This is a genomic window from Marinitoga sp. 1154, from assembly GCF_013363285.1.
In the GTDB taxonomy this organism is placed as follows: Bacteria; Thermotogota; Thermotogae; order Petrotogales; family Petrotogaceae; genus Marinitoga.
In genome coordinates, this window is the sequence record NZ_LBFB01000012.1 from 1 (window position 1) to 57,671 (window position 57,671).

General features: G+C 28.4%; 56 protein-coding genes and 1 riboswitch (1 of these 57 running past the window's edge). Of the genes, 26 read left to right on the forward strand and 30 right to left on the reverse strand.

Annotated features, from left to right (window positions below):
* A partial coding sequence (locus XO12_RS06700) for an ATP-binding protein (RefSeq protein ID WP_217683664.1) occupies positions 1–412 on the forward strand: 412 nt, incomplete at its 5' end.
* Positions 413–685: 273 nt separating this feature from the next.
* On the opposite strand, the gene XO12_RS06705 is transcribed toward XO12_RS06700, so the two are convergent.
* The 6 genes from XO12_RS06705 to XO12_RS06730 all read right to left on the reverse strand — a co-directional run bounded on the left by XO12_RS06705 (position 686) and on the right by XO12_RS06730 (position 5,229).
* Complete coding sequence (locus tag XO12_RS06705; protein ID WP_047266736.1) at positions 686–1,486, reverse strand: mechanosensitive ion channel family protein; 801 nt, start codon at positions 1,484–1,486, stop codon at positions 686–688.
* 14 nt (positions 1,487–1,500) lie between these two features.
* Positions 1,501–2,286, reverse strand: coding sequence for a flagellar basal-body rod protein FlgG (flgG, locus tag XO12_RS06710; RefSeq protein WP_047266735.1), 786 nt, complete (start codon positions 2,284–2,286; stop codon positions 1,501–1,503).
* 31 nt (positions 2,287–2,317) lie between these two features.
* Positions 2,318–3,052, reverse strand: coding sequence for a flagellar hook-basal body protein (locus XO12_RS06715; protein WP_047266734.1), 735 nt, complete (start codon positions 3,050–3,052; stop codon positions 2,318–2,320).
* 361 nt (positions 3,053–3,413) lie between these two features.
* A complete protein-coding gene (locus XO12_RS11330) occupies positions 3,414–3,725 on the reverse strand; it encodes an AAA family ATPase (RefSeq protein ID WP_368493433.1) in 312 nt (103 codons plus the stop codon).
* A 117-nt stretch (positions 3,726–3,842) separates the two neighbouring features.
* Positions 3,843–4,787 carry a hypothetical protein gene (locus XO12_RS06725; protein WP_047266732.1) on the reverse strand — a complete coding sequence of 315 codons (945 nt, stop codon included), beginning with the start codon at positions 4,785–4,787 and terminating at the stop codon, positions 3,843–3,845.
* 1 nt (position 4,788) lies between these two features.
* Entirely contained in the window at positions 4,789–5,229 is a 441-nt protein-coding gene (locus XO12_RS06730; protein WP_047266731.1) for a hypothetical protein, read from the reverse strand.
* A 226-nt stretch (positions 5,230–5,455) separates the two neighbouring features.
* Between XO12_RS06730 and XO12_RS06735 the strand changes: the two genes are divergently transcribed.
* The gene (locus XO12_RS06735; RefSeq protein ID WP_052913293.1) at positions 5,456–5,788 is read left to right on the forward strand and encodes an STAS domain-containing protein; all 333 of its coding nucleotides are present in this window, start codon (positions 5,456–5,458) and stop codon (positions 5,786–5,788) included.
* A gap of 64 nt (positions 5,789–5,852) precedes the next feature.
* Here the strand turns inward: XO12_RS06735 and murC are convergent, their stop codons facing one another.
* From murC to XO12_RS06770, 7 genes are read right to left on the reverse strand one after another with little or no spacing between them, the layout of a single operon-like run.
* On the reverse strand, positions 5,853–7,196 hold the full coding sequence (gene murC / locus XO12_RS06740) for a UDP-N-acetylmuramate--L-alanine ligase (protein ID WP_175419969.1): 1,344 nt from the start codon (positions 7,194–7,196) through the stop codon (positions 5,853–5,855).
* A 1-nt stretch (position 7,197) separates the two neighbouring features.
* The gene (locus XO12_RS06745) at positions 7,198–8,235 is read right to left on the reverse strand and encodes a glycosyltransferase (RefSeq protein ID WP_175419970.1); all 1,038 of its coding nucleotides are present in this window, start codon (positions 8,233–8,235) and stop codon (positions 7,198–7,200) included.
* Complete coding sequence (locus XO12_RS06750) at positions 8,225–9,409, reverse strand: FtsW/RodA/SpoVE family cell cycle protein (RefSeq protein ID WP_175419971.1); 1,185 nt, start codon at positions 9,407–9,409, stop codon at positions 8,225–8,227. Before XO12_RS06750 ends, XO12_RS06745 begins: the two co-directional genes overlap by 11 nt.
* Positions 9,409–10,731 carry a UDP-N-acetylmuramoyl-L-alanine--D-glutamate ligase gene (gene murD, locus XO12_RS06755; protein ID WP_047266726.1) on the reverse strand — a complete coding sequence of 441 codons (1,323 nt, stop codon included), beginning with the start codon at positions 10,729–10,731 and terminating at the stop codon, positions 9,409–9,411. Before murD ends, XO12_RS06750 begins: the two co-directional genes overlap by 1 nt.
* Positions 10,728–11,678: a phospho-N-acetylmuramoyl-pentapeptide-transferase gene (gene mraY, locus XO12_RS06760; RefSeq protein ID WP_047266725.1), complete on the reverse strand. Its 951-nt coding sequence runs from the start codon at positions 11,676–11,678 to the stop codon at positions 10,728–10,730. Before mraY ends, murD begins: the two co-directional genes overlap by 4 nt.
* Positions 11,679–11,688: 10 nt before the next feature.
* A complete protein-coding gene (gene murF / locus XO12_RS06765) occupies positions 11,689–12,951 on the reverse strand; it encodes a UDP-N-acetylmuramoyl-tripeptide--D-alanyl-D-alanine ligase (RefSeq protein ID WP_047266724.1) in 1,263 nt (420 codons plus the stop codon).
* Positions 12,948–14,429: a UDP-N-acetylmuramoyl-L-alanyl-D-glutamate--2,6-diaminopimelate ligase gene (locus XO12_RS06770; protein ID WP_175419972.1), complete on the reverse strand. Its 1,482-nt coding sequence runs from the start codon at positions 14,427–14,429 to the stop codon at positions 12,948–12,950. Before XO12_RS06770 ends, murF begins: the two co-directional genes overlap by 4 nt.
* A 115-nt stretch (positions 14,430–14,544) precedes the next feature.
* Here XO12_RS06770 and XO12_RS06775 point away from each other — a divergent pair, with 115 nt between their 5' ends.
* The 13 genes from XO12_RS06775 (at position 14,545) to XO12_RS06835 (ending at position 27,765) form a co-directional block, all read left to right on the forward strand.
* The gene (locus XO12_RS06775) at positions 14,545–15,552 is read left to right on the forward strand and encodes a heat-inducible transcriptional repressor HrcA (RefSeq protein WP_047266722.1); all 1,008 of its coding nucleotides are present in this window, start codon (positions 14,545–14,547) and stop codon (positions 15,550–15,552) included.
* 22 nt (positions 15,553–15,574) lie between these two features.
* Positions 15,575–16,204: a nucleotide exchange factor GrpE gene (locus tag XO12_RS06780; RefSeq protein WP_047266721.1), complete on the forward strand. Its 630-nt coding sequence runs from the start codon at positions 15,575–15,577 to the stop codon at positions 16,202–16,204.
* Positions 16,204–17,337 (forward strand): molecular chaperone DnaJ, encoded by a 1,134-nt coding sequence (gene dnaJ, locus XO12_RS06785; RefSeq protein WP_175419990.1) that lies wholly within the window; start codon positions 16,204–16,206, stop codon positions 17,335–17,337. The genes XO12_RS06780 and dnaJ overlap by 1 nt, the downstream gene beginning before the upstream one ends.
* Before the next feature lie 3 nt (positions 17,338–17,340).
* The gene (locus XO12_RS06790) at positions 17,341–18,240 is read left to right on the forward strand and encodes a YitT family protein (protein WP_175419973.1); all 900 of its coding nucleotides are present in this window, start codon (positions 17,341–17,343) and stop codon (positions 18,238–18,240) included.
* A gap of 10 nt (positions 18,241–18,250) precedes the next feature.
* Complete coding sequence (locus XO12_RS06795) at positions 18,251–19,585, forward strand: hemolysin family protein (RefSeq protein WP_047266718.1); 1,335 nt, start codon at positions 18,251–18,253, stop codon at positions 19,583–19,585.
* Positions 19,560–19,985: a cytidine deaminase gene (locus XO12_RS06800; protein ID WP_047266717.1), complete on the forward strand. Its 426-nt coding sequence runs from the start codon at positions 19,560–19,562 to the stop codon at positions 19,983–19,985. Before XO12_RS06795 ends, XO12_RS06800 begins: the two co-directional genes overlap by 26 nt.
* Positions 19,960–21,105 (forward strand): SpoIIE family protein phosphatase, encoded by a 1,146-nt coding sequence (locus tag XO12_RS06805; protein WP_047266716.1) that lies wholly within the window; start codon positions 19,960–19,962, stop codon positions 21,103–21,105. Before XO12_RS06800 ends, XO12_RS06805 begins: the two co-directional genes overlap by 26 nt.
* Position 21,106: 1 nt before the next feature.
* A complete protein-coding gene (locus XO12_RS06810; protein ID WP_175419974.1) occupies positions 21,107–21,643 on the forward strand; it encodes an NUDIX domain-containing protein in 537 nt (178 codons plus the stop codon).
* A 1-nt stretch (position 21,644) separates the two neighbouring features.
* The gene (gltX, locus tag XO12_RS06815) at positions 21,645–23,105 is read left to right on the forward strand and encodes a glutamate--tRNA ligase (protein ID WP_047266714.1); all 1,461 of its coding nucleotides are present in this window, start codon (positions 21,645–21,647) and stop codon (positions 23,103–23,105) included.
* Between the two features lie 2 nt (positions 23,106–23,107).
* Positions 23,108–24,499, forward strand: a complete 1,392-nt coding sequence (gene cysS / locus XO12_RS06820) for a cysteine--tRNA ligase (RefSeq protein ID WP_047266749.1) — start codon at positions 23,108–23,110, stop codon at positions 24,497–24,499.
* A gap of 131 nt (positions 24,500–24,630) precedes the next feature.
* Complete coding sequence (locus tag XO12_RS06825; RefSeq protein WP_175419975.1) at positions 24,631–25,935, forward strand: nucleotide sugar dehydrogenase; 1,305 nt, start codon at positions 24,631–24,633, stop codon at positions 25,933–25,935.
* Entirely contained in the window at positions 25,932–27,008 is a 1,077-nt protein-coding gene (locus XO12_RS06830) for a Gfo/Idh/MocA family protein (protein WP_175419976.1), read from the forward strand. Before XO12_RS06825 ends, XO12_RS06830 begins: the two co-directional genes overlap by 4 nt.
* A gap of 4 nt (positions 27,009–27,012) precedes the next feature.
* Positions 27,013–27,765, forward strand: coding sequence for an N-acetyltransferase (locus XO12_RS06835; RefSeq protein ID WP_175419977.1), 753 nt, complete (start codon positions 27,013–27,015; stop codon positions 27,763–27,765).
* A gap of 67 nt (positions 27,766–27,832) precedes the next feature.
* Here the strand turns inward: XO12_RS06835 and XO12_RS06840 are convergent, their stop codons facing one another.
* Positions 27,833–28,489: an HAD family phosphatase gene (locus tag XO12_RS06840; protein WP_175419978.1), complete on the reverse strand. Its 657-nt coding sequence runs from the start codon at positions 28,487–28,489 to the stop codon at positions 27,833–27,835.
* 443 nt (positions 28,490–28,932) lie between these two features.
* On the opposite strand from XO12_RS06840, the gene XO12_RS06845 reads away from it, so the two are divergent.
* Positions 28,933–29,583 (forward strand): winged helix-turn-helix transcriptional regulator, encoded by a 651-nt coding sequence (locus XO12_RS06845; protein WP_175419979.1) that lies wholly within the window; start codon positions 28,933–28,935, stop codon positions 29,581–29,583.
* 3 nt (positions 29,584–29,586) lie between these two features.
* Complete coding sequence (locus tag XO12_RS06850) at positions 29,587–30,723, forward strand: DegT/DnrJ/EryC1/StrS aminotransferase family protein (RefSeq protein WP_175419980.1); 1,137 nt, start codon at positions 29,587–29,589, stop codon at positions 30,721–30,723.
* A gap of 35 nt (positions 30,724–30,758) precedes the next feature.
* Here XO12_RS06850 and XO12_RS06855 read toward each other — a convergent pair whose 3' ends face one another.
* The 4 genes from XO12_RS06855 to XO12_RS06870 form a co-directional block, all read right to left on the reverse strand.
* Positions 30,759–31,115 carry a PadR family transcriptional regulator gene (locus tag XO12_RS06855; RefSeq protein ID WP_047266708.1) on the reverse strand — a complete coding sequence of 119 codons (357 nt, stop codon included), beginning with the start codon at positions 31,113–31,115 and terminating at the stop codon, positions 30,759–30,761.
* Positions 31,116–31,126: 11 nt separating this feature from the next.
* Positions 31,127–32,782, reverse strand: coding sequence for a nucleoside kinase (locus XO12_RS06860; protein ID WP_175419981.1), 1,656 nt, complete (start codon positions 32,780–32,782; stop codon positions 31,127–31,129).
* Positions 32,783–32,802: 20 nt separating this feature from the next.
* The gene (locus tag XO12_RS06865) at positions 32,803–34,080 is read right to left on the reverse strand and encodes an SLC13 family permease (RefSeq protein ID WP_175419982.1); all 1,278 of its coding nucleotides are present in this window, start codon (positions 34,078–34,080) and stop codon (positions 32,803–32,805) included.
* A 98-nt stretch (positions 34,081–34,178) separates the two neighbouring features.
* Positions 34,179–35,156 (reverse strand): thiamine ABC transporter substrate binding subunit, encoded by a 978-nt coding sequence (locus tag XO12_RS06870; RefSeq protein WP_047266705.1) that lies wholly within the window; start codon positions 35,154–35,156, stop codon positions 34,179–34,181.
* Between the two features lie 72 nt (positions 35,157–35,228).
* Positions 35,229–35,339, reverse strand: a riboswitch (TPP riboswitch).
* A gap of 280 nt (positions 35,340–35,619) precedes the next feature.
* Between XO12_RS06870 and XO12_RS06875 the strand changes: the two genes are divergently transcribed.
* Both XO12_RS06875 and XO12_RS06880 read left to right on the forward strand, forming a co-directional pair.
* Positions 35,620–36,204, forward strand: a complete 585-nt coding sequence (locus tag XO12_RS06875) for a TetR/AcrR family transcriptional regulator (RefSeq protein ID WP_052913291.1) — start codon at positions 35,620–35,622, stop codon at positions 36,202–36,204.
* A 13-nt stretch (positions 36,205–36,217) separates the two neighbouring features.
* Entirely contained in the window at positions 36,218–37,663 is a 1,446-nt protein-coding gene (locus XO12_RS06880) for a radical SAM protein (protein WP_175419983.1), read from the forward strand.
* A gap of 30 nt (positions 37,664–37,693) precedes the next feature.
* Here XO12_RS06880 and XO12_RS06885 read toward each other — a convergent pair whose 3' ends face one another.
* From XO12_RS06885 to glpX, 12 genes are all read right to left on the reverse strand, one after another.
* Positions 37,694–38,914, reverse strand: coding sequence for a HAMP domain-containing sensor histidine kinase (locus XO12_RS06885; protein ID WP_047266703.1), 1,221 nt, complete (start codon positions 38,912–38,914; stop codon positions 37,694–37,696).
* Between the two features lie 152 nt (positions 38,915–39,066).
* Positions 39,067–40,068: a rod shape-determining protein gene (locus XO12_RS06890; RefSeq protein WP_047266702.1), complete on the reverse strand. Its 1,002-nt coding sequence runs from the start codon at positions 40,066–40,068 to the stop codon at positions 39,067–39,069.
* Positions 40,069–40,148: 80 nt separating this feature from the next.
* Entirely contained in the window at positions 40,149–41,576 is a 1,428-nt protein-coding gene (locus XO12_RS06895; protein ID WP_047266701.1) for a clostripain-related cysteine peptidase, read from the reverse strand.
* A gap of 44 nt (positions 41,577–41,620) precedes the next feature.
* Entirely contained in the window at positions 41,621–43,195 is a 1,575-nt protein-coding gene (rny, locus tag XO12_RS06900; protein WP_156166198.1) for a ribonuclease Y, read from the reverse strand.
* A complete protein-coding gene (locus XO12_RS06905) occupies positions 43,192–43,659 on the reverse strand; it encodes a regulatory protein RecX (RefSeq protein WP_047266700.1) in 468 nt (155 codons plus the stop codon). Before XO12_RS06905 ends, rny begins: the two co-directional genes overlap by 4 nt.
* Positions 43,637–44,740 (reverse strand): recombinase RecA, encoded by a 1,104-nt coding sequence (recA, locus tag XO12_RS06910; RefSeq protein ID WP_047266699.1) that lies wholly within the window; start codon positions 44,738–44,740, stop codon positions 43,637–43,639. The genes XO12_RS06905 and recA overlap by 23 nt, the downstream gene beginning before the upstream one ends.
* On the reverse strand, positions 44,733–45,320 hold the full coding sequence (gene thpR / locus XO12_RS06915) for an RNA 2',3'-cyclic phosphodiesterase (RefSeq protein ID WP_047266698.1): 588 nt from the start codon (positions 45,318–45,320) through the stop codon (positions 44,733–44,735). The genes recA and thpR overlap by 8 nt, the downstream gene beginning before the upstream one ends.
* A 1-nt stretch (position 45,321) precedes the next feature.
* Positions 45,322–45,858, reverse strand: a complete 537-nt coding sequence (gene pgsA / locus XO12_RS06920) for a CDP-diacylglycerol--glycerol-3-phosphate 3-phosphatidyltransferase (RefSeq protein ID WP_047266697.1) — start codon at positions 45,856–45,858, stop codon at positions 45,322–45,324.
* Positions 45,855–47,159, reverse strand: a complete 1,305-nt coding sequence (gene rimO, locus XO12_RS06925) for a 30S ribosomal protein S12 methylthiotransferase RimO (RefSeq protein WP_047266696.1) — start codon at positions 47,157–47,159, stop codon at positions 45,855–45,857. Before rimO ends, pgsA begins: the two co-directional genes overlap by 4 nt.
* A gap of 167 nt (positions 47,160–47,326) precedes the next feature.
* Positions 47,327–48,499, reverse strand: a complete 1,173-nt coding sequence (locus XO12_RS06930; protein ID WP_175419984.1) for a HAMP domain-containing sensor histidine kinase — start codon at positions 48,497–48,499, stop codon at positions 47,327–47,329.
* 74 nt (positions 48,500–48,573) lie between these two features.
* Complete coding sequence (locus XO12_RS06935) at positions 48,574–49,377, reverse strand: S-adenosyl-l-methionine hydroxide adenosyltransferase family protein (protein WP_047266694.1); 804 nt, start codon at positions 49,375–49,377, stop codon at positions 48,574–48,576.
* A 2-nt stretch (positions 49,378–49,379) separates the two neighbouring features.
* Positions 49,380–50,426: a class II fructose-bisphosphatase gene (gene glpX / locus XO12_RS06940; protein WP_047266693.1), complete on the reverse strand. Its 1,047-nt coding sequence runs from the start codon at positions 50,424–50,426 to the stop codon at positions 49,380–49,382.
* 440 nt (positions 50,427–50,866) lie between these two features.
* Between glpX and XO12_RS06945 the strand changes: the two genes are divergently transcribed.
* The 7 genes from XO12_RS06945 to XO12_RS06975 form a co-directional block, all read left to right on the forward strand.
* Positions 50,867–52,267 carry an aminopeptidase gene (locus tag XO12_RS06945; RefSeq protein WP_047266692.1) on the forward strand — a complete coding sequence of 467 codons (1,401 nt, stop codon included), beginning with the start codon at positions 50,867–50,869 and terminating at the stop codon, positions 52,265–52,267.
* Between the two features lie 25 nt (positions 52,268–52,292).
* Complete coding sequence (locus XO12_RS06950; RefSeq protein ID WP_047266691.1) at positions 52,293–52,892, forward strand: hypothetical protein; 600 nt, start codon at positions 52,293–52,295, stop codon at positions 52,890–52,892.
* Positions 52,876–53,586, forward strand: a complete 711-nt coding sequence (locus XO12_RS06955) for a hypothetical protein (protein WP_047266690.1) — start codon at positions 52,876–52,878, stop codon at positions 53,584–53,586. The genes XO12_RS06950 and XO12_RS06955 overlap by 17 nt, the downstream gene beginning before the upstream one ends.
* A gap of 192 nt (positions 53,587–53,778) precedes the next feature.
* A complete protein-coding gene (sufC, locus tag XO12_RS06960; RefSeq protein ID WP_047266689.1) occupies positions 53,779–54,549 on the forward strand; it encodes a Fe-S cluster assembly ATPase SufC in 771 nt (256 codons plus the stop codon).
* A gap of 1 nt (position 54,550) precedes the next feature.
* Positions 54,551–55,966 (forward strand): Fe-S cluster assembly protein SufB, encoded by a 1,416-nt coding sequence (gene sufB, locus XO12_RS06965; RefSeq protein WP_047266688.1) that lies wholly within the window; start codon positions 54,551–54,553, stop codon positions 55,964–55,966.
* 137 nt (positions 55,967–56,103) lie between these two features.
* Positions 56,104–57,330: a SufD family Fe-S cluster assembly protein gene (locus tag XO12_RS06970; RefSeq protein WP_175419985.1), complete on the forward strand. Its 1,227-nt coding sequence runs from the start codon at positions 56,104–56,106 to the stop codon at positions 57,328–57,330.
* Positions 57,284–57,671 carry the 5' portion of an aminotransferase class V-fold PLP-dependent enzyme gene (locus tag XO12_RS06975; RefSeq protein ID WP_231580409.1) on the forward strand. 827 nt of this gene lie beyond the right edge of the window, so 388 of the gene's 1,215 nt are visible here — the first part of the coding sequence; its start codon is at positions 57,284–57,286; the stop codon falls past the right edge of the window. The genes XO12_RS06970 and XO12_RS06975 overlap by 47 nt, the downstream gene beginning before the upstream one ends.

Below are 57,671 nucleotides of genomic sequence, written 5' to 3' on the forward strand. Positions count from 1 at the left end.
CTCCATTGGAATAGAATGTGCAAAACATAGATATTCAACATATTTTATCCATTTCCAAGATTTAATGTCGCAATTAAAAAAAGCACTTAAAGAAAATAGATTAGAAACAAGATTAAAACATTTTTCGAAATACAAAGTATTAATAATAGACGAAATAGGATATTTGCCAATTGATACAGATGCTTCAAACTTGTTTTTTCAATTAATATCAAAAAGATATGAAAAACACAGTACAATAATTACAACAAATATGCCATTTTCAAGTTGGGGTGAAATATTTGGTTCTCCAGTTTTAGCTCAAGCTATATTAGACAGATTATTGCATCATTCTCATGTTATTTCGATTAAAGGTGATTCATATCGATTAAAAGAAAAAATGGATTTTTTTGCTAATTCTGTTTCTAATTCTTAATCCCTTTTTTGTACATTTTTATTTTCCCTTTTTTTAACATTCTTGTAGTTGTTTTTACAAAGGGCAATCTTCGAGCCTTCATTTCATTTGAGACTTTTTAGACAACCTAGGTATTGTAGATATTAAACTTTTAAACAACTCTAAAAATAAATGAGGCTGAAAATTTCAGCCTCATTTTATTACAATAGTAAATTTATATAAAAGCATTTATAATGCTAACAATAAAAAATTTTACTTCGTATAATAGAATTAATATAATATAAAAAGGGGATTTTAGCCCCTTTTTATATTTATGTCTATCTGTGTAAAAGGTATTTCAATATTATTTAGTTTTAATAATTCAAATATTTCTGTAGCGATTTTTTTAGTGCCTTCAAAATAATCATCTTTCTTTAACCAGAATTTTATGGAAAAGTCTATAGAAGAATCGTTGAATCCTGAAAACCAGATAAAAGGCTTATGATCATTATCTTGGTAAATTAAATGTGATGTTTTTAAATATTCATTTATCAATCCAAAAAATTTCGTTAAATCAGTATTATAAGAAACTCCAAGATTAATCTCACTTCTTCTGATATTTGATGGCCAATAGTTTGTTATTGAACTGTTCCACATAGTTTTATTTGGTATTCTTACGAGTTTTCCATCAAAAGTTTTTATAACTGTATGATTCAAATCTATTTGATCAACGCTTCCAGAAATGCCATTTACCTCAATTGCATCTCCTTCTTTTATTGTTTTTGAAAACATCAAAAGGATTCCACAAATAAAATTAGACAACGGTTCCTGTATCGCAAATGCTACGATAACTCCAGATATTCCAAGCCCTGTTAAAAATGGCATAAAATCCTTAAATAATAAAGATAAAATAATAAATCCTCCAAGCGTGTAATAGAATATATTTATTAAGACTTTTGATGTATTTTTGTATGCTATTGATCTTCCTGTTTTTTCAGTTATTTTCATCATCGATTTGTATGTTATTTTAGAGAAAAATTTAGTTAATATTAAAACGATTATGCTTATACCTATTCTCAAAGAATAATCAACAATTATATTCATATCTATGTTCATATTTTTAACCTCTATTATCTTTTCAATGTTCCAATTGTTCTTAAGAAATCATCTGCTGTCTGTACTGCTCTTGCATTGAGATCATATGTTCTTTGTGCGACGATCATATTGACCATTTCTTTAACAACATCCACATTGGATTTTTCTAATGATCCCTGTTCAATTGAACCATACCCATCCTGATTCGGAATGCCTTCAGTAGCTACACCAGATGCTGGAGTGGACAGATATAAATTATTTCCTATAGCTTTTAATCCTGCTGGATTTACAAACCTGACAAGGGTAATATTACCAACATTTTGTATTGTTCCGTCTGGGAGCTTTGCACTTACTATACCATCTGGTGAAATATTTACACTTTCAGCATTTGTTGGTAATGTTATATTTGGAACCAATAATAATCCATTTGAATTAACTAATCTTCCATTAGCATCTACTTTAAATGAGCCATCTCTTGTATATGCAATTCTACCATCCTGCAATTGCATCTGAAAGAATCCGTCGCCCATTATTGCAAGATCAAAAGTTCCACCAGTTTGTTCTATATTACCTTGTGTGAATATTCTATTTGTTGCGGCTACTCTAACTCCATGACCTACATACTCACCTGTTGGCAATGTTGAGTTTTGAGCTGTTGGAGTTCCAGCTTCTTTTATAGGTGTATATAACAAATCCTGAAACTCAATCCTTTGAGCCTTATAACCTGTCGTGTCTACGTTTGATAAATTATTAGAAATAGTGTCGAGTCTTCTTTGCTGTGCTATCATTCCAGTTGATGCAGAATAAAGGGATACTAACATATTTTTTTCCTCCTTGAAATTATATTATTGATTATATTCTTTGAGCGCTTTCTATGATCTTGCCAGTCATTAAATCCTGAGTTTGAACGGATTTTTCTAATATATTAAATGCTCTATTAGCATTTATTAAATTTATCATTTCCTTTAACGTATCCACGTTTGATTTTTCCAGACCACCCTGCATTATTTTATAATTTTCAGATGATATTTCATTACCAGTAAAGAGATTTATTCCGAATTTAGAAGGGTTTTTAAGATTAACTACAGCAATTTTCTGGCCTGTTAACTGGTTTCCATTATATATATTTCCCTTTTCATCAACATTAAACTTTTCAGGAATTTGAATACGTTTATTGTTTATATCAAGTACATAGTCACCATCTGAGGTTATTAAAAATCCTTCCTGATTTCTTTTAAATTCACCATTTCTGGAGTAAAAGACCTTAGAATTCCTTTCTATTTTAAAAAAGCCATCTCCAAATATTGCAAAATCCAGAGGATTATTTGTTTCTTCGATTTTCCCCTGAGACATTATTGGTTTTGTTTCATCTGAAATTAATGCGGTTTCCATATACCCAATATGTCTACCTTTGTTGAAGTCAGTTGAATTATAATTTCTGAATTCTTTTTCAAGATATGCTTTAAAGGTTATTTCGTCTTTTTTATATCCTGTAGTATCAGCATTAGATAAATTATTTGATATATTATCAAGTTGTGCCATATTAGCAAGCATACCCATAGTAGAAAAATAAAGTCCTCTGGTCATATAATCGCCTCCTGCGAAGATATTCATTAATATAATTCTTTTTATTTGTACATATTTCCTAAATTGTATTCGAAAATTTAGAAAAGAAGATGATATGGAAATTATTAACAAAATATGGCTTTAGTCATAAACATGTAGCTCTTGGTTATTTTTCTTTTGAGGATGATGAAAGAAATTTGATTGATGAGATTATTGATAAATTCTTATAACAAAATCCCCGAAAACGGGGATTTTTGTGAGAATCCATTATAGTATTTTTTCATTTCTTTTAGTAATTGTTCTCTTGAGACATTAAACTTTTTTGCTGTTTGTTCTATATAGTCTTTAAAATATCGAGTTCTTCTTGAGTATATCCAAGCATTTACGAATAGTCTGTATCCAGAGGAGATATATCATTTAAATTGTTAAGTGCAGAGAATACTCCGGTTTTTATGAATTTTGTGATTCCTGTTATGAATACAAATTTTATGTATTCATCTTTTGATTTTATTGCTACATAAAAATTTCTTAACACATTTCTATATTTTTCTGCCATTTCTTTGTTATTTATAGTATCCAATATAGGTTTTTCATATTCATCTATTAATATTACTACTTTTCCTTTTTTGGATAATTCTATTATTAAATCATCAAATGCATATTTATAGTGATCGTTTTTTATTTCTATACGTATTCACCCTCTACAAGGTTTGGACAAAAAATAAGAAAAGGGTGTTTTTTAATTTTAAAAAATCCAATTTTTTAATCCAAAAACTTGTTGTCAGCGTGTAACACCGTAATAGACCGAAAATTAATCTATGAATGCGGAAATTTTTGACATTTCAGAAGATATATTTATTTTGCATGTATATTTAGCTTTTTCAAAATTATTTGATACAAGTGTGGAATCGTCTTTTTGTATGAAATTATTTAACTCTTTTACTGTTAAATCTCCTATAAAATTAATTATTACAAAAGTATCAACAGGTATCTCTATTGTAAGATTACTTACCTGTATATTCATATCAATGGTTGAATCTGTTTTTGACGAGGGAATTAAATGAATATTTGATGCTTTAGAATTTATTCTTACATATTGTGCTTTTATTTCATAGAAATCCATAAGCAAATCACAAACGCTTATTTGAATATCAAAATTAGCTTTTATATTATTGGATATATATATTTTATTCTCCGCTCTTTCAGGGATATTTATTGAGTTAATTCGTAATTTTTCTTTAAAATCAAATTTGGTATTTTCCATATGTATTTTTTGGTTAAATATTGATTTATTATATGTACTTTTTATTTTTATATTATCTTCGTCATGTGTAGTAATATTACACTTATTCCAATCAAAATCAAAATTAAAGTTGAAATTATAATTATTATTTTTTAATTCAAAAATTTTTTCATCATGATTGATTTTATTTTTTGATATTTTAAATGCCAGATCTCTAAAAAATAATTCAACCATACCCGATGCTAATAATTGTGTACCTATATATAATAACACCAATTCTCCAACAGAGGGTTTGAAATTAAATAAATTAAACAAATCAAAAATTAGAATAATACCAAAAATCAAGTTTCCAAGATTTTCACTTTTTATTTTTTTTAATAATTTTAAACCATCAAAAATAAATATTGTTGCTAATATAATTTCTATTATTGTACTAATAGTAAAGGATATTTTCAAAATAAGTGTTGTAAGTATTATTATGCCCATCAAAACATAAACAATTCCTGATATCATCTTATTTCCCCCTTAAAAAAATTTTTGAAATCCCAGAGGATATTAAGCCTGCACCTATTATTAATAATATTATCTCCCAAAAATTTAAATTTGTACTTATTAAATTTAAACTATCCAATATCAATATTATTCCAGTAATTAAGCCAAAAATTAAACTTTTCAGTCTAAAATTATTATGGAACTTTTTCATAAATTTAAATATCAATCCTTCCTGTATTTCTAAAATATCATCTATTGCTTTTTCAGCATCTTTACCCTGCAACAAGATTTCTTTATTTCCTTTTTTTATTTTTACTGTTTGCTCGGGGTTAAAACCTGCATATATAAATCCACACCCCAGAATAAATTTTACAGTTTTCCAAAATGTTAAAGAATATCCAAGAAAAACCGATAAAATAATTACCATTCCTGTTAATATAAAGATCAAGGATAATATTTTCATAGAACTCCCCCTCTATAAAAATTTATATATATACTTTCATTTATATTAATAATATACCATATTTTTTAAAAAAAATCAATATTGATATAAAAAAAATTAAAATAAAATTTTATTTTTTATTAGTTGATTGGGATTACAAAATAATTTGTATTTTTTTATTTTTTGAATATAATAAAAAAATATGGTATAATTTATAAAAAGTTGAAGATAAAATGGAGGTGTTATAATGGATTTTACAGTTGATTTTTCTGAAAAGGATAATTTCTATTTGATTAAGGTTGAAGGAGAAATTGATGCTTATCATTCAGCAACGTTTAAGCAAAAAACAAAGGAAAAACTTGTAAGTTTATCTCATACTAAATATGTGATAGATATGTCTTTAGTCTCATATATCGACAGTGCAGGTCTTGGTGCGGTTGTGAGTTTATTGAAAGAATCGAGAAATTTGAAAAAAGAATTAATTCTTGTTGGTTTACAGCCACAGGTAAGAAAAATTTTTGAAATGACAAAACTTGATAAAATTGTTAAGATATTAGATACTCTTGAAGAAGTAAAATAATATGGGCATAATGCCCATATTATTTTTAATATATTAGTGTTTTTGCTGATGTTATATATGAATTTCATATAACATTTTCATATTTTTTCGTGAATATTTTGCTTACCTTTTTAGCCACATTTGTTATATCCCCTGCGCCTAAAAATAAAAATACTCCTTCACTTAAATCCAATATTTTATCAATCATTTCGTTTTCAGAATTAATAAATTCGGAATCATTTATTAATTTTGCCATTTTTAATTCATTTACACCTTCAATAGGTTCTTCAAAGGCGGAATATATTCTATATATAAAAACTTTATCGGCATTTTTTAAAACCTGGCTGAATTGCTGATAATGTCTGAATAGTCTTGTGTATCTATGTGGTTGAAATATAGCTATTATAGGATAATCTGGGAAATATTCTCTTGCAGCTTTAATAGTATGTTCAACTTCTTCTGGAGTATGCGCATAATCATCAACAACAAAAATATGGCTATTTTTAAACAGTACATTAAATCTTCTATTTACTGAATTGAATGTCTCAAAAGCCTTACATATCTTTTCAAAACTAACTCCCATTTCCAGTGAATATGCGATGGCTGCTATGGCGTCATAAGCATAGTGAACACCTGGCAAATTCATTTTTATTTTTCCTATAAATTTATTTTTATAATGGACATCAAATGTTTGATAATATCCATGAGGTATTCTATTTGTAAAATAGTATTCTGAATTATTAGTTGTACCAAATTTTATAACGAAATTATCATAAAATGCATTTAAAATAACATCATCACCATTTAACAACACAAAATCTCTGGCGTTAGATGCATGATTATATAGAGAATCTATAAGATTTTCGAAAGAATTATTATAATGCTCTAAATGGTCTGGTCTTAAATTTGTTATTATAGATACATCCAGAATTGTGTTTCTAATATAGCCATCGCTTTCATCCACTTCACTGATTATAGGTCCGGCACCGAGTCTGAAGTTTCCATCTTCTAAACTATCATGAATTCCTCCTAAAAATACTGTAGGATCATAAAGCGCTTCTTTTAAAATGTGTGATATCATTGCAGTTGTAGTTGTTTTTCCATCTGTTCCAGTAATCCCTATACTATAGTTGTTTTTTAAAATATAATTTAAATATTCCATTCTATTAAGAATTGGTATATTCCATTCTTTTGCATATTTAATTTCTGGATTAGAATCTTTTATAGCTGTACTTTTTATTATTAAATCAGTATTTAAAATATTTTCTTTTGTATGTCCTATTTTTATATCAATATTTTTATTTTTTAAATAATTTGTTCTTTCACTCTCTACATTGTTTGATCCACTTACATCAAACCCCTTATATTTCGTATAAAGAGCTAATGAGCTCATTCCTATTCCACCTATTCCGGAAAAAAAGTATTTCATTTCAGGCGCCTCCTAATGAGTTTAAAATTGTTTTTATAATAATTGTAGACGGATTTTCTTTATTTATAGTATAAGTTTTTCTTGTCTTAACTTTAGATATTATATTTACTATATCTTTATAACTAACATTGTTTTCTCTAAATATCCAAATATTTTTTTTCTTAAGAGCTTTTGCGTTTAAAGTTTGTTGATTTTCTGCAGAACTTTCCCACGGTATAATTATAGCAGGTAAATCAAAAAAGTCAATCTCTGATAAACTGGTTGCACCACCACGGCTAATAACCATATCACTAATTGCAAGATATTCTGTAAGATTATCTAAATATTCAAATGTTTTTACATTATCCCATGTTGATTTTAAATTTTTAGATATATGAATAAAATTAACATTTTTTATTCTGTTATAAACATTCTTCATCAAATCATCAATGAATTCTGAACCCAAACTTCCACCAAATACTGTAATCAACGGAGTATTATAATCAAAATTAAGATTATTTAATATATTTTCTCGATCTATTTTTTCAGGAATTCTTAAAGGGTTTCCGCTAACTATGCTTTTCTCTGGAAATTTATTGCCTATTGTGTTGTTATATGTCAGGAAGATTTTTTCTGCATAATTGCTTAAAACTTTATTTGCAACACCCATTATTTTATTTTGTTCAAGAATGAATATAGGTATATTTAAAACTTTTGCAGCAAGGCCAACAGGAACAGTTACATATCCCCCTGTAAGAATTACAAAGTGAGGATTTATTTTTTTTATAATTTTTTTTATTGATAGATAATTTTTATATGTATTATATAGAATCTTTATATTTTCCAATGAATATAATGGTCTTTTAAGGCCTTTTACTTTTAAGGATATTTTTTTTGCATAAGGAAAATCTTTAGAAACTTTAATATCATCCAATCTATTATATATGGTAAAATAGGTTAAATCAAAATCAATTGTTTTTTCTAATTCTTTTATAACAGAATAAGCAGGATAGTAATGACCTCCTGTACCGCCGCCAGATACAACTATTCTATACTTCATCTGTTCTTTCCACCCTTTTTTTATTTTCTTGATTTTCTAATATTTCTTTTGTTTGCTCATCAATTGTTTGCTCATCTATTATTTCGTAAAATACCATTCCCATTATGTATCCAATAGAAACAATAGTAATCAATAATGAAGAATTACCGTAACTCATTAAAGGTAACGTTACACCAGTAGTTGGGAGCATTCCAATTGAAACTCCAACATTTATAAAACTTTGAAAAAATATCCAGAATGCAAATACTACCATAAAATTACGGGCTGCAGAATTTTTCATATGATAAGACATTAATATTAACTCTCGCGATATTAGAAAATATAAGGTTATAACCATTAATATCCCTAATTTTCCCCATTCTTCTCCTATAACAGCAATAATAAAATCGCTATAAGAATAAGGTACGGAATATTTTTCTTCCCCTATAAATGAACCAGAACCAAAAAATCCTCCATTTGTAATGGCATCAAGCGATTGTCTTAATTGATAATTTTTTTCTATTTTAGAAAATTGCTCTAAACGATCTTTTTGATAGCCTTTCAAAATATCAGCATTTGTTATAATAAAAATTCCGGAAATTGTTAGTATTAAAAGAGTCATATAAAAATGTATATTCTTTACTCCATTAATGTATATCGTCAAAATGGCCAGTATAAATATAAGAATAGATGAACTCAAATCTGGTTCTAAAAATATTAAAGAAATGGATAAAAATATTATGAACAACGGTATTATTATACCAAAAACAAATGTCGCTTTCCTTTCTTTTATTTTGTAATAATACCATGACAGGTATAGAGGTAAAAATAATTTCATAAATTCAGACGGTTGAATTTGAATACCTAAAATTGTTATCCATCTTTTTGTTCCATTTATAGGGGCTTGAGCTAAAGCCAGAGCAAGTAAAGTCATAAAAAATATAAATAAAATATTCATAAAATGTCTGCTTTTTGTTATATATTTGGATAAGATGAAAGCTATAATGCCTAAAAAAGATGATAATAATATAGTAAATACATGTTTTTGAAACATTTTATCTATTTGTATAGGTGAAAATGTCGATTCCATAGCTCTTAAAGAACTATATACAAAAAATGTACCAAGTGTTAAAGCCATGCCGACAATTATTATAAATAAAATTGCTCTATTTTTCAAAATACGGGATTTGTTCATTATATCATCTCCATTAATTTGTACACTTCTTCTTTAAATCTTTTCCCGCGTTCTTTATAATTTTTAAATAAATCATAACTCGCTCCTGCAGGAGATAAAATAATATAAGTATCTTCTTTATAAGTATTATTTCTGAATATTGCAACAGCTTTTTTTATAGCTGATTTTAAATTATCTTCAACAATATAATTGGTAAAAAATTTATATTTATTTATTTCACCAACCATATCTCCAAAAACAAGTACCTTTTTTGCATAATTTTGCAATTCTTTTAAAAGAATTTCCATATCTTCATTTTTTGGCTGGCCAGAAAGCATAGCTATATAATTTTTTTGTCTGAATGATTTATAAGCTGATAAAGCTGCATGAACATTTGTTGCTTTTGAATCATTAAAGAATTTAATCCCTTTATATTCACCAACAAATTCCATTCTATGTTCTAATGTTTTAAAAGTTTTTAATGATTCTTCAATTAAAATCTTTGATAAATCAAGATTCAATGCAACTGAAACAGCAGCCAGAACATCTTCTTTATATAAATCTAATTTTAATGTTTCGTTCGTTACTTTTATATTAATATTATTTTTTGTTTCTATCATGTTATTTTTCCATATATATTCACCATTATCCCCAAAAAAATATAGATTATTTGTATTTTCTTTAAAATAAGATTTGAGATTTGAATTAACAAAACCTATACCATCATTTTGAATGGTTTTATGTATTAAGTTTAATTTTGTATTGTAATATTCTTCAAGAGATGCATGCCAATTTAAATGGTCTGGCATTAAGTTGATTAAAACAGCAATTTCTGGTATAAAATTTTTACCCCAAAAAATTTGAAAACTTGAAATCTCTACTATATAAATTTCTTTGTCAAAATTCGCCGAGGATAAAGGAGTTCCTAAATTTCCACCAACAAAAGTATTATAAGATTTTGATAATATATGTGATATTAATTTAGTTGTAGTAGATTTTCCATTAGTTCCTGTAACGCCTATAAATATAGATTCAGGATTTTTCTCTTTTATTTTTCTCCATGAGTATTCAATTTCTGTGGTGTAGGGAATATTATTTTCCCTGATAATTTTTATAGGCAAACTTTCTGGATGAATTCCAGGGCTTATTATAGCTAAGTCTGCTTCTTTTAAAAGTTTTCCATGTTGTTCTTCATATGATATTTTATTTTTTTCAAAAAAGATTATATCTTTATATGATAATTCTTTATTATTACTTACAAAAATTTCTACATTTTCTTTAATTAAAATATTTTTTAGCAATGCTTCATTGCTTATACCATATCCAACAAGACATATTTTCATAATATACCTCCAAAACCTATTAATGAAAATATTAGATTAACCAATATAAATCTAAAAGTTATATTTTCTTCTGGCCACTTTTTCAGTTCAAAATGATGGTGTATAGGAGACATTAAAAAAACTCTTTTTCCTCGTAATTTAAATGAAAATACCTGAATAATAACACTCAAAGTCTCTATTACAAAAATAAATCCAGTAAAAATAAGGAATAATTCAATATGATAATATGTTACTAATGCACTCAATATTGCGCCAAGAGCTAAAGAACCTGTATCACCCATAAAAACTTTAGCTGGTTTAACATTAAAAATGAGAAAAATAGTTACTGGTAATATAATAGTATATAACAAAATGATTGGTGCATTAAAATAATATACACCAATTAATATAGTAAATATTGAAGATATTATAAAAGTTCCGCCAGCTAACCCATCGAGTCCATCTGTAAGATTCGTTGCATTTGAAAAACCTGTAAAAAACAATATATAAAACAATAAATACGGTATTGATGATAGTTTTAAATTATAGGTTGTAAATGGGATTTTTAGAATATAATCCATATTAAAATTAAAGAATATAATAAATAATAAAGAGGAAAACAATATCTGTAAAACCAGTTTCCCTTTTGGAGATAATCCCATTGCATCTTTTTTCAATATTGAGCTAAAATCATCAAAAAAACCAATAAGCCCAAAAAGAAAGGCAGACATAGCAATATACATAAAAATTAAATCATTATAATATATATACGAAATTATATTTAAAATAGAAATAGTTGGTATAAATAATATTCCTCCAGCTGTTGGTGTTCCCTGTTTATAACCATGAAGGTCAGGACCTTCTGGTCTAATATATTGTCCAAATTGTTTTTTTTGAGCCCATTTTATATATACCGGATACAACAAAAATTCCATAAATATTAATATTAAAATAATTGATAAAAGCATAAATTCCTCCCTAATCGTTCAAAAATTCTTCAACATATTTCCACAGATTCGTTCCATTTGAACCTTTTACATATATTAAAGCATTTTCTGATTTTAAAATATCAAAAATATCTTCTTTTTTATGAAGAATTGAGATGTTGTTAAATTTAAATTTATTCTTAGGATCATAAAAATATATCTGATCAAAAATCTTTTTCGCACTTTCTATTATTTCAATATGGTATTCATAGGATTTATCTCCTATCTCAAGAACTTCTCCCATTAATAGAATTTTTTTCTTTTTTATAGACATTTTTTTAATACTTTCAAATCCACTTAAGAATGATTCTTTTGAAGCATTATAAGCATCATTTATTATTAGGGATGTTCCATATTTCTTTAATTCAAAACGTTTTTCTGGCAAAGAAAAACTTGAAATATAAAAAGGATCAAGTGGAATTTCAAAATACAATGAAACCATTAGTGATGCTAAAGCATCCATTAATTGTCCTTTATTCCATATACCATTAAGTGTAAGCATTAAATTTTCACCAAAAATATTATAATAAACACGGGTATTCCAGTTTAAATATTCAAAATCTATTAAATAACCATCATTATCTTTATTTTCCCCAAATCTGAAAACTTTAATATCTTCTGGATATTCTATATTTAACAAGGGTTCATCTCCGTTGATAAACAATAAGCTTGGTTTTTCTGCATATGAAATGATCTTTAACTTTTCTTCAGCAATTTTTTTTCTTGTTTTAAAAAATTCTATATGTGATGTTCCTATATTAAGTATAATTTCAATATTAGGGGTATAATATTTTGAAAGATATTCAATATCATTTTCTTTTCTAAGTCCCATTTCTAAAATGGATACAGGTTGATTTTTAAAATTATTTAGTATGCTTAAAGGAATTCCTATCTCAGTATTATAATTTTTTTCTGTTGTGAAAACTTTAAATCCATATGATAATAAATGATATAAAAAAAATTTTGTAGTTGTTTTTCCATTTGAACCAGTTATTCCTATTCTAATTTTTGATTTTTCTTTTAATAGTATGGAAGCCTTTTTGTTTATATAGTCAATAACATTGTCTGCTAAAATAACCTCTTTAATATAATTTCTTTTTTCTTCAACAATAGCTGTTTTAGCTCCTTTTTTAAAAGCATCGTTCACAAAATCATGTCCGTTGTTTTTTTCGCCTTTTATTGCAATAAATGTATCTCCTTTTTTTATTTTTCGGGAGTCGATTTCATAATGAATTTTTTTAGAAGTTTCATTCATCTCTTCATCACCTTTCTGAATTTTTGAACTATTTCATGTGCAACTTCATAATCATTGAAAGGTATTTTTTTCCCATTTTCATACAATTGAAATTTTTCATGTCCTCTACCAGCGATTATAACTACATCATCTCTTGAAGCAAAGCTAACAGCGGCTTTTATAGCAGTTTTTCTATCTCTAATAACTATAAATGTCTTATTTTTATCTATTCCTTCGAGAATATGTTCGATAATTTCATCTGGATCGTCATCTTTTGGGTCATCATCTGTTATAACAATTAAATCGCTATACTTTGAAGCAATTTCTCCCATTATTTTTCTTTTGCCAATATCGGCAGCACCGCCAGCTCCAAACACAAGAATTACCCTGCCTTTAGTAATTTTTTTTGCACTTTTCAATACTTTTTCAAGGGCATCTGGCGTATGGGCAAAATCAATATAAACCTTATACTCTATATCTCGTGTATTTTCTACCAATTGAAATCGTCCAGGAACTCCTTCAAAAGTTAAAAAACCATGTCTTATTATCTCATTGTCCATATTTAATAATTTTAATGCAATAAATGCAGCTGTCATATTTTGTGCATTATATTCTCCTATTAAATGAGTATGGATTTTATTTTCTGTTCCATCTGGTTCTGTTATAGTAAAACTCATTTGTGCATTATTGTATTCAACATTAGAAATTACATAATCTGCATTTTTATCAAATCCATATGTTATAATATTATTTCCAGGAACTTCCTTTAAATTTATACAGTCTAAATTAATGATTCCATATCCATCGCTTTTTAATTGTTTAAATAAAGATAATTTTGTATTTTTATAATCATCAAAATTCTTATGATAATCCAGATGATCGCGGGTTATGTTTGTTAAAATAGCAATTGAAAAAGGAATCTTATATACTCTTTTTTGATCTATTGCATGAGAAGACACTTCTAAACATATATTCTTTATTGATTTTTCCTTTGAAAGATTTAGTACTTTTGCAATTTCATCAACGCCTGGTGTTGTGTTATATGGTTCATATAATAATTCGTTGTTAATTTTAATTCCAACTGTGCTTATTAAAGAACTATTTTTTTCTCCATACGTCAAAACATAATGGATTAAGGAAATTACAGTTGTTTTTCCGTTAGTTCCAGTTACACCTATAAAATTAAAATCATCGAAATTTATGTTATAATATGCATAATTAAGTAAAGCATAGGCTTTTTTTGTATTGCTAACTAAAATATAGGGGTGATTTAAAGGTATTTTTTTTGGATTTTCAGCTACAATTAAAGCTGCTTTAAATTCTATAGCTGTTCTTATAAAATCGTGTCCATCAAAATAAGAACCTTTAATACAAACAAAAACCGAACCCGGTTTTATTTTATTAGTATTATTAGTAAAAAATGTATATTCCTTTTCTAAAGGGAAATTATATTCTATAATTAATTCTTTTAAAATTTTAATAATATCATAACCTATCATGTTTATCACGCTCCTAATTATCATTTCTTAACTAATTTTACACCAATAATTAATTTTTTACAAGCCTTTTTTTATGTTATCATATAATTAGCACTCAAAAAAAAGGAGTGATAAAATGCCAAAAGAATTGAGTAATAGACAGAAAATGGTTTTATTTTCTATAATTGAAAATTTTATAGAGGAAAAAAAACCTATAAGTTCCTCTGAAATACTAAAAAAGTCCTCATTAAAAGTCAGTTCTGCAACAATAAGAAACGATATGCAGAAACTCCAGCATCTGGGGTTGATATTTCAGCCACACTCAAGTGCAGGACGTATCCCCACTGACAAAGCTTTAAGGCTTTATTTTGAGGCTATTAAAGAAAGTTTTTCAGTTAAAAGCAAAAATATAGAATTGCCCCAGGAATATAAGTTTTATGATATAAACATTATGTTCGATAGATTCTCAAAAATGCTATCGGAGCTTTCAAATAGTCTTGTTATTTTAGAGTTACCTGATTCAAGATATATTTTTATTACACGTGTTGTAGTTTCAGATTTAACAAATGATTTTTATCAGATAACACTAATGACAAATTTAGGTTTATCTATAACAAGAACGGTTGAAAAATATGGATTTCCATCTTCAAAGGAATTAGAAAAAATATTAAATGAAGGTCTTGTTGGGAAATCCATGCATGAAATAATAAACATTATAAAAACAAAAAGCATCAACGAAAAAGATATTAGAGTTATGAATCTTTATAATCTTATATTTTTACTGGCAGAAGAATTTTTTAGAAATAAGTTCATTGTAAACGGATTAGCCAGGATAATTTCTTCTGGCTATTTTAATACAAAAGAAATTTTGTTTTTATCAAAAATAGTTGAAGAAGATAAAATGAAAGTACAATTATTATCTCTAAAACCATTTAATGTTGAAATAAAAACAGTGATTGGTAATGAATTTGGAATACCCGAGTTGAAAAATTTTGTGATGTTTGAAACATCTTATTGTCATAATGCAAATCCATTGGGTAAAGTAGTATTGTTAACATTTAAATATAGCGACTATAGAAAAATCTATTCGGTATTAAATGAATATACTTCAAGATTATCAAAAATTATATCAAAAAATCTTTAAAAAAGTACAAGGAGGGATTATAATGCCACAAAAAAAGAAAAAATCAGAAGGAAAAATAAAAGAAATAAAAAATAAAGAGAAGGCATTAGATAAAGATATGGAAATTTTAAAAAAGGAAATTGAAGAATTACGAAAAGAATTAGAAAATCAAAAAGGCGAAAATAAAAAGTTAATGGAAGAATATGAAAAAATCAAAAATTATGCAATAAACTTAAAAGTTGATTTTGAAAATTATAAAGATATTGTTCAAAAAGATAAAATAAGAATTAAGAAGGAAACCAAAGAAAATATTATAAAACAAATATTACCAATATATAAAAACTTTTCCATAGTTATTAATAATCAGGATAACCTGGATTTATTTGCAAAAGGTGCTGAAATGGTATATAAGTTATTTGTCAAAAGCATTGAAGATATGGGAGTTGAGTTTATAATTCCGGAAAAAAATGATAGATTTGATCCCTTTGAACATGAAGTTGTTGAAAAAATTGAAACTGATGAAGTTGAGGAATATCATATATTTGCTGTGGATTCTCCAGGAGTAAAATTAGAAGGCAAAATCATTGAACCGGCAAAGGTTAAAGTTGCTGTAAAACCCGTAAAAAAGAATGAAGAAATAGTAGAAAAAAAAGAAGAAGAAAGGGGTGAGTGATATTGAACCAGAGAAAAGATTACTATGAAATACTGGGAATATCCAGAAATGCTACACCAGAAGAGATAAAAAAAGCTTATAGACAACTGGTGAAAAAATGGCATCCAGATAGACATCAGGAAAATAAAGATATAGCTGAAGAAAAATTTAAAGAAATACAGGAAGCATATGAGGTGTTAAGTGATCCCCAGAAAAAAGCCCTTTATGATAGATTTGGATTTGTTCCGGAAAATGGTATGCCACCACCAGGCCAGGGTGGAGCAAGAGGTGGTTTTGAAGATTTATTTGAAGATTTATTTGGAAGTTTTGGGGACTTTGGAGGCACCTTTTCTGATATTTTTGACATGTTTACAGGTGGGGCTGCTTCGCAGAAAAGGAGAAAAGCAGCTAATCCACCTATAAAAGGAGAAGATAAATTTTTCTCAATAACTATAGATTTAAAAGATGTATTAAATGATATAAAAAAACATATAGAATACGATAGATATTCAACATGTAGTGCATGTAATGGTACAGGTGCAAAAAACGGTAATAGCTTTACAACATGTCCAAGATGTAATGGTACTGGTACAATAAAAGAAGAAGAAAGGACTTTTTTTGGAGTATTCGTTAGAAATTATCAATGTCCAACATGTCATGGTAGTGGTAAAATAATTCAGGAAAGATGTAATGTTTGTCATGGTAGTGGCAAGGTAATATTAAGAGAAAAATTGGATATAACTATTCCAGCAGGAGTAGAAGATGGATATACCTTTAGAATTCCAAATAAAGGTAATGACGGAAAAAATGGAGGGCCAGCAGGTGATTTAATAATAAAAATAAATGTAAGAAGACATCCTAAATTCAACAGAAGCGGAAATAATTTAGAAACTACAATTGAAATAGATTATGTGCAGGCATTATTGGGTGCAACAATTGAATTGGATTTATTAAACGGGAAAACTTCTTTAAAAATTCCAGAAGGTACAAATCCAGGAACAGTTCTTGTATTAAAAGGGCACGGATTACCTGATTTCAGAACAGGGAAATATGGTGACTTATATATAAAAGTAAATGTAAAATTCAAAAAACCAGGTTTGAGGGAAAAACGTCTTTTAAAAGAAATTGCAAAGATAAAAAAACTGGGGGAATGAAGATTGAATAATACATCTAAAAAATTCAATTTTAGAAAAGAAAGTATAAATTATATAATAATAACAATTGGAACAATTTTAACTGCTCTTGGAATCGTATTATTTCTTGATCCATTTTCTATTGTTGCTGGTGGAGTCAGTGGTCTTGCTATTGTTTTGAAGAATTTACTTGGATGGTGGTTAGGTCTTCAAATGTTGGTGTATAATGTAGTTTTATTTGCTCTTGGATTCTGGCTTCTCGGTGTTGGATTTGGTTTTAAAAGTATATACGCTGCGCTTTTATTATCTTTTTTAATAGACTATTTTGAACAGGTATTACATCTGGATTCCATGATGAAATCATTATTATTAAATTCACAGATCAAAATAGATCCCCTATTAATAAGTTCAATATATGGTGGTGTTTTAGCAGGAATAGGAATTGGATTGGTTATATGGAGAAATGCCTCTACTGGTGGGACAGATATAATAGCCATGATAATAAACAAATATATGCATATATCTACAGGAAAAGGTTTATTAATAGTGGATACAATAGTTACAATGTCTGCATTTTTAATAAATCCGCTTGTTCCAATGTATGGAATTATTGCCATCTTTGTTACGTCAAAAATGATAGATACTGTTGTTGAAGGGTTTGAATCCACAAGAACAGTCTTGGTTATAAGTGAAAAATATGATAAAATTAAAGAGAAGATATTTGAACGTCTTGACAGAGGAGTAACAATTTTAGAAGGAAAAGGTGGGTATACACAAAGGGAAAGAAAGGTATTGATGATAGTTTTAACTAGGCGTGAGATAGGAGAATTAAGAAGAATCATTAAAGATATTGATGATAAGGCATTCATAAGTATTGTTCCAAATTCAGAAACGCTGGGATATGGTTTTAAAAAATTAGGTTAGGAGGATTATTGTGGAAGACCCTAATAGTTATAGTGAAATAATTATTATGATAGTTAAAATTATTTCATTACTGTTTTTATCTGCATTTTTTTCTGCATCAGAAACAGCGTTGACATCAATGAACAGATTAAAAGTTAAAGATTTAATCGAAAATGAAGATAATGAAAATGCAAGAGAAAAATTACATCACTTTTTGCATCATCCAAATCAACTTTTGACAACAATACTTGTAATGAATAATCTTGTAAACATATTGGTTTCTTCGTTGACAACTGCATTTATTATAGAGTTAATTCCGGGAAATCCGGGACAAGTTGTTGGAATTGTAACGGGAGTTTTAACTTTAATGATTTTAATATTTGGAGAAATCACGCCAAAAGTTTATGCGAGGGAAAATACAGAAAAGTTTTTCAATGTTGTATTTCCCGTTATATCTTTTTTAAATTATATACTTAAACCAATTATATGGCTATTGGTTAATATATCAAACTTTTTCATAAAATTATTTGGTGGCGAAAAAATAAGCGAAGCGCCTTTTATAACAGAAGATGAAATTATGAATTATCTGGATATCGGCCATGAAGAAGGTGTTATTGAAAAAGATGAAAAGTTTATAATGAAAAGAGGACTTGAGTTAAAAGAAATATCTGTAAAAGAAATAATGACTCCAAGAGTTGATATAATTGCTATTTCTGAAGATGAAAATCTGAAAGAATTAATAAAAATAATAAATGAAGAAGGATATTCTAGAATTCCCATATATAAAGAATCAATAGACAACATTATAGGTGTTTGTTATGCTAAAGATGTATTTAAAATATTGGAAAAAGAAGGGTTAAATGAAGAATTTTTGGATATCAATATTAAAAATATTATGCACAGAGTTGAATTTATACCTTTAACTATGAAAATCAGAGATGTTATGAAAATTTTCCTGGAAAAGCACACTCATATGGCGATTGTTGTGGATGAATATGGTGGAACCGCAGGTCTTGTCACTCTTGAAGATATTCTGGAAGAGTTAACAGGTGAAATACTTGATGAGTATGACATAGTTTCAGAAGAGATAAATATTGTAAAACTGGCGAAGAATACGTATCTTGTTAATGGAACAACACCTATAAACGACATTGAAAGAGAATTGGATCTTGAGTTGCCAGAAACAGATTTTGAAACAATAGGAGGATTATTATTAGAAGAATTTGAAAGATTTCCAAAGGCGGGAGAAAAGATAACCTTAGAAGGAGTTATATTTGAAATAGTTTCTGTATCAAAGAATAAAATAGACAAGGTTAAAATTACAGTTAAGGAGGATTTCAATGAAAATAAAACAGGACATTCTTGATTTATTATATGAAAAAGCAAAGGATTCCATGCAAAATTCATATTCGCCTTATTCAAAATTCAAAGTTGGTGCAGCTTTAATTACAAAAAGCGGAAAAGTATATACCGGAACAAATGTAGAAAATGCATCATATGGCTTATCTATGTGTGCTGAAAGAATTGCGATTTTTAAAGCTGTATCTGAAGGTGAAACGGATTTTGAAGCGTTAGTGGTAATTGGAGATACTGATAGCCCTATAAGTCCCTGTGGGGCATGTAGACAGGTTATTGCTGAATTTGGAGTTGATGAAATAATATTGACAAATTTAAAAAGGGAATTTAAAGTAATGGGTGTAGAAGAAATACTGCCGTATGGGTTTTCTGGTGAAGAATTAGATGATAAAACTTCTAATAATCGATGAAAATGAAGAGCATCGATTTTTTCTAAGACATCTTTTTTTAAACGAAAATAAAGTTTTAAAAGATTTTGGATTTAAAGAAAAGTTTGAGGTTTATGAAGCGAAAAATGCTTTTGAAGGTGTAAAGATGGCTCAATATATTGAGCCTAATGTTGTTATACTAGAAGAAAAATTATCTGAATTAGATGGTGTAGAAGTATGCAGAAAGATCAAAAAATTTAAAAAAAATTCAAATATTCCAATAATATTTTTAACGACAATAAATGATTTAAATATAAAAGAAAATGCTTTTAAAGCTGGGGCTTCGGATTATATAATAAAACCGGCCCACCCATATGAATTATTAATACGGGTAAAAAGACACCTTGATTTTTATATAACTCAAAGGAAATTAAAATATTCTATTGAAAGTTATGAAAAAGATTTGAGAATTGCCAGAAAGGTTCAGAGGAATTTATTGCCAAAATTTAAAAAGTTAAATGATATGCTCTTTGATTATATATATATACCATCACATAATACTTCTGGTGATATGTTAGAAGTCATACCTATAGATAAAAATAAAATTTTTGCATATGTTTATGATATTTCCGGACATGGTGTAACTTCTGCGTTGTTATCTATTATTGTAAAACAAGAAATTGATTATATAATAAAAAGTTCTAAAACACATAATTTAAAAGATATTATGCTTGAATTAGAAAAAAACATTAAAGAATACTTTTTTGATGGTGTGTATTTTACGGGTATCTTTTCTATAATATATAAAAACAAAATTGAGTATATAAATTTAGCCCATAGAGAAATTATTTTTTTAAAAGAAAATAATATAGAAATTGACTCAAAGACCAATTTTCCTGCTGGGATTGGTTTAATTGATGAAAACAATTTAAATATTAAAACTAGGGAATTTGATAAAGATACGTTTATTATATTTTATACAGATGGAATATTGGACGTTGAACATTTTGATGAAAAAAAACTTTATGAGACATTGATTTCAAAAAAATTCAACACACCAGAAGAAGTAACTGATAGATTAAAAAATATTTTAAATATACTTTTAGATTGGAATTTTCCAGAAGATGATATTACAGTATTAGTATTAAAACAGGAGGAGTAATATGAATTTTGAAGAGAAAGAAATAAAAACAGAAAATATTTTCAAAGGTGTTTTATTGGATGTAAGAAAAAGCCTTGTTGAACTTCCAAATAGGAAACAATCTACACGAGAATTTGTTGTACATCCTGGAGCAGTAGCTATGTTACCAGTAGAAAATAATTATGTATATTTAGTTGAACAATATCGATTTCCAATAAAAAAGCATCTTCTTGAAATTCCTGCTGGGAAGTTTGACAGATCAGGTGAAGAACCTCTTGAATGCGGCAAAAGAGAATTGGAAGAAGAAATTGGGAAAAGAGCTAAAACTTGGATATACCTTGGTTATATTCATACAACTCCCGGATTTTCAAATGAAATTATACATCTTTATTTAGTAAAAGATTTTGAAGATACAAAAATGAATCTTGATGAGGATGAGTTTCTTGAAGTAAAAAAAATACATATAAAAGAATTTGAAGAAAAAATATTAAACAATGAAATAACAGATGCGAAAACAATAGCTGCGTATGCAAGGGCAAAAATATTAGGAGGGATATAAAATGAAAGTCAGGGTTAGATTTGCACCAAGTCCAACAGGATTTTTACATGTTGGTGGAGCAAGAACAGCATTATATAATTATTTATTTGCAAAAAAACATAATGGAACCTTTGTATTAAGAATAGAAGACACTGATGTTGAACGTTCAACAAAAGAATCAGAAGAACAACTAATCGAGGCTTTAACTTGGTTGGGGTTGGATTGGGATGAAGGACCAAATGTAAAAGGCGAATATGGACCATATAGGCAAAGCGAAAGAACTTATATTTATAAACAGATGACAGAAGAACTTATAAATAAAGGGAAAGCATATTATGCTTATGTATATCCGGAAGACCTGGAAAAAATAAAAGCCGAATTAATTAAAAATGGTAAGCCACCACATTATTCATATGAATTAATAGAATCGTATAATACAGAAGAAAGAAAAAAAGAATTTAATGAAAAAGGATTAAAACCAGTGGTGTTTTTTAAGATGCCAAGAAAACCATTTTCTATAAACGACTTAATAAAAGGACCTGTTACATTTGGTGAAGGCGCAATAGGAGATTTTATTATTATGAGAAGTAATGGATTACCTACATATAACTATGCAGTTGTTATAGATGATATGACCATGGAGATAACTCATGTGATAAGAGGAGACGATCATTTATCAAATACATTAAGGCAGGTTGCGTTATATGAAGCATTTGGTGTTAAAATACCTGAATTTGCTCATGTGTCTATGATTTTAGGTCCAGATGGAAAAAAATTATCAAAAAGGCATGGAGCAACCTCAGTAGAGGAATTTAGAAACAAAGGATATTTACCTGAAGCGTTAGTAAATTATCTTGCATTATTAGGATGGTCACATCCAGAAGGAAAGGAAATAATGCCATTAAATGAAATGATAGAAAACTTTGACTTAAACAGGGTAAATTCCAGCCCTGCAATATTTGATAATGAAAAATTAAAGTGGATGAATGGTGTATATATACGTGAAGCAAAACTCGATAGAATTGTAAAATTATCAAAATTATTTATTCTGGAAAAGGGATTATTATCAAAAGAACAATTTGATAATAACAAAAAATGGGTGACCGAAGCAGTAGATATAGTACGAGAATCTGTAGAGGATTTATCTCAAATACCAGAAAAATTAGAAATATTCTTAAAAGATTTTGAAGTAGATCTCGAAAATGCAGAATTAAAAGATTTTCTGCAAGCAGATGGTGTAAAAAATACGATAAAATTAATATATGAGAAGGTTTTAAACGATCCAGATTGGAAAGTGGAAACTATATTAAAAAATATTAAAGAAGCTATGAAAGAAGGAAAACCAAAGAAAAAACCATTTTATATGTCTTTAAGAAAAATATTAACAGATTCTTTTGAAGGCCCGGATTTAGTAAAAACTATACATTTAATAGGAAGAAACAGAGTTCTTCAGAGGCTTGAAAGGGTTGTGGGAAAATGGTAGATATAAAAATATTTGATACATTAAAAGGTGATCTTGTAAAGTTTGAACCACTTGAAAAAGATCATGTAAGAATGTATGTTTGTGGCCCCACCATATATAATTTAATACATATTGGAAATGCCAGGCCCATGATAGTATTTGATGCATTTAGAAGATTCCTGGAATATGTTGGATATAAAGTAACAATGGTTCAAAATTTCACTGATATTGATGATAAAATAATAAACAAAGCTAATGAAGAAAATGTGCCTTTTGAAGAAATTGCAGAAAGGTATATTGTTGAATATTGGAAAGATTCATATTATTTGAGAATAAGACCAGCCAATTATCATCCAAAAACATCTAATTATGTATCGGAAATAATAGAATTTATAGAAGATTTAATAAATAAAGGATTTGCTTATGAATCAGAAGGGGACGTATATTTCAATGTATCTAAATTTAAAAATTATGGAGAATTATCACACCGAAATCCAGAGGATATGATTGCCGGTTCAAGAATAGAAATTTCAGAAAAAAAGAAAAATCCACTTGATTTTACTCTATGGAAACAGGCAAAAGAAGGGGAGCCATACTGGGAAAGTCCATGGGGAAATGGCAGACCGGGATGGCATATAGAATGTTCTGTAATGTCTAACTGTTTATTGGGAGATTCTTTTGATATACATGCAGGCGGTAATGATTTAATATTCCCTCATCATGAAAATGAAAAAGCTCAATCCGAAGCAAGACATGGAAAAACATTCGCCAGATATTGGATGCATAATGGAATGATCAGATTTTCTGGAGAAAAAATGTCAAAATCCATAGGAAATATATGGCTTGTCAGGGAATTAGTAAAGGCTTATGATCCAGATACAATTAAAACATTTATATTATCAAAACATTATAGAACACCACTTGACTTTACAGAAGAAGGGTTAAACGCACAGAAAAAATCTGTAAAAAGAGTAAATGAATCATTAAAAAGGGTAGAAGAAAAATACAATAATTATGTCCCATATATTCCGAAATCAAAATATATGAAAGAAAAAATTGATGAGTTCATAAATCATTTATCTATAGATTTTAATACACCAAAGGCTATTGCATTAATATTTGACTTAGTCAACGAATTAAATAAAGCATATGATGAAAATAATGAACAAAGATTATTGGAAACATATCATTTAATAAGAAATGAATTCGGACCTGTATTAGGTATATTTGAAATACCTACAAGTGTGGAAAAAAATTTAAAAACAGAAGAACTAATGAATTTATTAATTGATGTAAGAAATTCATTAAGAAAAGAGAAAAATTTTCAACTAAGTGATTATATAAGGGATGAATTAAAAAATATAGGTATAACATTAAAAGATACATCAGAAGGAACAAAATACACAATAGATTAAATTAAAATCACAAATCTCCTGCTTTATGCAGGAGATTTTGTTTGTAGCCAAACAAAAAATTTATTGACTTTAGAATTATTATATGTTATAATTCACTCAGTGAATGAAAAAAGATTTCTGGAGGGATTAGTATGACATTGATGGAAAAAATAGAAAGCAAAAAAGCTAAAATTGGTGTTATTGGTCTTGGTTATGTAGGATTGCCTTTAGCTGTTGAAAAGGCAAAAGCAGGTTATAACGTTATTGGTTTTGATGTTCAAGAAAAAAAGGTTGAAATGGTAAATAAAGGTATCAACTACATTGGTGATGTTGTAAACGAAGAATTGGAAGACTTAGTAAAGAATAAAAAAATAATTGCAACTACAGATTTTGACAAAATTTCAGAATGTGATGCTGTTATGATCTGTGTTCCAACACCTCTTGATAAATTCAAACAACCAGATTTACAATATGTAGTTGCTTCCACAAAAGAGGTTGCTAAAAGATTGCATAAAGATATGCTCGTTACTCTTGAAAGCACAACATACCCAGGAACAACAGAAGAAGTAATGCTTCCAATTTTAGAAGAAACGGGTTTAAAGGTTGGAACAGATTTTTATCTTGCATTCTCACCAGAAAGGGTAGATCCCGGAAATTTAAGATTCAAAACTAAAAATACCCCAAAAGTTGTCGGCGGTGTAACTAAAGCATGCACTAAACACGCAAAAGCACTATATGAAAGTGTTTTAGAAGCTGAAGTTTTTGCGGTTTCAAGTCCTAAAGAAGCAGAAATGGCAAAAATTCTAGAAAATACATTTAGAATTGTAAATATTGCACTTATAAATGAAATGGCTGTTGTTGCAAAAAAATTGGGAATTAATATATGGGAAGTTATAGATGCAGCAGCAACAAAGCCATTTGGATTTATGCCTTTCTATCCAGGACCAGGAGTTGGCGGGCACTGTATTCCAATAGATCCATTTTATCTTACATATAAGGCAAGGGCTGTTGACTACCATACTAGATTAATCGAAATGGCGGGAGAAATAAATGACGCAATGCCTGAATATGTTGTTTCAAGACTTCAGGACATTTTAAATGATAGAAAAAAATGTTTAAATGGAGCAAAAGTATTGTTACTCGGTATTGCATATAAGAATGATATAGATGATTTAAGAGAATCTCCTGCTTTAAAGGTATTAGAGCATTTAGAAAAGAAACACGCTGATATTATTATTCATGATCCATACATTTCAGAATTTATATATGAAGGAAAAATATATAAAAGTGTGGAATTAACAAAAGAGTTATTGAAAGGTGTTGATGCTGTAGTATTAACTACTGCACATTCGAATGTTGATTATGAATTTGTACTTGAATACGCACCATTCTTATTTGACACAAAAAATAAAACAAAGAATATAATGAAAAATAAGGAAAAGGTGATATTGTTATGATTCGACTTGCTTTAATTGGCTGCGGAAGAATTGCAACAAAAAAACATACAGAGGCTATAATAAAAAATAACGAATTATTTGAACTTGTTGCGGTTGTCGACCCTATTGTTGAAAAGGCGGAAAATATTGCTAATATTATTGAAAAAGCAGGATTGAAAAGACCAGAAGTTTATAACAATTACAAAGAAGTTTTAAAAAGAGAAGATATAGATATGGTATCAATAGCAACAGAAAGTGGATATCATTATCCGATATCGATAGATGCTATGAACAGTGGAAAACATGTGCTTGTTGAAAAACCAATGGCTCTTTCCACAAAAGAAATGGATCATATGATTGAACTTTCAAAAGAAAAAGGTTTAAAACTTGGCGTCTGTTTTCAGAATAGATTCAATCCACCCATACAGGAATTGAGAAAAAAAATCGAAAATGGAGAATTTGGAAAATTATTGCATGGGCAAATTTCAATAAGGTGGAATAGAAATAAATCATATTACAAACAGGCTCCATGGAGAGGTACATGGGAACTCGATGGTGGAACTTTAATGAATCAATGTACACATGGAATAGATTTATTACAATGGACATTTGGAGAAATAGAAGAAATTACAGGAAAAATTGAGAATTTTAATCATCCTTATATAGAAGCAGAAGACTTTGGAAGCGCTATAATAAAATTCAAAAATGGTGCAGTTGGAATCATCGAAGGCACAGCAAATGTATATCCAAAAAATCTGGAGGAAACATTGTCAGTCTTTGGTGAAAAAGGTACGGTTGTTATTGGAGGACTGGCAGTAAATAAAATCGAAACATGGAGATTCGAAAATGAGGAATCACATCCTTTCCAAAACTTACCAGATCCTGACACAGTATACGGAGCCGGTCACGTACCTCTTTACAAAGATTTTTATAATGCGATAGTTGATGACAGAAAACCGTATATCTCAGGTGAAGATGGGAAAAAAGCAGTTGAAATTGTATTAGCGATATATAAATCTGCAAAAGAAGGCAAACCTGTTAAATTCCCATTTGAATTTTCCACACTTGAAATGAAAAAATATTTTGGAAGGTGAAATTATGATTTCAGAATTTGCAGAAATTCATGATTCAGTTGAGTTAGGGCATAATATAGAAATTGAAGAAAATGTTGTAATAGAAGAAAAGGTAAAAATAGGAAATAATGTTGTTATAAAAAGAGATACAATTATAAAAAAAGGAAGCATTATTGCTGACAATACCGTTCTTGGCAAAAAACCTTTTAAAGCTTCAAATTCTGCCGTTACACAGGAAAAAGAGCTTGAACCTCTGGTGATTGGTGAATACGTAACTATAGGGGCAAATTGTGTAATATATAGAGGAGCGAAATTAAATAACTTTGTCTTTGTTGGAGATTTAGCAAGTATAAGAGAAGATGTTGAAATTGGGGAATATACAATTATCGGCAGAGGTGTTGCGGTTGAAAATCAAACAAAAATTGGTAAAAAAGTAAAAATAGAGACAAATGCATATATTACTGCATTATCAATAATAGAAGACTATTGCTTTGTTGCGCCTGAGGTTACTTTTACAAATGATAATTTTCTTGGAAGAACCGAGGAAAGAAAGAAATATTTTAAAGGTGCAATTTTAAGAAAAGGCGCAAGAATTGGAGCCAATTCCACTCTTTTGCCAGGAATTGAAATAGGTGAAGATGCACTTGTTGCTGCTGGCTCTGTTGTAACGAAAAATGTTCCAGCAAAAAAAATTGTAATTGGAAGTCCAGCGATGGTTTACAAGGATGTTCCACAAGATCAATTATTAGAAAATCAAAGTTACTATAAAAAGTTATAATGATAAACAAGAAGTGCCAGATTTTAATCTGGCACATATATGAATTATTTGCTTATAAATCAGTTTCCTACTTTCTTATTATCTTCCAGTTATTTTTTTTTGCGATCCTTCTCAATCTAAAATCTGGAGATACACATATGGGATGCCCAACAACCTTTAACAACGGTAAATCTGATATAGAATCGCTATAAAAATACGCATCTTCCATATTGAAATTATATTTCTGACATAGTTTTTTAGCTTCTTTTACCTTGTTTCCTTCATACATGTAAGTTCCAATTTCTCCAGTTATTTTTCCATCTTTTATAATAGTTTTAGTACAGATAAAATCATCAAATTTTAAATATTCTGCTACGGGTTTGACAATAGAATCTGGAGATGCTGATATTATAACAAGATAAGCATTATTTTTTTTATGGAATTCAATTTCTTTTTTCATGCTATTTCTGATATGATATCTTCCTTCTTCAATAAACCATTGCCTTGCAAAACCAAAAGCCTCCTTAGCATCCTGCCCGGCATATTCTGCTGCAGCATTTCTTGTTATTTCCTCCATATCTTTTATTTCAAAACCCATTTTATAAAATATGGAAAATAATCCCATTTTATAATATTTCCATCGAGAAAATTTACCATATTTTATTTCATATTTATAATAAAGTTGAGGGCTATATTTATCCAGTAATGTTCTATCTAAATCAAAAAAAGCTACATATCTCTTCATATTAACCTCCTAAAAAATATATACATATTATACCATATTTCATACTTAATAACAATTTACCTAATTACAAATATTTTATATGCTGTTTAAAAAATCTCAAATGAAGCGAAGGCTCGAAGATTGCCCTTAAAATTATGAATGTAAGCCGTCAAAAAAAACAGGACGTTTTTTTGAGTGAAGCTTTTTCATGGATGAAAAATCTGAACGACGGCTGAGAATGAATAATTTTAAGGATAAGCAATCAAGCTGCCTGAGTGAATTTGACTTTTTAGACAGCGTAATCCGATTAACTATAATCGAAATCATAATATAATATACATATGATTATTCTGATATGTTTTATTATAAATTTTTATATCAACAATGCCATTTAAAATAAATTAATTGACTTTACAATAATAACATGTTATAATTCACTCAGTGAATGAAAAAGAGGTGATATGATGTTTAACTTTGAAGAATATATGTTTTTTAATCCTTCGCCAAATTTTAGAGAATTAATGATATTGCAGTTAATTTCACAGAATGAACATATTTCACAGGAAATGCTATCAAAAAGTGTTGGTATAGCTCCGTCCATGGTAAATAGATATTTGAAAGATTTTGAAGATAAAGATTATATCTTAAAAATTGGAGAAAATCGAAGAAATATGAATTATAAAATAACAGAAGAAGGGAAAAAAAGACTGCAATTTTTAACCGTTTCGTTTATAAACGAAGTTTCAAAAATCTATTCAGAAACAAAAAATTCATTCAAAAAAGTACTAGATAAAATTGAGAATATGGGGTATAAAAACATATTATTATACGGCGCTGGTGTGGTTGGTGGAATTGTATTAAAAATTCTAACCGGTGAAAACATAAACGTAATAGGTTTTATTGATGATTCAATATCAAAACAGGGAGATAAATTGCATGGTATAAGTATATATTCGCCAGAAGAAGTAAAAGATCTAAAATATGATATGATTATTATTGCTTCATTCAGACACTCTGAAAGGATATTTGAAAACGCAAAAAAACATAAAATAAAAAATATTTATATTTTCAATATAGATGAAACTGGAAATGTATCTTTAGAGAAGGGGGAATAGAGAATGAATGTACCTTTATTTGATATGACTAGACAATACGAAGCAATGAGAGAAGAAATATTAAATACCTTGGATAATATATTTAAAAGTGGAAAAGTCATTCTTGGCCCAAATGTAAAATCGCTTGAAGAAGAACTTGCAGAATATACAAACACAAAATATGCAATTGGTGTAGCAAATGGATCTGATGCATTATTTTTAGCTGTAAAGGCATTAAATATTGGAAAAGGTGATTATGTAATCACAACACCATATACATTCTTTGCAACCGCAAGTTGTATTACAAGAAATGGTGCGAGACCAATATTTGTAGATGTGGAAGAAAAATACTATAATATGGATCTTGATAAAGTTGAAGAAATACTTAAAAATCATCCTGAAAAAGATAGAATAAAAGCCATTATACCAGTACATTTATTTGGAAAAACATTAAATTTAGACAAACTTCATTATTTAAAAGAAAAATATGGAATTTACATAATTGAAGACGGCGCACAATCAATAGGATCAAAATGGAATAATAAAAATGGATTTTCCGTTGGAGATTTAAGTATTACTTCTTTCTTCCCCACTAAAAATCTTGGTGGATATGGTGATGGCGGTATGGTATTTACAAATAATGAATCTCTTGCAAATAGAGTTAGAAAATTAAGGATTCATGGAGCAGCAAAAAAATATTATCATGATGAAGTTGGATTTAATTCAAGACTTGATGAAGTTCAGGCTGCGATATTAAGAATAAAGTTAAAACATCTCGATGAATACATAGAAAAAAGAATAAATATAGCCAAAAATTATGATGAGTTTTTCAAAAAATATGAACTAACGAAAGTAATAGATTATCCTGAAGTGTTTGAAGATAAGTCGCATGTATACCATCAATATGTAATTACATTAAAAACTGGCAATAGAGATGAATTAAGAAAATTTCTGACAGAAAAAGAAATAGGAACATCAATATATTATCCAAAAGGATTACATCAACAAAAATGTTTTGAATATCTTGGATACAAAGAAGGGGATTTTCCAATAACAGAAAAAGCCACAAAAACAACACTGGCACTTCCTATATTTCCTGAACTTACCATTGAAGAACAAGAATTTATAGTGAAATCAATAAAAAATTTTTTCAATATATAAATAAATCTCCTGCTTAAAGCAGGAGATTTATATTACTATTCAAATTTTGAAACCCTTTTAATAAATACATCTATTATATGCTTAAATTCTTCGAATTCGATTTTAGAATTTTTTAAAAATTCCAATCCATCTTTAGTTATTTTATATATTTTTTTTGATGGTCCACTCTCGGTAATATCCCAATCAGTTTTAACAAGCCCCATTTCTTCGAGTTTTGCCAATGTTCTATATAAGTTTCCCATTTGGCCTATTCCGTTTAAAATTACTCCAAAATCTGATAATTTATTTGCAATTTCATAGCCATGAACGGGATTTTCAGCAATTATTAAAAGAACAAAAGATTCAATCCAACCTCTTCTAAATCTTCCCTGACCTTTTCCAAATCCTGGCATATTTTCCCTCCTTAATATTCAAATGCACTTCCACCTATAAATTCTCTTAATACAGATATTCTTGGTATTTCGTGTATTGCGGGTAATGGCAAGAAATAATCCAGAAATCTTAACAATCTCTTTGCTTCAGTATATTCTGGTAATGTATTATCTATTTCCAGCAACAAAGATTCGGCAAACAATTTCAATATAGGTAATTCATATATTAAATAAGAATTAAACATAACATCAGCTTCTTCTTGGTATGGGAATATATTTTCTTCCTCTCCTTTTCTTACTTCAGGCCATAATTGTAAAGTTCTCAACGCTGTAGCTCCTCTAAAATTGTAGTCTCTTACTATTCTTCTTATTAATCGTGTATCAGTTGTCGGTATTCTGTTCATTTCATCTAAATTCATTTGAATTAAAGCACTAACATAAACTTTGAATTTCTGATCCCTTGGAATGCTTTCAGTTAATTTTTCATTCAATCCATGAATACCTTCAATAATTATAGGCTGTTTTTTTCCTACTTTTACTTTTTCCCCTGCCCATTCTCTTTTTCCAGTTATAAAATTATATTTTGGTAATCTAACTTCTTTTCCTTCTATTAAATCTTTTAAATTTTTATTTAATAAATCGAGATCAAGAGCACGCAATGATTCAAGATCCTTTTTTCCATCAGAGGTTAATGGGATTTTTTCATAATCTATATAATAATCATCTAATGAAATTTGTAGTGGCTCTTTTCCATGAACCTTTAATTCCAAAGAAATTCTTTTAGCGCTTGTTGTTTTGCCTGAAGAAGATGGTCCGGCCAGACATATTAATCTGACATTTTTTCTTTTTATAATTTGATCAGCTATATTAGCATATTTTTTTTCATGTAATGCTTCAGAAATTCTTATTAATTCACCGCTTTTTTTTGCTCCTTTTGCTATTAGAGAATTTAATTCTCCTACACTTTTTATATTTAAAATATCCAGCCATTTTTTATACTCTATAAAAGTTGCTGATAATTTAGGTAATGGTTTAAAATCCGGAATCTTATCAGGACTCATATTAGTTGGATGTAACAAAATAAATCCATTTTCATATGATATTATATCAAATTTATCAATATATCCAGTAGATGGTGGCATGTATTCATAAAAATAATTTATATAATTTCCGCATTTATACACCTTTACTGTCGTTTTTTTTCTATATTTAAATAACAGAGCTTTATCGTATTCCTCAACCTCTTCAAAATATTTAATAGCATCAAACTTACTCAATGTAATTTTTTCAAAAAGAATATTTTCATTAATTATATCATTCATTGTACTTTTTAATTTTAATATATTTTTTTCAGTATTTTTCATACCGCTTATTTCAAAATATAAACCTGGTCCAATGGCATGATGAACAATTAATCTAGCTTTTTTATGCATACGTCTTAATGCTATATACATTATAAAAAGCAATGCTCGTCTATATATCCTCATTCCTTCATTCGATGTAATATCAACTGGACTTGCGAACCCATTATCATGAATTTTTTTCCAGAGTTCTTTAATTTCATTATTAAATTTTATAGCGAGTACTGTATGTTTGTTGTTTTTTTGAAGTTCATCAGCCACCTTAAAAAATTGCTCTCCTTTACTAACTTTGATTTCGCCAAATTCTGTATTAATAACATATCCCATTCTATCACCCCTAGAAAAAATTATATTATCATTAATATGTATAAATAAATTGAAGAAATTATTAATCCCAAAAAAGCCACCTTCATTCCCAATTTCATAAAATCTATAAATCGTATTTTTCTATCAAAATTACTTTCAATCATTCCAACTATAACCATGTTTGAAGCTGCACCGCTTATTGTTCCGTTTCCACCAAAGCTTGCGCCCAAAGCCAGAGCCCACCACAGTAATTCGCTATTATCAAAAGTACCTAATAAGGCTTTTATTATAGGAATAAATATGGTTACAACAGGGACTGCTCCCATAAAAGCAGACAGAATTCCTGCACCCCATAATACAGTTAAAAGTAATAAATATGGGTGTGAAATAAAATTATATATCAAAAATGTTACATCTTCTATAACATGAACATCTTCCAAGGCTTTTACTATGGCGAATAACCCTACAAAAAAGAATAACGTATCCCATTCAATCTCTCCAGATATTTCATCGAAATCTTTTTTTGAAATTAGTAGCATTATAGCTCCACCTGTTAAAGCAATTAATGCTGCTTCATAATCCAGATATTCATGTATAAAAAATCCCAATATTACTAAACCAAAAACCAAAATTCCTTTTTTTAATAAAATATAATCTGTTATAGCTTTTTTTGGATCTGCCTTTAAAAGAGTTTTTAATTGTTTTTTTTCTATACTTTTTAAATCTCGATTTATTGATAAAAAGTAAGCTATAGATATAACAAGAGAAATCGCAGCAGGTATAAACATGATTATTAAAAATTTAATAAAACTAACACCAGATGCACTACCGATTAATATATTTGGAGGATCGCCAATCATGGTTGCAGTTCCACCAATATTAGCGGAAAAAATCATCGGAAATAAGAATTTTTCTGGTTTTATTCCAATTTCCTGACATATGTATATTATTACTGGAGAGAACAAGATCAAAGTTGTTACATTATCCAAAAAACTGGAAAGAATGGCAACTGCAAGCATAGTAAAAATAAATATTGAAACAACACTTCCATTTGATTTTCTTACAATGTATATTGCTATAGCCTGAAAAAGGCCGGTTGTTTTTAATATACCAACAATAATCATCATCCCCAGAAGAATCCCAAGTGTGTTAAAATCTATAAAATCTCCAGCATTGGATATACGAAGATTTTCAGAAACCTTAACAAGGGATATGAGTAATCCCATACTAAAGGCAATAACCGCCTTATTTCCTTTTCCAAATATTATTAAATAATAAGTAAAGAAAAAAATTGATAAAGCTATGATTTTTAATAGCATAATTTCCCTCCGGATTTTTGTACTTTTATTATACTACTTAGATTTTAATCTTCCAAATAATAAAAGGACTGTTTTCACAGTCCTTTTACATAAAATCATTATTTAAGCATAATTTCTTCCCAATCTTCCAGCCATTTTTCCATATTTTTTTCTAATTCTTCAGAATTTAAAGTAACCACTTTTTCAGGAATAATTGCATAATTAAACGCTTCTGGCAGTTTTGTCTCTACAACTGGAAACATCCACTGATTTAAAGGAATATTTTTTTGGAATTCATCAAACAATAAAAACTCTATAAATCTTTTTGCCAGTTCTAAGTTTTTTGTTCCTTTAACAATACCTGCTCCTTCAATTTGAACATAAGCACCTTCTTCTGGAATAAATGCCTTATATTTTGTTGAATTATAATAATAATATGAAAATGCGCCATCAGTTGCATAACTTACCATCATTGGAGCTTCACCAGATTCAAATTTTGCAAAAGCTTCGCTCCAACCAGGTGTAACAGTTAAAATTGCGGGTTTTAGCCTTTTCCAAAAATCTTTCCAATGTTCTTTATAAACTGCAATAGTCCACAATAAAAATGCCTGTCCAGTGCTTGATGTCCTTGGATCCTGAATGATTAATTTTTTATTCAATTTAGTAATATCTTCAAAAGTTTTTGGTATTATTTCTAATTTTTCAGGATCATAAACAATAGCTATAGCTCCATAGTCATATGGAATCAAATGATATGTTTTATCATATATCAAATCAGAATTCTTGATTTTTACAATATTTATTGGTTTATATGGCAATATTAAATTTTCTTTTATAGCCAAAACGGACAATGATTGATCAAGCCCAATAACAACATCTGCTTTTGGTTTCTTTTTTTCAAGTTTTAATCTGGCAAGAACATTACCGCCATCACCAAGAACAACAATATTCACATTTACACCATACATATTTTCAAACTTTTGAATAACCTCTTTTTTTATCCAATCTAAACTGTCATAAACATATACTGTAAGCGTATTAGCCCAAACAATACTCAACATTAAAATACTAATTAAAATCAATAAAACCTTTTTCATAATCTACCTCCTTAAAAATTTTTTAATAAAAAATTTAATAAAAAAAACGCCTTCCGGCTGGAAGGCGTAATTATTATTCCTTTTCCGCACTCCCTACGCCGGTATTACCCGGATCAGGTGCAGGGGTCTTAAGGCTTCCACCTTAATCTCAGCCCCGGTATAGGAGCTCCCCCGGCGGGTATTCAATAATATTATATCATTGTTCATAAAAAAAATCAATATACTTGTAAATTTCTATATATTTATTTTTTTATTCACAGGTTACGATTTTTTTATTTTTTTATAAATTTCTTGACTAACCAGTCAGTCATTTTTTAATATATTTTTTTCTACTTTATTTGTGATTTTTATAACCTGATATAATGACAGTTCAATTTTATGACTTTATTTGTCATATTTGAAACGAAATGTAAAATGTAATATAATATAGTTGACTAACCAGTCAGTCATGTGAGGTGTTTTTATGGGGAATATAATTGACAAAAAGAAATCAATATATAAAGAACAAAAAAGAAAAAATATTGCAGAACATGCTCTGAATCTCATTATGAATAAGGGGCTTTCTCATTTTACAATGGATGATGTAGCGAAAGAAACAGGGGTTTCAAAAGGAACTTTATATCTTTATTTTGATAGCAAAGATTCTTTGATTATTGCTTCTTTTGGAATTCTGGTTGAAAGATTACAAAACTATCTAAAAAGTCTACTACCTAAAGAAATTCCTAAAAAAGAAAAGGCTAAAGCTATAATTAAATTATACTCTAAAATTATAAAAGAATTTCCTTCAGACGATCTTTTAAGGCTTTTCGAGATATTAATTAATTCCATTCATGATAAGAAAAGACTTAAAGAACTCGGAGATTTATTTCATGATTATTATACACAACTTTTTGATGTGTGGGCTGAATTTGTGCCAGATAAAACAACTGCTATTGTATTACAGGCAATGCTTGATGGTATAGGTATTTATAAATCTGTGGGGGTAGATTTTGAAGAAGAAAATTTAAGTGCATCTTTAGAATATATAATAGGAAAAATAATAACATAAAGGAGGGATTTTTATGAAAATCCTTGACAGCATGAAAACTATGATGATTAAACAGGCGTCGAAGTTAGTTACAAATGTTGTAAGAAATTCTGATGTTGAAGATCTTGCAAAATTGTTGAGAACACTTGCTAATTTTGCAAAAGAACCAGCAAAAAGTGGATTGAGAAAACTCGCAGAAGGTGCAGAGAATAAAGATCCCATGCTTGTTAATTGGTCAAAACTTTTTAAAAGGTCGAATCCAAAAGTTGTAGAAAAGGTAATTAATAATTTGATTATCAATGAGTTTGCGATTGGAGAAAAAGTTAGGCAGGAAAAAATGCATGAACATAAAGTCGTTTTACCAAAACTTGCAGTTATCAGTCCAACATATGCGTGTAATTTAAAATGTGTGGGATGTTATGCTGGTCTTTATGGGCATAAATACCAACTTTCTAAAGAAGAGCTATTTAGTGTTATAAGGCAATTTAATGAATTGGGAATATATTTCTTTGTAATTACCGGTGGCGAACCTTTTATTTATCCGCATTTATTTGATATGCTTGAAGAGTTCAACGACTCATATTTTATGGTTTATTCAAATGGAACATTAATAACAGAAGAAAAAGCAAAAAGATTAGCAGAGCTCGGAAATGCAACTTTATCTATTTCTGTTGAAGGTTTTGAAGAAATGACAGATTGGAGAAGAGGAAAAGGTGTATTTAAAAAAGTTTTAAAATCTTGGGAATTATTAACAAAATATGGGGTAATATATGGTGCATCAGTTACAGCAACAAGAAAAAATCATGATTTAATAATGAGTGATGATTTTTGGAATTTCTTAAAGGATAATAACGTAGCATATGTTTGGATTTATCAATTTATGCCAGTTGGCATGGATCCAACCATGGATCTTGTTCCTACTCCAGAACAAAGATATGAAAGATTTGAAGTAACAGAAAGAGAAAGATTAGGTGGAGATTTTGCATTTGTGGCAGATTTTTGGAATCATGGATTTTTAACACATGGATGTCTGGCTGCAGGATCAAAATATTTACACATAAACGCCAAGGGATATGCTGAACCATGCGTGTTCCAACAGTTTGCTGTTGATAACATCAGAGAAAAAACTATATTGGAAATCTTAAAATCTCCATTTTTTGAAGCTTATAAAAGAACTATACCATACTCTAACAATCTATTCAGACCATGTCCTATTATTGATAATCCAAAAGTGTTTAGATCTATGGTAAAAAAATTCAATGCCATTCCTCAACATCCAGGAAGTGAAAAGACAATTACTGAATTGGCACCTGAATTAGACAAATTGGCTGATGGTTGGAAAAAATATGCGGATAAATTATGGTATGAAAAGGGATACGCAGAAAAATATCCTTCAAAACGCGGAATATATAATTACGATGTAAGAATGAGACGTTATGCAAACAATGAAGAAAAACTTGCTCTTGATAAGAAAGGATAATAAAACTCCCCTTTTTGGGGAGTTTTATTGTTAATTTATTTTCTGTGGAAATCTAAGTTCTATTGTTGTTCCGAAATCAATTTTTGATTCAATATTAATTCTTCCTTTTAGTTTTTCTATTAATTTTTTTACAATAGCCAGTCCTAAACCACTTCCTGGTTTGTTTTTAGCCAATCTAACAAAAGGCTTAAATATATCTTCTAATTTATCTTCAGGCATACCAGGTCCGCTATCTTTTACTAAAATTATATATTCTTTTGTTTTTTCATCAAAATCAACATTTACATTTACATAACCTCTGTCTGTATATTTTATAGCATTTCCAACAATATTTACCAATATTTGTTTCATTTTTAAGGGGTCTGTTTCTATCATTTCGGGAATATTTTCTTTGAATTTAATATTTAGCTCAACTTCTGGCGATAGCTGGGGTTCTACAATGGATATAGATTCGTATATAAGAAATTTCAAATGAAGTTCAGTAATATTTAATTCTTCTTCTCTATTTAATTTATTAAATGTTGAAAGATCTGATATAAGTGAATTCATATGTTTCGAGCTCATATATATTCGTTTTACCAGATCGACGATTTCTTCTTTTGAAAGTTCATCTTTCCCTCTTAATATACTTTCAGCATATCCCAATATTGCAGTTAAAGGAGTTCTTACTTCATGAGTAATAAAACTTAAATAGATGCTATTTAATTCATTTGCATTTTTTTCTTCATCACGCAAAGATTTTAATGTTAAAAAAGTGGAAGCAAAACTTCCAAATATTTTTAAGGATTTTTTGGCTGTTTCACTAAACTTCTTAAGTTTAAAATTATCTATATATATATGACCTTTTACTTTTCCAGCAACCTTCAAGGGGTAAGCAAGAGTAATCATACTTTCATGTTTAGCATGTAATGTTTTTACTGTATCTTTAAATAATTTTGATGGACTATGAAATTCTTCAAATGATTTTATTTCTATAATATCAACAAAATCTATATATTTATATATATATGCGTCTTCAAGTGGAACCACTAGATTTTTAACAACATCATCATTGTAATTGTATCCAGCAACAGCCTTGTAAAGCGTATTGTCTATTAACCATATTGTTCCAGCTTCAGCTTCAGGAATGCTTTCAATAGCAACAGACAATAATTTTTTCATAAATTCTTTTTCATTTTCTTCCCCTGTAAATTTTGTAGATAACTCTGCCATTAACTCAAAATTGGATAAAATATCATTTTCACACTTCATCACCCTACCTCCATTTTTCTATTTCTTTACAATTATAACACATTTTTTTTTTCTGTCAAATACTAAATGAAAATTATTTCATATTTTTTGATAAGTATAAAAACAAATCTCCTGAACAAAGCAGGAGATTTGTTTTTCATATAATAATATTATTATATTACAGTTACTTTGGTTAATAGTTCTGGATTATCCAATAAAATACCAGCACCCTGTGCAACACACAATTGAGGATTTTCTGCTACGACAGTTTTTACGCCCGTTTTTTCTTCAAATAATTGTGCTAAACCTCTTAAATTTGATGTTCCACCGGCTAAATATATACCGTTTTTCAATATGTCTGCTGATAATTCTGGAGGAGTATGTTCTAAAACAGACTTTGTTTTTTGAATTATTTCATTCAAAACACCTTCAATGGCTTCAAATATATCATCAGAATTTATAACTCTTGAAGAAGGCATTCCACTTGCAATATCCTGACCTCTAACTTCCATTTCAAGAGTTTCAATATCTTTATGGGCCTTTCCAATTTCTTTTTTCAAGAATTCAGCCGTGGCTTCACCTATTAAAAATTTATATTTTCTTTTTATATATTTTATTATTTCTATATCCATAGCTTCTCCAGCTAATTTAATAGATTCTGAAATAACGCTTCCGCTTAAACTAATAACAGCAATATCAGTAGTTCCGCCTCCAAGATCAACAATTAAATGACCGTTCGGTTTTGTTATATCAAGACCAATGCCAATTGCCGCAATAATAGGTTCTAAAACAAGATAAGCTTTGTTAGCACCAACTTTTTCCGCAGCATCTTTTACCGCTCTTCTTTCTACATCTGTAGTTCGAGCTGGAATACCTATCACAAGTGTCGGTTTAGAAGGTAAAAAACCAGATTTTGCCTGCTTTATGAAATATCTTAATAATTGTTCTATTAATGAAGGGTATGCAATTACGCCATCCTGCATAGGATGTACTATTTCAACTCCGTATGGGGTTTTTCCTACCATCGCTTTGGCTTCATTGCCAAAAGCATTTATTGTATTTGTTAATTTATCAACTGCGACAACGGAAGGTTCGTTTATTATTACGCCTTCACCTTTTTTATATACAATGAAGGTAGCTGTACCCAAATCTATACCTAAGTCATGTTTAGCCATATTTTTTCCTCCTAAACTATATTTTCATAAATAATTATACAGTATTTTATTCTAAAAAACAATAATAAAAAATAATAATATTATTGATTTTGTATAATGTTTTTCCATGTTGTTTCAATCCAATTTTGAAACTCATCATAGAAAGAAAGTGCTTTATAATCATCATAATAACCATTGGGATTTGTAGTAAATATATCTTCAAACATAATTCCAATACCGCTATATTCTGGATAGTTTATACCATCAATTCTTACTACGGAATTTATAATTGCTGGATTAATATAATCAGCTAAATATTCTCCATTGTTTAATATTAAATTATTGATATCAATCATATTTGTAGGTTCTGAAACATAGTTATTCCCATCGTTTTTATATAATACGTAATTAGTATTTATGTTATTTGTTTTTTGTATCTTATCCCATGAAAAATAATTTAAATTAACCGCTGATAAACTTAATCTATCAAGATGGTATTCAACGGTATAGTAATAATTATATTGTTCTATAATTTTATATACCAGTGATTCCTTTAAATTATCCTCATCTAAATCATGAAAAAAATTATAGTAAAAACCAAGTCCGGCTATTGAATATACAGAGCCTATAAAATAATCAACTAAATCTTTAAATTCATACATAATTTCTATACTCATCATATTACAGGCATCAAATGCAAGAATATCAATTTTTGTGCTATATTTTTTATCATAATATTGAATTACAGATTTAATATCTTTAATTTTTAATACTTTATTTGATGTATCATCTTGAATAATAGCTTTAGGCTGTATATTTATACTTTTTCGCGCTTCCCAGGCCCAGCCATTACCATGATCCCATAAATCCAAAATTTTTATTGTTTTGTTATTTTTAACTGATAATATATCTAAGAATTTAAACATTGTACTTGTTGATGCTGAACTGAGTTCAGCTGAAAAGTCAAGTTTATCTGGAGTATACACATATTCAAAATAATTACCTCTAAAATTCGATATAAATATAATTTCATCATTCTTTGCATATCTATCACTTAAAATATTTATTACAATATTTATATTTGACTTTTTTATTGATTTTCTTATTTCAGATATATCAAGATCAAAAAAATAGTCATTTTCTCCAGTTATAGGATCATTATATTTACTGTCAAGACTATTGTCTGCACCACCATATAACAAAAATTGGATATCGGGCTCTATTTTTTTTAATATATTTATATACTCTCTATTTTTATAGAATTCAGTAATTTTTACGGTTACATCATTATGCAAAATTAAATTTGTTTTTAGTTCATAAATTATATCTCCATTATAAGAATAAATCAAGTTTTCTCTATCGAATATTTCAACCTTAATTACAGGTCTTGAAAATTCGAGAATAAGAGGCATTCCTTCTAAGTATTCAAAAGTTAATAAAGGACTTTGCTTTTGAAATGAAATACAGGATGTAAGTGTTGATAATATAATTAATATAATAATTATAGTAAAAATTTTTATATTTTTCATAATATCACCTTTATAAATTATGGCGGCATTAAGCCGCCATTTATTTATGAAGCGTATGCAACGCTTCTTTTTTCTCTAATAACTGTAACTTTGATTACTCCAGGATATTCCATTGTTTCTTCTATTTGAGTTGATATATCTCTTGCTAATTTATCTGCTAGCGCATCGTCAATTTTATCAGGTTGTACAATAACTCTTAATTCTCGGCCTGCCTGAATGGCATAAGCTTTATCTACATGCCTGAAACTTTTTGCTATTTCTTCGAGTTGTTCGATTCTTCTAATATAATTTTCAAGAGTTTCTCTTCTTGCACCAGGGCGTGCTGCTGATACAGCATCAGCTGCTCCAACAATTACAGCTTCAGGTGTCATTGGATCAACTTCATTATGGTGATATTGTATAGCATTAACAACTTCTAATTTTTCGTTATATCTTTTTGCCAATTGACCTCCGACTATTGCATGAGAACCTTCTACTTCATGGTCTATAGCTTTACCAATATCATGTAATAATGCTGCTCTTTTTGCCAGCTCTACGTTTAATCCCAATTCTGCAGCCATTAACCCTGCAAAATTAGCAACTTCAATGGAATGTTCCAATACATCCTGACCATAACTTGTTCTGAATTTCAATCTTCCCAGTAATTTTATCAATTCAGGGTGTAAAGGTTTAATACCTACACGCATAACCGCTTCTTTTCCAGCCTCTTTAATAATATCTTCTAATTCTTTTTTTGTTTTTTCATATACTTCTTCTATTCTGGCAGGATGAATTCTTCCATCAGCAACTAATGCTTCTAAAGTTCTCTTTGCTATTTCTCTTCTTAAAGGGTTAAACCCTGAAATAACAACCACTTCGGGGGTATCATCTATTATTAAATCGCATCCTGTCATTTTCTCAAATGCCCGTATATTTCGCCCTTCTCTTCCTATGATTCTTCCTTTCATATCATCAGTTGGTAATGCAACAGTAGATGTTGTTATTTCTGAAGTAACATCAGATGCATATCTTTGAACTGCTATACTCACAACCCATTGAGCATGCTTTTTTGCATCTTCTTCATATTCATCTTTAAGAGCTTTGTATTTTTGAGCTAACTCCAATTCATATTTTTCTTTTGCTTCATTTAAAACTCTTTCTCTTGCTTCTTCCATAGTTAAATTTGCAATTTCATATACTTTATTTTCTAATTCCTCTTTTAATCTTAATGTTTCATCTTTTTCTTTATCCAGTTTGTTTTTTAATTCTTCAAGATTCTGTTCTTTTCTGTCGATCATTTCTTCTCTTCTGATTAATCTTTCTTCCATGGATTTTAATTCTTCTTTTTCAAGTTTCAATTCTCTGTTGAATTCTTCTTTCATCTTTTGTATTTCTTCTTTGCTTTCAATAAGTGCTGATTTTACAATGTTGTCAGCTTCTTTTTGCGCATTTCTCAATATTTCATCTTTTTCTCTTTTTGCTATTTCTATTTCCATTTTTAATTGTTCTTTTTCTGATTTTAATTTTTCAATGAATTCTTTATTTCCTTTTTCTAATCCTTTATTCAACCCTGTTTTATATAAAACTCCTGACATAATTGCTAAAATTATTATTACAGCTATATATAAAACTTCCATCATTGTTCACCTCCAAGTTCATCTAATACCTCTTCAACCAGATAAATCTCAAAACCTCTTTTAAAAAGGTATTCTTTAATTCTTTTTTTATCTTTTTTTTGAGACAATATTATATTACGAATTATTTCTTTTATATTTATTTCTTCTAAAACTTTATCAATAGCATTTTCAATAATATTCTCGTTAATATAAAATTTGTTTAAAAGTTCCATTTTTATAATATAAGGTCCTTTTTTGTTTATGGTGAGTTTATCATATGTATATAAATACGCAAATAATTCATCATCCAGTAACTTATATTTTTTGAGTTTAGAAACAACATTATTGACGACGATTTCGTCAAAACCTTTTTCGAGTAATCTCTGTTTCATTTCATATTCAGATCTGTTTCTATATTTCAATAAACTGATTGCACTTTTTTGTGCGGCATCTTCATCAAAAGGATCAATTTTCTTCTTTTTCTTCATTTTGTGCCTCATTATTATTTTTTATTTTTTCTTTTAAATCATCAGGTATGACAAGCCCCAGTTTTTCCCTGATTCTGTATTCGATTTCTACCAAGAGATGGGAATTGTTTTTCAAATAATCAAGAGCTTTTATTTTTCCCTGTCCAAGACTGATTTCATTTTCTTTTAAATCTGTATAAGAAAACCATGCTCCGCTTCTTTTTACGATGTCATTTGCAACGGCTAAATTAAATATATCATTTTCTTTTGCCAATCCCTGACCATAAATCATATCTACTTTAACTTCTTTAAATGGAGGAGCAACTTTGTTTTTAACAACTTTAATATTTATTTCGTTACCATATGCATCCTTTCCTTCCCTTAATGTTGTGCCTTTTCTTACTTCCATTCTTATTGTAGAATAAAATTTTAGCGCAACACCACCGGCTGTTGTTTCGGGGTTTCCATAAACGACTCCTATTTTCATACGTGTTTGATTAATAAAGATGATTATGGTTTTTGATTTATTTACACTACCAGCCAACTTTCTCAAAGCCTGAGACATGAGTCTGGCCTGAAGTCCCATATGAGAATCCCCCATGTTTCCTTCTATTTCAGCTCTTGGAACCAATGCCGCTACTGAGTCCACTACAACTAAGTCTACAATATTAGATCTTACAATACTATCTACAATTTCTAATGCCTGTTCTCCAAAATCCGGTTGAGATAGTATCAAAGTATCAGGATTAACTCCTAATTTTTTTGCATATTCGAGGTCAAGCGCATGTTCTGCATCAATAAATGCAGCAATTCCACCTCTCTTTTGCACCTCCGCTATTGAATGTAATGCAAGCGTGGTTTTTCCACTTGATTCATTTCCGTATATTTCTATAATTCTACCTCTTGGATAACCACCCACACCTAAAGCTACATCTACAGAAAGAACACCACTTGGAACTATATCAAGTTTCCTTTCTTCTTCCAGACCTTTTCCTAAAATCATTATTGAACCTTCACCATAATTTTTTTCTAATTCTTTTACCAATTTATCAAGCATTTCCTCTTTATTTACAGGTTCTTTTTTTGCAGGTTTTTTAGCCATTAATAATCATTCCTCCCTCAAAATCAATAGTGTACAACTTTTTGTATATTGGCCCATTTCTTGTTAAAGTCGATGAATATATATGAACAGCATGTACAGGTATAATCACTTTTTCAACATCTAAAACTTTAATGAGTTTTTCCCAGAATTCTGGAGCTTTCTTTACTCTTCCAACTGTTAAATGCGGTTGAAAATTGCTATCTAAAACCTGAATATTTGATAATTTCAATGACTTTATAACTTCATTATGAAGTTGTTTTAATGTATTTCCACCTTCAACACCCAGCCAGATAACCCTTGGAAAATTTTTGTTTTTAAAATATCCTATTTTGTTTAAACTAAATGCAAATGTAGGGAAACCCATAATTCTTTCTTCCATCCTTTTGGCTACTTCTGTAATTTTAGTAATATGCGTATCTCCCATGAAATATAATGTCAAATGCATATTTTCTGGTTTTGTCCAATTTCCCTTAAAACCCATTCGTTCAAGCTTTAAGATAGTATCTCTTAAAATGTCCCTTACGCTTTGATTTACATCAAGTGCAATAAATGTTCGAAGGCTTTTATTTTTATTATTCATTTTACTCCCCCTCAAGATAGACTAAATTCTTTATTAAATAGTTATATCCAGAAAATAAAGAAAAAAACACAGTTAGAATAATTAGAATAGAGTTTAATATGCTTAAAAAAGGCCAGATGGCAGTTAGATAAAGAGAGGCTATTAGAATTGTCTGTGAAAAGGTTTTAAATTTCCCCCATTTATCAGCAGCAATAACAATATTTTTGTTTGCTAAAAACATTCTTAAACCGCTAATGAAAATATCTCTTGTTATAATAATCGCAACAAACCATCCAGGTAATTTCTGTATTTCTAAAAATACTATAAATAATGCATTAATTAAAATTTTATCAGCTATCTGATCCATAAATTTTCCAAAGTCACTAACAAGATTAAATTTTCTGGCAATATATCCATCCAGCAGATCAGTTAAAGAAACTAAAATATATATGAAGAAAGCTATTATGTATAATTTTTCATTATAGGTAATAATAAATAAAGGTATTGTTGCTAAAATTCGTATAAAAGTCAAAATATTTGGAATTGTCCATATGTTCATATCGCAACCCCTTCTAAATCGTATTCTGAGCTATTTAAGATTTTAACAACCACAAAATCTCCAATATTTAAATTTCTTTCGGACTTAAAAAACACATTTCCATCAATTTCAGGAGCATCTAAATATGCTCTACCTATATATACATTATTTTCTTTTTCTTCAATTAAAACTTTCAATTGTTTACCTATAAATCTTTCTAATTTTTCTGTTGAAATTTCTTTTTGCAATTCCATTAACTTTTCAAATCTTTTTTCTTTTGTTTTTTCATCAATTTTTTCTGGTAATAGGTGAGATGGAGTGCCTTCTTCATCAAAATACATGAATGCTCCGAGTTTGTCAAATTCTATTTCATCTATAAATGATAATAATTTTTCAAAATCGTCATCTGTTTCGCCAGGAAATCCTGCAATTAATGTTGTTCTAATTATAGCCTCTGGATTATTTCTAATTCTAAAAATTAAATTTTTTAATTCATCACTTTTTTTGATTCTACCCATTAATTTTAATATTTTGTCTGAACCATGTTGTATAGGGATATCAAAATACGGTATTACTTTATCCAACGTATTTATTGATTCTATAATTTCATTATTAATAAAATCTGGGTGTAAATACATGACTCTTATCCAGAAATCTCCTTCAATTGAATTCAAATCTTTTAATAAATCTGGTAACGCCTGTTTTTTATATAAATCAATACCATATAACGTATTATCTTGAGAAACAAGTATTATTTCTTTTATGCCATTTTTTATTAAAAATTCTGCTTCTTTTTTTATATCTTTTATATCTCTGCTTACAGGTTCTCCTTTAAAATATGGTATGGAACAAAATGCGCATTTTCTGTTGCACCCATCTGCAATTTTAATGTAAGCATATGGAGTATCCGGGATTCTACGGTAATCACATTTATATACATCATATGGCTTTGGTAATTTTAAATAAAAATTACCATTTTCAATAGATTCAACAATTTTCTCTGGTGGCACGACACCTATTAAACCATCAACTTCTGTTAATTCTTTTTTTAGTTCATCGTAATATCTTTCAATTAAACATCCAATTGGTATTATCTTCATATCTGGATTTTTTTCTTTTAAAGAAACTATATTAAATATTTCATTTATAGATTCTTTTTTCGCAGGTTCAATAAAACCACATGTATCAACAATTGAATAATCCGCTTCTTCTGGATTATTGGTTAAAAGATATCCCTTTTTTAAAAAAATACCCTTTAAAATATCCATATCTGCCTCGTTTTTGGGGCAGCCTAATGTTAAAATATATACTTTTTCTTTCATAATATCCTCCTAATTTTATTCTAAATATTATTATAACATATTTTTCTAATTTCATTGATATTTAATGATTACAAATAAAGAAAATTTAACATTAAATAAACCAGCAAATCTAATTTGCTGGTTTATAAAACGTATTTATAATAGTATTTTTAATAATACTTTTAAATTTATTTATATAAAATAATACTTAATATAGTACCTTTGTTTTTAATTGAGTTTATACGTAATTTTGCATTTTGAAGAATAATAAAACGTTCCAGAAATACAGTTCCTAAACCAGTTCCATACTCCTTTGTTGTAAAAAAAGGTTTTAAAAATTTTTGTTTTTCCTCTGATGTCATACCAATACCATTGTCTGCAAATATTATTTTATAACATTTTTCCTTTTCCAGAGTTTTTACAACAATAAAACTTTTACCGTCTTTCATTGAAACCGCATCTATAGAGTTTTGAATTATATTAAATATTGCAGATTTGAACAGCCATACATCACTGTTTATCTCAATATTTACATTATTTTGAACTATAAAATTTATTTGTGGATATGTATTTCTAAAATTTTTAATTACATCATTTATTACTTTGTTTAAGCTAAAATTATTAAAATCTTCTGTAACTTTGAACAAATCAAGAGTTTCTTTAATTAAGTTTTGTATGTTGTCTATTTCTATTTTCATTTGTTTTAAATATTCATTTTCTTTTGTAAATTCATACATTTGAAAAGTCATTTTTAGTCTGGATACAGGAGTTTTTAGCCCATGAGCCGCATTGGCCAGTATTTCACCAAGCCTTGCAAAATGTCTTGTGCTTTCAAGATTTTTCTTTAATTTTTTATAATTAGTAATATCATTTATAGCTAAGATAACAAAATTGCTTTTTTTGCTTATAATAAGCTGCAGATTTTTTTTCAATTTTTTTGAATAAACTTCATATATTCCAGGCTCTAAGTTTGATTTTATACCACTTTTAATGAATGTGTTGGATAATTTCATGCCATATTTTAGAGGTATATTATAAAATATTTCTTTTGCTCTTTGATTAGATTTTTGTAAAATGCCATTTTCATTAAAAACCAACAATCCTGAACCAATACTATCAAAAATAGCATTGAATTTATCATAATATTCCTTTAAGCCTTCTCTTTCTTTTAAAAGTAATAAAGAATATGTTCTAATCATTTCATCTAATTCGCGTAATAATCCTGAATATTCAAGATTATAATGCTTTGAACTATATGCATTTCCTTTGTGAACGATTCTTCTAAGCCTCTTTTCGACAAAAATATAAACTATAATATATAAACAAAAAAAACTAATTGGTAGAATGTACCAATATTTCATTAGACGGAAAAAATACATAAATAAAAAAAGTATAATTGTATGCATTATAGATATTTTTTCTGATAAGTCCCAACCTAAGATATTTCTTTTCTTAATATTATTTCCACTCCTTCAGAATCGAGTTTTAAGAATTCTTTTGCATTTCCCTGATTAATAGCTATTTCTAAAAAACCTGAACTTTCAGGATGTATTAACAATTCTCCAGGCAATACATCACTAAATACTCTTTCATAATAAGCTTTAAATGTTTTATTTTCTATATGAATTATTACGGAATCATCTTTTTTGAACATGGTTTCACCAAATTCAGCAGGAATATTTGTTTGAATATTTCCAAATGTATCAAAAAATACTATTTCTCCTTCCAAACTTTCGCTTTTTATTTCAGGAGGTTTATATCTAAATAAATTAATCGTGTCTATTTCCTCCCCGAATTCTTCAATTGGAATTTTTTTTGAAAGATATGCTGCTGCAGGAGAAAAAATATCTCTTCCATGAAAAGTGGTTGAGTAATTTTTCTTAAAGAAATATTTTGGATTATTAATTTCGACCAGTTTATCAATTCCGTATTCCTCTGCAATCAGAGTTAAAATGCCATTATCCGGAGCGATAAAATAGAAGTTTCTTTTTTGTGTTTTTAAAATAATAGGTTTTCTGTTACTTCCGACACCAGCGTCAATAACATTCAAGAATATAGTACCTTCAGGAAAATCTTTTGAAAACCGATATAATATATGGGCGTTAACTTTAGGATCAAATTTCTTTGTTTCATGTAAAACATCTATTATTTCTATATCTTTATTTATGCTCTTTATTACAGCTTTACATACACCAACATAATAGCTGTCATTTCCCCAATCGGTAAAAAAAGCAATCATAACTAAATTCCGCCTCCTATATAATCTTCTCTTTTTTTATTTATGTTCAATAATTTCAAATCACCTTCAGTTGATTTTAATCTTATAGTTTTGTATCTTAAATCGTGATATGTTGTAATTCTCCTTATTGTTCTTGTTTTTGATCGCATTACAATACTTTCTGTAATGGCTTTTCCTTTATAAAAATGAACACCTTTTAAAAAATCTCCATCTGTTACACCGGTTGCTGAAAATAGTACATTTTCCCCTCCAGCCAAATCTTCTGTGAAATAAACTTTATTTAAGTTCCATCCATCATTTAATAATTTTTCTTTTTCCTCTTCAGATTGAGGCCATAGTTGAACCTGTAATTCACCGCCCAACGTTCTCAAAGCACCTGCTGCTAAAACAGCTTCTGGAGATCCACCAATACCGATATATATATCAACACCACTATCCGGCATTGCGGTTGCTATTGCGGCAGCAATATCGCCATCTCCTATTAATTTTATTCTGGCACCAACTTCTCTAATTTCTTCAATAATTCTTTTGTGTCTATCTCTATTTAAAACTACAACAGTTATTTCGCTTACAGGAACTTTTAAAGCTGCTGCTGCAACTCTTAAATTTTCCCGAATTGAGCTTCTGATATCTAATAAACCTTTTAATTCTGGACCAACTGCCAATTTGTATGAATAAAATGTAGGTAAGTATGCAAGGCGTCCTCTTTCTGCTAAAATCATAACACTTATTGCATTTGGAAGACCATAAGCTACAAGTCTTGTTCCATCAATTGGATCTACTGCTATATCATATTCATCATCTGTTTCATCCCATGTGCCAACTTTTTCACCAATATAAAGCATAGGCGCCTCATCTTTTTCGCCTTCACCGATAATAACCGTTCCTTTTATTTCGATATAATCGAGCATACCTCTCATGGCATCAACAGCAGCTTGGTCAACTGCATTTTTATTCCCCATACCAAGATGTAAACTGCTTGTTAATGCTGCAGCTTCTGTTACTCTTACTAAATCAAGAGTTATTTCTCTATCAACTTTTTCTGACATAACATTTCCCCCTATTCTTATTTTTTATAGTATAATTTTAACATTACGATGTCTAAAAAGTCAAATTCACTCAGACAGCTCGATTGCTAATCCTTAAAATTATTCATTCTCAGCCGTCGCATCGATTTTTCATCCATGAAAAAGCTTCACTCAAAAAAACGTCCTGTTTTTTTGACGGCTTTCATTCATAATTTTAAGGGCAATCTTCGAGCCTTCGTTTCATTTGAGACTTTTTAGACAGTATATTTTAACATTACAACTAATTTTATTATACTAAAAATTTTATTATTTTTTAACCTTTATTTTTAGCTATATAATGTGAATAATCGGTTTTATAATCAATAATATAAACTATATACCTCTATATATACTTTGAAAAAAAACTTCAATATGATACAATTTAATATAGAGAGCATTTAAAAATTCAGGAGGTGTAATTTGTGGATGTGAAAAAACTACAAGAAAAATTAATTAGGAAAAAAATTTCAGTCTGGGAAAAGAGAGATAGAAAGGCAATTGATGAGTATTCAAAAGGGTACAAGAAATTTATAGATTATTCTAAAACAGAAAGAAAAGCTATAGAATATACAGTTAAAGAATTAGAAAAGGAAGGATTTAAACCGTTAAATTATTTTTTAGAAAAAGGCAAAATTGAAGATGGAGATAAAATATATTATGTAAATAATTACAAATCATTATTTGCAATAAAAATAAAAGGTAGTTTAACTAATGGAATTAATTTAGTGGGTGCTCATGTAGATGCACCAAGACTTGATCTTAAACCTGAACCTATAGTAGAGGATTCAGGTATAGCTATGGCAAAAACACATTATTATGGTGGAGTAAAAAAATATCAATGGTTAAATATCCCTCTTGAATTACATGGAGTAGTTATAAAAAACGATGGGGAAAAGATAGATGTTTCAATAGGTGATTCAGAAGAAGATCCAGTATTTGTGATTTCAGATTTGTTACCTCATCTTGATAGAAGAAAGGGTGAAATATCAGAAGTATTTAAAGGAGAAGATTTGAATTTATTATTAGGTACAATTTCAATATCTTATGATGAAGAAATAAAGGATAGCATTAAATTAAATATTTTAAATATATTACATGAAAAATATGGAATAGTGGAAGAAGACTTAACTTCAGCAGAATTAGAAGTAGTTCCTTCACTTCCGGCTAGAGATGTGGGGCTTGATAGATCTTTAATAGCTGCTTATGGGCATGATGATAGAATATGTTCGTATACGGCGTTAACAGCATTGCTTGAATCAGATCCAGAAGTTAGAAGTGCAGCAATATTATTGACTGATAAAGAAGAAATAGGCAGCGATGGAAATACAGGAGCCAAACATCATTTCTGGATTACAGTTATAAAAAAATTATTGAAATTACAGGGAAGTTCTAATATCGAATTAGATATAGACGATTGTTTAATAAATTCAACATTATTATCTGCAGATGTTTCGGCTGCATATGATCCAAATTTCAAAGATGTTCATGATCCGGCTAATGCCCCAAAATTGGGTTATGGAATTGCAATTGCTAAATATACTGGTTCAAGAGGTAAAGCAGCAACAAACGATGCAAATGCGGAAGTCTTTGGGAAATTAAGACAAATATTTAATGAAAATGGTGTTATCTGGCAAACAGGTGAATTAGGTAAAGTTGATCAAGGTGGAGGAGGAACAATAGCAAAATTCTTTGCCGAAAAGGGGTTAAGCGTTATTGATGCTGGTGTAGCCTTATTTGGAATGCATTCACCATATGAATTAGCTTCAAAAGGAGATTTATATGAAACATATTATGCATATAAAGTATTTTTGAATAAAAATTAAAAGGATTTATAAATGGAGGAATATTTTGAAGATTTTTGCAGGAGCTCCGATTCATTTGATGGAATTTGAAAATGATAATATCAATTTAAATATAACATCCCATTCCTGGTCTTTTTTAGACCAGAATGGGGTTTCTGTTATTTTGAATAAAGATAATGTAAATATTTTTAATGGTTTAACAGAAGATGAATTGAATTCATTTGAAAATAGAATAGTCAATATAAATGATGAAAATAGGATTCTTTTTATGTTACAACATGAAGGATTTAAGTTTGAAAATTATTTTTATGCTAAAGTCAGACATATAGATTTAATTATTTTAAGAATAGATTTATTAAATAATACATCATATGATTATCTTTTTAATCTTATAATATCAAATATGTTTCTTGTAAAAATACCGATTTTACTATTTAAAATTTATAAGGAAAAACATCAAATTTCATATTTATGGCCAGATAAAAATAATTATATTATTTTTAAAGAATCTCCTTATGCATATATAGAAATAAACAAAACAAAGGATAACCTCATTATGCTTCATGGTTATTATAGAAATAGATTACATAATAAATTGGAGTTTTTTTTGAAAAAAGTCGGTGATTTAAATGAAGAATATTATTGATACTATAATTGAAAAATTGTTGTTTAAAAGAATAAAGAATATATTTTATAAAAATTATAACGAACCTATTTACGATGATAACTGTTTTTATGTCATTAATTATGGGGAAATTTCTTTAAATATTTTCAAATTGAACCAATTATTTACGTTGATAAATCAATTTAAAAATTCAAGAAAATTTAAAAATAAAGTAGGAATATTGACCGTAAATATTTTTTCAAAAAAATACATAAAATATATTTCTGAAATAGCAGAAATTTTTGGTATTCCGATAGTATTTCTTTATAAAAAAGATTTATATTTTATACGAGAAAATATTATAAAAAAAATATATAACAATAGTATAATATATATTAATACCATAAAAACTTACTTTTTGAATAATCCATCTGATTTTTTATATCAATTGATGGATATAAGATTAGAAAACCCGGAATTTTTAAGTATTAATAATATATTTTGTAATTTGGAAAAACATGAACTTAATTCTATCTCTTCTGCATTATCTTTATATCTATTATCTTTCGAAAATGATAAAATTGTAATATATAAGCCAGAAAATAATAATTCTGTTGAATATAAACTGAAAGAACATTTTATATTAAAATTTAATTTAAAAAATTTATCGAAAATAAAAAACGGGATAACAAAATTTGATAAGAAAAAAATAGAAGTATTATTAAAATATATATAAAATAGAGAAGTGTATAACAAAATCCCTGTTTCCAGGGATTTTGTTATAGAAACATACTAACAATCTCATCAAGAACTTCTTTATCATTTTTTATTTAATAGTTACAAAAAGTACAAAATATAATTTGACTTTTATAATCATATTTAGTATAATAATATTAGAATAAATACGACAAAAAAGGGAGGAATTAAGATGTTATTAAAAGTGAAAAATTTGAAAGCAAAAGTAATAGAAGATAACAAGGAGATATTAAAAGGGGTAAATTTAAATATAAATGCAGGCGAAATACATGTTTTAATGGGTCCGAATGGATCGGGCAAATCAACATTATCAAATGTAATCATGGGATCTCCAAAATTTGAAGTTATAGATGGTGAAATATTATTTGAAGGTAAAGATATATTGAAATTAGACACAAATGAAAGAGCGAAAATGGGGTTATTTTTAACTTTTCAACATCCTCAGGAAATTGAAGGAGTTAAAATGAGACAATTTTTAATCAATGCATATAGACATATGCATCCAGATAAAAAAGTATCTCCTATTGAACTGAATAAAAAATTGATTAATTTATGTAAAGAAATAAATATAAAACCAGAATTTTTAGATAGATACGTAAATACAGGATTTTCTGGTGGTGAAAAGAAAAAAAGTGAAATATTGCAATTATTCTTTTTGGAACCGAAATTAGTTATTATAGATGAAATCGATTCTGGACTTGATGTAGATGCATTGCGTGATGTTGCTGATGCTATTAATAAACTTAAAAAAGATGATATGAGTATCTTAATGATTACACATTATCAAAGAATATTAAAATATTTACAACCAGATTATGTTCATGTTTATGTAGATGGAAAAATTGTATATACTGGCGATGCAAAATTAGCTGAAGAAATAGAAGAAAAGGGTTATAATATATTGAGTGAATATGTTGATGTAGATACAGTGAAGGAGTGGTAATATGAAAGATATAAATGATATAAATTATGAAGATTTGATGATAAATCAATCAAAATTTGATTTTAGAAATGAAGCGAAATATTCTTATAAAACTCCTCCGGGATTAAACGAGAAAATAATAAGAGAAATTTCAGAAGCAAAAAATGAACCAAAATGGATGTTAGAACATAGATTGCAGGCTTTTAAAATATTTGAAAATTACCATGAACCTAATTTTGGTGTTGATATAAGAAAGTTGGATTTAAGTAAAATAGTAGCATATATGAAGCCTGATGCTAAAAAATCAACTTCATGGGAAGATGTTCCTGAAGAAATAAAAGATACATTTGAGAAATTGGGAATTCCAGAAGCTGAAAGAAAAGCATTAGCTGGAGTTGGCGCACAATATGATTCAGAAGTTGTGTACCAACATATACAGAAAGAATTAAATGATTTAGGTGTTGTCTTTCTTGATATGGAAAGCGCTGTAAAAGAATATCCTGATCTGGTAAAAGAATATTTTATGAAATTAGTTCCTTCACATAATCATAGATATGCAGCTCTTCATGGTGCGTTATGGAGCGGAGGTTCTTTTTTATATGTGCCAAAAGGAGTAAAAGTTCCTCTTCCATTGCAGGCATATTTCAGAATGAATAATCCAGGTATGAGTCAGCTGGAGCATACATTAATAATTGCTGATGAGGGGTCGGAAGTGGAATTTATTGAAGGTTGTTCCGCACCATTTTATAATGTAACAAATCTTCATGCTGGTATGGTTGAAATATATGTAAAGAAGGGTGCAAAAATGAAATATTCTACCATACAGAACTGGAGTAAAAATACATATAATCTGAATACAAAACGTGCAATTGTTGATGAAGAAGGTTCTATGGAATGGGTATCCGGTTCATTGGGAAGCTTTAAAACAATGTTGTATCCTATGACTATATTACGAGGTAAAGGTGCAAAAAATAGTTCAGTTACTTTGACTTATGCAGGGCCAAACCAACATTTAGATACAGGATCTAAGGTTTTTCATCTTGCTCCTTATACAAGTTCAATAATAAATGCAAGAAGTATAAGTATTGGTGGAGGCTGGGCTTTTTATAGAGGTTGGGTAAAAATAGGAGAAAATGCAAAAGGTGCTAAATCATCTGTCGAATGTAATGCATTAATGCTTGATAATAAATCGAAAAGTGACACTGTTCCATTAATCGAAGTATTCACAGATGATGCTGACGTTGGACATGAAGCTAAAATCGGAAGAATATCCGAAGAACAAATATATTATCTAATGTCAAGAGGTTTATCTGAGATAGATGCAAAAAATATGATAGTTAGAGGTTTTATAGAACCGCTTGTAAAAGAATTACCTTTAGAATATGCTCTTGAATTAAATAAGCTAATTAATTTAGAAGTAGAGTCGTCTATTGGATGAGGTTTTTGAATATTCAGCTAATTTGCTCGAATATTCAGCTAATTTGCTCGAATGTTCAGCTAATTTGCTCGAATGTTCAGCGATCTATGGAAATAAAAAACTTGTTTTATTGATGGGATAATATTGGAGGTGTATTTATGTATGAAAAATCTTTAGTGTTGAATCATAATGACTTTTTTGCAACAGAATGGAGTGTGCCTGAAATAAATTCTGAAAAAGATTATGGTATAATAGAATTGGAAGAAGCAAAAAATTTTTTTTCTAATAAAGAATTAAATGAATTTCGTATAAATAAATTTGAAGAGTATAAAAGATTAGGGTTTCCAAAATGGAAAAGAGCAAAACTAAATGGATTTGATCCAATAAAATATATTTCAGAATTTAATGCGCTGATCTCCGAAAATTTAATTAGTTTAAATGATATGGACAATGATGGAATAGAAATATTAAGAGAAATGGATTTTGACGGTTCACATAGAAAATTTTTATTAATGACAGACACTTTTTTTAACGCAGGATATTATTTACATACAAAAGAAAATCAAGAAGATGAAATATATGCATTTGAAGCATTAATTGATAACAAGAATCCTTTATATGATCTGGGAGTTATAAATCTGGAGGAAAACAGCAAAGCAACATTAATTAGATTTGTAAAATCGAAAGGAAGTAGTTCGAGAATAGCTTCGTTAAGGGGGAAATTAAAAGAAAATTCAGAATTAACATTGATAAACGTTAATTTATATAATAATGATATTTCAACTGATAATATATTTTTTGATATTGGCAAAAAAGCTAAATTAACTTTATATGATATAAATATCGGTGGAAAAATAACTGCACCACATATAGTTGTGAGAATGGCTCAGGAAAATGGGAATGTAAATGTATATCCATATTATCTTTCCCAGGAGTCTGAAGTTATAGATATGTTTTATTTAATAAGATACTATGCACCAGAAACATTTGGACATATACTTGGACATGGTGTTTTAATGGATGAATCAAGAGTTATTTTTAGAGGTAATCTGGATATTAAAAAAGGAGCTAAAAATGCAGACGCAGGAGAACAGGATTTCAATCTCGTATTATCAAACAAAGCAAAGGTTATGGCATATCCATCATTATATGTTGATGAAAACGAAGTAAATGCAGGTCATGCAGCAAGTGTTGGAAGCATAGAAGAGGATAAGCTTTATTATATGATGACCAGAGGATATAGTAAAAATGATGCAAAAAAAGAAATTGCTTCAGGAATATTTGAACCAGCAATATCTTTTATTAATAAATATAATTCTAAGATAGCGGGGGAATTAAATGATGTTATACAAAAAAGATTTGATAGAGAGTTTTCCAATTCTTAAAAGAAAAATAAACAGTAAAAATTTAGTATATTTTGATAATGCTGCAACAACATTAACACCTGTTAGAGTTACAGATACAATCAAAGAATTTTATGATTATCATAATGCAAATGTGCATAGAGGGGCACATTTGCTTTCCAATGAAGCAACAGAAATGTATGAAAATTCAAGAAAAACGGTTGCTAAATTTATAAATGCAAAAACACATGAAATTATCTTTACAAGAGGAACGACAGAATCTATAAATCTGTTTGCATATTCAATAGGTAAAAGCGGATGGCTTGATAACAAAGAAATTTTAATTACTACTATTGAACACCATTCTAATTTTGTTCCATGGC

Bases quoted from the DNA above. Each gene is read 5' to 3' on its own strand.
- XO12_RS06705 (WP_047266736.1), bottom strand. From the start codon at position 1,486: ATGAACATAGATATGAATATAATTGTTGATTATTCTTTGAGAATAGGT.
- flgG (WP_047266735.1), bottom strand. From the start codon at position 2,286: ATGTTAGTATCCCTTTATTCTGCATCAACTGGAATGATAGCACAGCAA.
- XO12_RS06715 (WP_047266734.1), bottom strand. From the start codon at position 3,052: ATGACCAGAGGACTTTATTTTTCTACTATGGGTATGCTTGCTAATATG.
- XO12_RS06725 (WP_047266732.1), bottom strand. From the start codon at position 4,787: ATGATATCAGGAATTGTTTATGTTTTGATGGGCATAATAATACTTACA.
- XO12_RS06730 (WP_047266731.1), bottom strand. From the start codon at position 5,229: ATGAAAATATTATCCTTGATCTTTATATTAACAGGAATGGTAATTATT.
- XO12_RS06735 (WP_052913293.1), top strand. From the start codon at position 5,456: ATGGATTTTACAGTTGATTTTTCTGAAAAGGATAATTTCTATTTGATT.
- murC (WP_175419969.1), bottom strand. From the start codon at position 7,196: ATGAAATACTTTTTTTCCGGAATAGGTGGAATAGGAATGAGCTCATTA.
- XO12_RS06745 (WP_175419970.1), bottom strand. From the start codon at position 8,235: ATGAAGTATAGAATAGTTGTATCTGGCGGCGGTACAGGAGGTCATTAC.
- XO12_RS06750 (WP_175419971.1), bottom strand. From the start codon at position 9,409: ATGAACAAATCCCGTATTTTGAAAAATAGAGCAATTTTATTTATAATA.
- murD (WP_047266726.1), bottom strand. From the start codon at position 10,731: ATGAAAATATGTCTTGTTGGATATGGTATAAGCAATGAAGCATTGCTA.
- mraY (WP_047266725.1), bottom strand. From the start codon at position 11,678: ATGCTTTTATCAATTATTTTAATATTAATATTTATGGAATTTTTGTTG.
- murF (WP_047266724.1), bottom strand. From the start codon at position 12,951: ATGAATGAAACTTCTAAAAAAATTCATTATGAAATCGACTCCCGAAAA.
- XO12_RS06770 (WP_175419972.1), bottom strand. From the start codon at position 14,429: ATGATAGGTTATGATATTATTAAAATTTTAAAAGAATTAATTATAGAA.
- XO12_RS06775 (WP_047266722.1), top strand. From the start codon at position 14,545: ATGCCAAAAGAATTGAGTAATAGACAGAAAATGGTTTTATTTTCTATA.
- XO12_RS06780 (WP_047266721.1), top strand. From the start codon at position 15,575: ATGCCACAAAAAAAGAAAAAATCAGAAGGAAAAATAAAAGAAATAAAA.
- XO12_RS06800 (WP_047266717.1), top strand. From the start codon at position 19,560: ATGAAAATAAAACAGGACATTCTTGATTTATTATATGAAAAAGCAAAG.
- XO12_RS06805 (WP_047266716.1), top strand. From the start codon at position 19,960: ATGATAAAACTTCTAATAATCGATGAAAATGAAGAGCATCGATTTTTT.
- XO12_RS06810 (WP_175419974.1), top strand. From the start codon at position 21,107: ATGAATTTTGAAGAGAAAGAAATAAAAACAGAAAATATTTTCAAAGGT.
- gltX (WP_047266714.1), top strand. From the start codon at position 21,645: ATGAAAGTCAGGGTTAGATTTGCACCAAGTCCAACAGGATTTTTACAT.
- XO12_RS06825 (WP_175419975.1), top strand. From the start codon at position 24,631: ATGACATTGATGGAAAAAATAGAAAGCAAAAAAGCTAAAATTGGTGTT.
- XO12_RS06830 (WP_175419976.1), top strand. From the start codon at position 25,932: ATGATTCGACTTGCTTTAATTGGCTGCGGAAGAATTGCAACAAAAAAA.
- XO12_RS06835 (WP_175419977.1), top strand. From the start codon at position 27,013: ATGATTTCAGAATTTGCAGAAATTCATGATTCAGTTGAGTTAGGGCAT.
- XO12_RS06840 (WP_175419978.1), bottom strand. From the start codon at position 28,489: ATGAAGAGATATGTAGCTTTTTTTGATTTAGATAGAACATTACTGGAT.
- XO12_RS06845 (WP_175419979.1), top strand. From the start codon at position 28,933: ATGTTTAACTTTGAAGAATATATGTTTTTTAATCCTTCGCCAAATTTT.
- XO12_RS06850 (WP_175419980.1), top strand. From the start codon at position 29,587: ATGAATGTACCTTTATTTGATATGACTAGACAATACGAAGCAATGAGA.
- XO12_RS06855 (WP_047266708.1), bottom strand. From the start codon at position 31,115: ATGCCAGGATTTGGAAAAGGTCAGGGAAGATTTAGAAGAGGTTGGATT.
- XO12_RS06860 (WP_175419981.1), bottom strand. From the start codon at position 32,782: ATGGGATATGTTATTAATACAGAATTTGGCGAAATCAAAGTTAGTAAA.
- XO12_RS06865 (WP_175419982.1), bottom strand. From the start codon at position 34,080: ATGCTATTAAAAATCATAGCTTTATCAATTTTTTTCTTTACTTATTAT.
- XO12_RS06870 (WP_047266705.1), bottom strand. From the start codon at position 35,156: ATGAAAAAGGTTTTATTGATTTTAATTAGTATTTTAATGTTGAGTATT.
- XO12_RS06875 (WP_052913291.1), top strand. From the start codon at position 35,620: ATGGGGAATATAATTGACAAAAAGAAATCAATATATAAAGAACAAAAA.
- XO12_RS06880 (WP_175419983.1), top strand. From the start codon at position 36,218: ATGAAAATCCTTGACAGCATGAAAACTATGATGATTAAACAGGCGTCG.
- XO12_RS06885 (WP_047266703.1), bottom strand. From the start codon at position 38,914: ATGAAGTGTGAAAATGATATTTTATCCAATTTTGAGTTAATGGCAGAG.
- XO12_RS06890 (WP_047266702.1), bottom strand. From the start codon at position 40,068: ATGGCTAAACATGACTTAGGTATAGATTTGGGTACAGCTACCTTCATT.
- XO12_RS06895 (WP_047266701.1), bottom strand. From the start codon at position 41,576: ATGAAAAATATAAAAATTTTTACTATAATTATTATATTAATTATATTA.
- rny (WP_156166198.1), bottom strand. From the start codon at position 43,195: ATGATGGAAGTTTTATATATAGCTGTAATAATAATTTTAGCAATTATG.
- XO12_RS06905 (WP_047266700.1), bottom strand. From the start codon at position 43,659: ATGAAGAAAAAGAAGAAAATTGATCCTTTTGATGAAGATGCCGCACAA.
- recA (WP_047266699.1), bottom strand. From the start codon at position 44,740: ATGGCTAAAAAACCTGCAAAAAAAGAACCTGTAAATAAAGAGGAAATG.
- thpR (WP_047266698.1), bottom strand. From the start codon at position 45,320: ATGAATAATAAAAATAAAAGCCTTCGAACATTTATTGCACTTGATGTA.
- pgsA (WP_047266697.1), bottom strand. From the start codon at position 45,858: ATGAACATATGGACAATTCCAAATATTTTGACTTTTATACGAATTTTA.
- rimO (WP_047266696.1), bottom strand. From the start codon at position 47,159: ATGAAAGAAAAAGTATATATTTTAACATTAGGCTGCCCCAAAAACGAG.
- XO12_RS06930 (WP_175419984.1), bottom strand. From the start codon at position 48,499: ATGAAATATTGGTACATTCTACCAATTAGTTTTTTTTGTTTATATATT.
- XO12_RS06935 (WP_047266694.1), bottom strand. From the start codon at position 49,377: ATGATTGCTTTTTTTACCGATTGGGGAAATGACAGCTATTATGTTGGT.
- glpX (WP_047266693.1), bottom strand. From the start codon at position 50,426: ATGTCAGAAAAAGTTGATAGAGAAATAACTCTTGATTTAGTAAGAGTA.
- XO12_RS06955 (WP_047266690.1), top strand. From the start codon at position 52,876: ATGAAGAATATTATTGATACTATAATTGAAAAATTGTTGTTTAAAAGA.
- sufC (WP_047266689.1), top strand. From the start codon at position 53,779: ATGTTATTAAAAGTGAAAAATTTGAAAGCAAAAGTAATAGAAGATAAC.
- sufB (WP_047266688.1), top strand. From the start codon at position 54,551: ATGAAAGATATAAATGATATAAATTATGAAGATTTGATGATAAATCAA.
- XO12_RS06970 (WP_175419985.1), top strand. From the start codon at position 56,104: ATGTATGAAAAATCTTTAGTGTTGAATCATAATGACTTTTTTGCAACA.